The sequence below is a fragment of the Lentzea sp. NPDC092896 genome (assembly GCF_044754905.1).
Classification (GTDB): Bacteria; Actinomycetota; Actinomycetes; order Mycobacteriales; family Pseudonocardiaceae; genus Lentzea.
Genome location: NZ_JBIVPX010000006.1, coordinates 338476 through 396146 on the forward strand (window position 1 = coordinate 338476; position 57671 = coordinate 396146).

At 68.2% G+C, this 57671-nt stretch carries 52 protein-coding genes (2 of these 52 only partly in view); 34 read left to right on the forward strand and 18 right to left on the reverse strand.

Annotated features, from left to right (window positions below; genetic code table 11):
• The 3 genes from ACIQF0_RS29535 to tatB all read left to right on the forward strand — a co-directional run.
• A protein-coding gene (locus ACIQF0_RS29535; protein ID WP_401034588.1) for a zf-HC2 domain-containing protein crosses the window boundary here: on the forward strand, positions 1 to 155 show its 3' end. 376 nt of this gene lie to the left of the window's left edge; only the last 155 of its 531 coding nucleotides appear in the window; its start codon lies beyond the left edge, outside the window; its stop codon occupies positions 153 to 155.
• A 65-nt stretch (positions 156 to 220) separates the two neighbouring features.
• Complete coding sequence (locus ACIQF0_RS29540) at positions 221 to 1741, forward strand: trypsin-like peptidase domain-containing protein (RefSeq protein ID WP_401034591.1); 1521 nt, start codon at positions 221 to 223, stop codon at positions 1739 to 1741.
• Positions 1742 to 1758: 17 nt separating this feature from the next.
• Entirely contained in the window at positions 1759 to 2133 is a 375-nt protein-coding gene (gene tatB, locus ACIQF0_RS29545; protein WP_330270937.1) for a Sec-independent protein translocase protein TatB, read from the forward strand.
• Between the two features lie 7 nt (positions 2134 to 2140).
• On the opposite strand, the gene ACIQF0_RS29550 is transcribed toward tatB, so the two are convergent.
• The gene (locus tag ACIQF0_RS29550) at positions 2141 to 3286 is read right to left on the reverse strand and encodes an Mrp/NBP35 family ATP-binding protein (RefSeq protein WP_401034593.1); all 1146 of its coding nucleotides are present in this window, start codon (positions 3284 to 3286) and stop codon (positions 2141 to 2143) included.
• Positions 3287 to 3390: 104 nt separating this feature from the next.
• Between ACIQF0_RS29550 and ACIQF0_RS29555 the strand changes: the two genes are divergently transcribed.
• Together ACIQF0_RS29555 and ACIQF0_RS29560 are read left to right on the forward strand one after the other, a co-directional pair.
• Complete coding sequence (locus ACIQF0_RS29555; protein WP_035913526.1) at positions 3391 to 3858, forward strand: MarR family winged helix-turn-helix transcriptional regulator; 468 nt, start codon at positions 3391 to 3393, stop codon at positions 3856 to 3858.
• Positions 3855 to 4253 carry an NUDIX domain-containing protein gene (locus tag ACIQF0_RS29560; RefSeq protein ID WP_401034596.1) on the forward strand — a complete coding sequence of 133 codons (399 nt, stop codon included), beginning with the start codon at positions 3855 to 3857 and terminating at the stop codon, positions 4251 to 4253. Before ACIQF0_RS29555 ends, ACIQF0_RS29560 begins: the two co-directional genes overlap by 4 nt.
• On the opposite strand, the gene ACIQF0_RS29565 is transcribed toward ACIQF0_RS29560, so the two are convergent.
• The 5 genes from ACIQF0_RS29565 to ACIQF0_RS29585 are packed head-to-tail and all read right to left on the reverse strand — an operon-like array spanning position 4243 to position 7391.
• Positions 4243 to 4455, reverse strand: coding sequence for a hypothetical protein (locus tag ACIQF0_RS29565; RefSeq protein WP_401034598.1), 213 nt, complete (start codon positions 4453 to 4455; stop codon positions 4243 to 4245). The genes ACIQF0_RS29560 and ACIQF0_RS29565 overlap by 11 nt on opposite strands.
• Before the next feature lie 23 nt (positions 4456 to 4478).
• Entirely contained in the window at positions 4479 to 4964 is a 486-nt protein-coding gene (locus tag ACIQF0_RS29570) for a DUF1003 domain-containing protein (protein WP_319980200.1), read from the reverse strand.
• Positions 4957 to 6210: a magnesium transporter MgtE N-terminal domain-containing protein gene (locus ACIQF0_RS29575; RefSeq protein ID WP_360037667.1), complete on the reverse strand. Its 1254-nt coding sequence runs from the start codon at positions 6208 to 6210 to the stop codon at positions 4957 to 4959. The genes ACIQF0_RS29570 and ACIQF0_RS29575 overlap by 8 nt, the downstream gene beginning before the upstream one ends.
• A 15-nt stretch (positions 6211 to 6225) precedes the next feature.
• Positions 6226 to 7056 (reverse strand): aminoglycoside phosphotransferase family protein, encoded by an 831-nt coding sequence (locus tag ACIQF0_RS29580; protein ID WP_401034601.1) that lies wholly within the window; start codon positions 7054 to 7056, stop codon positions 6226 to 6228.
• Complete coding sequence (locus ACIQF0_RS29585; RefSeq protein ID WP_401034604.1) at positions 7053 to 7391, reverse strand: hypothetical protein; 339 nt, start codon at positions 7389 to 7391, stop codon at positions 7053 to 7055. Before ACIQF0_RS29585 ends, ACIQF0_RS29580 begins: the two co-directional genes overlap by 4 nt.
• A gap of 110 nt (positions 7392 to 7501) precedes the next feature.
• Here ACIQF0_RS29585 and ACIQF0_RS29590 point away from each other — a divergent pair, with 110 nt between their 5' ends.
• The gene (locus ACIQF0_RS29590; protein WP_360037658.1) at positions 7502 to 8461 is read left to right on the forward strand and encodes a CoA ester lyase; all 960 of its coding nucleotides are present in this window, start codon (positions 7502 to 7504) and stop codon (positions 8459 to 8461) included.
• 146 nt (positions 8462 to 8607) lie between these two features.
• Positions 8608 to 8784, forward strand: coding sequence for a hypothetical protein (locus ACIQF0_RS29595; protein ID WP_319980195.1), 177 nt, complete (start codon positions 8608 to 8610; stop codon positions 8782 to 8784).
• Between the two features lie 8 nt (positions 8785 to 8792).
• On the opposite strand, the gene ACIQF0_RS29600 is transcribed toward ACIQF0_RS29595, so the two are convergent.
• Positions 8793 to 9173 (reverse strand): DUF4190 domain-containing protein, encoded by a 381-nt coding sequence (locus ACIQF0_RS29600; RefSeq protein ID WP_360037652.1) that lies wholly within the window; start codon positions 9171 to 9173, stop codon positions 8793 to 8795.
• Between the two features lie 203 nt (positions 9174 to 9376).
• Between ACIQF0_RS29600 and ACIQF0_RS29605 the strand changes: the two genes are divergently transcribed.
• The 12 genes from ACIQF0_RS29605 to ACIQF0_RS29660 all read left to right on the forward strand — a co-directional run bounded on the left by ACIQF0_RS29605 (position 9377) and on the right by ACIQF0_RS29660 (position 32255).
• Positions 9377 to 10573 carry an acyl-CoA dehydrogenase family protein gene (locus ACIQF0_RS29605; RefSeq protein WP_401034608.1) on the forward strand — a complete coding sequence of 399 codons (1197 nt, stop codon included), beginning with the start codon at positions 9377 to 9379 and terminating at the stop codon, positions 10571 to 10573.
• A gap of 120 nt (positions 10574 to 10693) precedes the next feature.
• Positions 10694 to 11485: a hypothetical protein gene (locus ACIQF0_RS29610; RefSeq protein ID WP_401034611.1), complete on the forward strand. Its 792-nt coding sequence runs from the start codon at positions 10694 to 10696 to the stop codon at positions 11483 to 11485.
• Between the two features lie 38 nt (positions 11486 to 11523).
• Complete coding sequence (locus ACIQF0_RS29615; RefSeq protein WP_401034614.1) at positions 11524 to 12123, forward strand: hypothetical protein; 600 nt, start codon at positions 11524 to 11526, stop codon at positions 12121 to 12123.
• Between the two features lie 205 nt (positions 12124 to 12328).
• A complete protein-coding gene (locus ACIQF0_RS29620; RefSeq protein WP_401034616.1) occupies positions 12329 to 19066 on the forward strand; it encodes a LamG domain-containing protein in 6738 nt (2245 codons plus the stop codon).
• A 21-nt stretch (positions 19067 to 19087) separates the two neighbouring features.
• A complete protein-coding gene (locus tag ACIQF0_RS29625) occupies positions 19088 to 25225 on the forward strand; it encodes a polymorphic toxin-type HINT domain-containing protein (RefSeq protein WP_401034618.1) in 6138 nt (2045 codons plus the stop codon).
• A 120-nt stretch (positions 25226 to 25345) separates the two neighbouring features.
• Entirely contained in the window at positions 25346 to 26050 is a 705-nt protein-coding gene (locus ACIQF0_RS29630) for a barstar family protein (RefSeq protein ID WP_401034620.1), read from the forward strand.
• A gap of 75 nt (positions 26051 to 26125) precedes the next feature.
• Complete coding sequence (locus ACIQF0_RS29635) at positions 26126 to 26686, forward strand: general stress protein (RefSeq protein WP_360037634.1); 561 nt, start codon at positions 26126 to 26128, stop codon at positions 26684 to 26686.
• Positions 26687 to 26854: 168 nt separating this feature from the next.
• Positions 26855 to 28108, forward strand: coding sequence for an ABC transporter substrate-binding protein (locus ACIQF0_RS29640; RefSeq protein ID WP_319980186.1), 1254 nt, complete (start codon positions 26855 to 26857; stop codon positions 28106 to 28108).
• Complete coding sequence (locus ACIQF0_RS29645) at positions 28105 to 29061, forward strand: carbohydrate ABC transporter permease (protein WP_401034624.1); 957 nt, start codon at positions 28105 to 28107, stop codon at positions 29059 to 29061. The genes ACIQF0_RS29640 and ACIQF0_RS29645 overlap by 4 nt, the downstream gene beginning before the upstream one ends.
• Positions 29061 to 29906 (forward strand): carbohydrate ABC transporter permease, encoded by an 846-nt coding sequence (locus tag ACIQF0_RS29650; protein ID WP_319980185.1) that lies wholly within the window; start codon positions 29061 to 29063, stop codon positions 29904 to 29906. Before ACIQF0_RS29645 ends, ACIQF0_RS29650 begins: the two co-directional genes overlap by 1 nt.
• 8 nt (positions 29907 to 29914) lie before the next feature.
• On the forward strand, positions 29915 to 31099 hold the full coding sequence (locus ACIQF0_RS29655) for an ABC transporter ATP-binding protein (protein WP_401034627.1): 1185 nt from the start codon (positions 29915 to 29917) through the stop codon (positions 31097 to 31099).
• A 268-nt stretch (positions 31100 to 31367) separates the two neighbouring features.
• Complete coding sequence (locus ACIQF0_RS29660; RefSeq protein ID WP_360037625.1) at positions 31368 to 32255, forward strand: SDR family oxidoreductase; 888 nt, start codon at positions 31368 to 31370, stop codon at positions 32253 to 32255.
• Between the two features lie 270 nt (positions 32256 to 32525).
• Here the strand turns inward: ACIQF0_RS29660 and ACIQF0_RS29665 are convergent, their stop codons facing one another.
• The gene (locus tag ACIQF0_RS29665; protein ID WP_401034629.1) at positions 32526 to 33032 is read right to left on the reverse strand and encodes an SRPBCC domain-containing protein; all 507 of its coding nucleotides are present in this window, start codon (positions 33030 to 33032) and stop codon (positions 32526 to 32528) included.
• On the reverse strand, positions 33029 to 33331 hold the full coding sequence (locus ACIQF0_RS29670; protein ID WP_401034632.1) for an ArsR/SmtB family transcription factor: 303 nt from the start codon (positions 33329 to 33331) through the stop codon (positions 33029 to 33031). Before ACIQF0_RS29670 ends, ACIQF0_RS29665 begins: the two co-directional genes overlap by 4 nt.
• Before the next feature lie 120 nt (positions 33332 to 33451).
• On the opposite strand from ACIQF0_RS29670, the gene ACIQF0_RS29675 reads away from it, so the two are divergent.
• Complete coding sequence (locus ACIQF0_RS29675; protein ID WP_360037613.1) at positions 33452 to 34444, forward strand: hypothetical protein; 993 nt, start codon at positions 33452 to 33454, stop codon at positions 34442 to 34444.
• A gap of 76 nt (positions 34445 to 34520) precedes the next feature.
• Here ACIQF0_RS29675 and ACIQF0_RS29680 read toward each other — a convergent pair whose 3' ends face one another.
• Both ACIQF0_RS29680 and ACIQF0_RS29685 read right to left on the reverse strand, forming a co-directional pair.
• Entirely contained in the window at positions 34521 to 35387 is an 867-nt protein-coding gene (locus ACIQF0_RS29680) for a chromosome partitioning protein ParB (RefSeq protein ID WP_401034636.1), read from the reverse strand.
• Positions 35377 to 36048, reverse strand: coding sequence for a metallophosphoesterase (locus tag ACIQF0_RS29685; RefSeq protein WP_401034638.1), 672 nt, complete (start codon positions 36046 to 36048; stop codon positions 35377 to 35379). Before ACIQF0_RS29685 ends, ACIQF0_RS29680 begins: the two co-directional genes overlap by 11 nt.
• Positions 36049 to 36113: 65 nt before the next feature.
• Between ACIQF0_RS29685 and ACIQF0_RS29690 the strand changes: the two genes are divergently transcribed.
• Positions 36114 to 37193 carry a DUF2332 domain-containing protein gene (locus ACIQF0_RS29690; protein WP_401034640.1) on the forward strand — a complete coding sequence of 360 codons (1080 nt, stop codon included), beginning with the start codon at positions 36114 to 36116 and terminating at the stop codon, positions 37191 to 37193.
• Here ACIQF0_RS29690 and ACIQF0_RS29695 read toward each other — a convergent pair.
• Complete coding sequence (locus ACIQF0_RS29695; RefSeq protein ID WP_401034643.1) at positions 37177 to 37554, reverse strand: hypothetical protein; 378 nt, start codon at positions 37552 to 37554, stop codon at positions 37177 to 37179. The two genes, ACIQF0_RS29690 and ACIQF0_RS29695, sit on opposite strands and share 17 nt — an antisense overlap.
• Positions 37555 to 37693: 139 nt before the next feature.
• The gene (gene corA, locus ACIQF0_RS29700; protein ID WP_360037599.1) at positions 37694 to 38764 is read right to left on the reverse strand and encodes a magnesium/cobalt transporter CorA; all 1071 of its coding nucleotides are present in this window, start codon (positions 38762 to 38764) and stop codon (positions 37694 to 37696) included.
• Between the two features lie 286 nt (positions 38765 to 39050).
• Here corA and ACIQF0_RS29705 point away from each other — a divergent pair, with 286 nt between their 5' ends.
• On the forward strand, positions 39051 to 39554 hold the full coding sequence (locus ACIQF0_RS29705; RefSeq protein WP_093602356.1) for a MaoC family dehydratase: 504 nt from the start codon (positions 39051 to 39053) through the stop codon (positions 39552 to 39554).
• Position 39555: 1 nt separating this feature from the next.
• Positions 39556 to 40551, forward strand: coding sequence for a DUF2332 domain-containing protein (locus ACIQF0_RS29710; RefSeq protein WP_401034647.1), 996 nt, complete (start codon positions 39556 to 39558; stop codon positions 40549 to 40551).
• A gap of 28 nt (positions 40552 to 40579) precedes the next feature.
• Here the strand turns inward: ACIQF0_RS29710 and ACIQF0_RS29715 are convergent, their stop codons facing one another.
• Complete coding sequence (locus ACIQF0_RS29715; RefSeq protein ID WP_401034649.1) at positions 40580 to 40999, reverse strand: NUDIX hydrolase; 420 nt, start codon at positions 40997 to 40999, stop codon at positions 40580 to 40582.
• Between the two features lie 134 nt (positions 41000 to 41133).
• Between ACIQF0_RS29715 and ACIQF0_RS29720 the strand changes: the two genes are divergently transcribed.
• The 4 genes from ACIQF0_RS29720 to ACIQF0_RS29735 all read left to right on the forward strand — a co-directional run bounded on the left by ACIQF0_RS29720 (position 41134) and on the right by ACIQF0_RS29735 (position 43461).
• A complete protein-coding gene (locus ACIQF0_RS29720; RefSeq protein ID WP_169746024.1) occupies positions 41134 to 41292 on the forward strand; it encodes a hypothetical protein in 159 nt (52 codons plus the stop codon).
• Positions 41293 to 41379: 87 nt separating this feature from the next.
• Complete coding sequence (locus ACIQF0_RS29725; RefSeq protein WP_360037589.1) at positions 41380 to 41940, forward strand: PH domain-containing protein; 561 nt, start codon at positions 41380 to 41382, stop codon at positions 41938 to 41940.
• A gap of 36 nt (positions 41941 to 41976) precedes the next feature.
• Positions 41977 to 42834, forward strand: a complete 858-nt coding sequence (locus ACIQF0_RS29730; protein WP_396425138.1) for a PHP domain-containing protein — start codon at positions 41977 to 41979, stop codon at positions 42832 to 42834.
• 12 nt (positions 42835 to 42846) lie between these two features.
• Positions 42847 to 43461 carry a MarC family protein gene (locus tag ACIQF0_RS29735; protein WP_401034653.1) on the forward strand — a complete coding sequence of 205 codons (615 nt, stop codon included), beginning with the start codon at positions 42847 to 42849 and terminating at the stop codon, positions 43459 to 43461.
• On the opposite strand, the gene ACIQF0_RS29740 is transcribed toward ACIQF0_RS29735, so the two are convergent.
• Positions 43458 to 43760, reverse strand: coding sequence for an ArsC/Spx/MgsR family protein (locus ACIQF0_RS29740; protein ID WP_401034654.1), 303 nt, complete (start codon positions 43758 to 43760; stop codon positions 43458 to 43460). The genes ACIQF0_RS29735 and ACIQF0_RS29740 overlap by 4 nt on opposite strands.
• Before the next feature lie 42 nt (positions 43761 to 43802).
• On the opposite strand from ACIQF0_RS29740, the gene ACIQF0_RS29745 reads away from it, so the two are divergent.
• The 4 genes from ACIQF0_RS29745 to ACIQF0_RS29760 all read left to right on the forward strand — a co-directional run bounded on the left by ACIQF0_RS29745 (position 43803) and on the right by ACIQF0_RS29760 (position 47493).
• Positions 43803 to 44642, forward strand: a complete 840-nt coding sequence (locus ACIQF0_RS29745) for a PD-(D/E)XK nuclease family protein (protein ID WP_360037580.1) — start codon at positions 43803 to 43805, stop codon at positions 44640 to 44642.
• Positions 44643 to 45094: 452 nt separating this feature from the next.
• Positions 45095 to 45397, forward strand: coding sequence for a hypothetical protein (locus tag ACIQF0_RS29750; protein ID WP_360037578.1), 303 nt, complete (start codon positions 45095 to 45097; stop codon positions 45395 to 45397).
• A 360-nt stretch (positions 45398 to 45757) separates the two neighbouring features.
• Complete coding sequence (locus tag ACIQF0_RS29755; protein ID WP_401034658.1) at positions 45758 to 47065, forward strand: O-antigen ligase family protein; 1308 nt, start codon at positions 45758 to 45760, stop codon at positions 47063 to 47065.
• Positions 47062 to 47493: a hypothetical protein gene (locus ACIQF0_RS29760; protein ID WP_401034661.1), complete on the forward strand. Its 432-nt coding sequence runs from the start codon at positions 47062 to 47064 to the stop codon at positions 47491 to 47493. The genes ACIQF0_RS29755 and ACIQF0_RS29760 overlap by 4 nt, the downstream gene beginning before the upstream one ends.
• 51 nt (positions 47494 to 47544) lie before the next feature.
• Here ACIQF0_RS29760 and ACIQF0_RS29765 read toward each other — a convergent pair whose 3' ends face one another.
• From ACIQF0_RS29765 to ACIQF0_RS29775, 3 genes are read right to left on the reverse strand one after another with little or no spacing between them, the layout of a single operon-like run.
• The gene (locus ACIQF0_RS29765; RefSeq protein ID WP_401034663.1) at positions 47545 to 48423 is read right to left on the reverse strand and encodes an alpha/beta fold hydrolase; all 879 of its coding nucleotides are present in this window, start codon (positions 48421 to 48423) and stop codon (positions 47545 to 47547) included.
• Between the two features lie 8 nt (positions 48424 to 48431).
• On the reverse strand, positions 48432 to 49775 hold the full coding sequence (locus ACIQF0_RS29770) for a hypothetical protein (RefSeq protein ID WP_401034666.1): 1344 nt from the start codon (positions 49773 to 49775) through the stop codon (positions 48432 to 48434).
• 5 nt (positions 49776 to 49780) lie between these two features.
• Positions 49781 to 51364, reverse strand: coding sequence for a DEAD/DEAH box helicase (locus ACIQF0_RS29775; protein ID WP_360037563.1), 1584 nt, complete (start codon positions 51362 to 51364; stop codon positions 49781 to 49783).
• Positions 51365 to 51590: 226 nt separating this feature from the next.
• On the opposite strand from ACIQF0_RS29775, the gene ACIQF0_RS29780 reads away from it, so the two are divergent.
• The 3 genes from ACIQF0_RS29780 to ACIQF0_RS29790 all read left to right on the forward strand — a co-directional run.
• On the forward strand, positions 51591 to 52232 hold the full coding sequence (locus ACIQF0_RS29780) for a ferritin-like fold-containing protein (RefSeq protein WP_360037561.1): 642 nt from the start codon (positions 51591 to 51593) through the stop codon (positions 52230 to 52232).
• Positions 52233 to 52275: 43 nt separating this feature from the next.
• Complete coding sequence (locus ACIQF0_RS29785) at positions 52276 to 52500, forward strand: DUF3107 domain-containing protein (RefSeq protein ID WP_093602316.1); 225 nt, start codon at positions 52276 to 52278, stop codon at positions 52498 to 52500.
• A gap of 193 nt (positions 52501 to 52693) precedes the next feature.
• Positions 52694 to 57671, forward strand: the 5' portion of a protein-coding gene (locus ACIQF0_RS29790) for a GEVED domain-containing protein (RefSeq protein ID WP_401034670.1). 2522 nt of this gene lie beyond the right edge of the window; only the first 4978 of its 7500 coding nucleotides appear in the window; its start codon is at positions 52694 to 52696; the stop codon falls past the right edge of the window.

Consider the following 57671-nt stretch of genomic DNA (forward strand, 5'->3'; position numbering starts at 1 on the left):
GCTGGTTCAGCGGACGTCGTGCCCGACAGGGTGCCGGGGTCGTCGTGAGCGGCATGTTGCTGAGCGCGCTCGCGTTCACCACGCCGGAGAGCGAAGCACCCGCCACGACGCCAGTGCCGCAGAACGCCGGCGCGATCTTCGCGACCACCCCCTGACAGTCATTTCACTGTTCGTGAGGCACGCTGTAGTTCAGCACTCCTAGCGGAAAACTCGGGGAGAGATGAGCCAGCAGTCGCCCAACGGCCAGACGTCCACACCCGTTTCCGGAGTGGACGACGGAGCCCATCGCCGGCTCCGGCCACGGCCACTGGTGCAGCCGCCGGTCGACCCCGCGTCCGCCACCGCCTTCGGCCGCCCGGACGGTGTCGCCGGGGCGTTCGCCGCGCGCGACGTGCCCGTGTCCCAGCTCCAGTCCGCGCCGCCGCCTCCCGAGTCCCTCGTCACGGCGTTCGGCCGGCAGGGCTCCCAGGAACTGTTGCAGCGGCCGCCGCAGCCCGTGTCCGACCCGGATCCGGACATCGATCCGGTGTTCTGGGGCGACAAGCCCGCCGGTGACCCGTGGCGCGACCCGGCCTCCGGTGCCGTGATCGGCCCGCCCGCCGTCGGGGAGGACCCGCCGGGTGAACCCGAGCGCAAACAGGAGCCCGGCCCGCAGCTGAGCGTTCCCGAACTGCTGTTCGGCCGTCGCGTGAAGCCCACGGCTCTCGCGTTGCTGCTCACGGTCGCGCTCGTGCTCGGCGCCGTCGGAGGTCTCGTCGGCTGGCTGATCGGCCGGGCCGGCAACCCCCTGACCGACTCGACCGTCACGCTGGCCGAGGTCACCGAGGGCAAGGAACGTCCCGCCGGCTCGATCTCGGAGATCGCCAAGCGCGTGACGCCCAGCGTCGTCTCGATCGAGTTCAAGGGCGCGAACGTCGCGGGTGTCGGCTCCGGCGTCATCATCGAGGCCGGCGGCTACATCCTGACCAACGACCACGTCGTCGCCCCGGCCGCCCAGGACTCCTCGGCCAAGCTCAGCGCCGTCTTCACCGACGGCACCCGCGCCGCGGCCCGCGTCGTCGGCCGCGACCCGAAGACCGACCTCGCGGTCATCAAGGTCGAGGTCACCAACCCGACCGTCCTGCAGTTCGGCAACTCCGACGACCTCCAGGTCGGCGACAGCGTGATCGCCATCGGTTCGCCGCTGCAGCTGTCCAACACCGTCACCGAGGGCATCGTCTCCGCGCTGCACCGCCCGGTGACCGCCGCGGGCGAGAACGGCGGCCCCCAGGTCACCTACGACGCGATCCAGACCGACGCCGCCATCAACCCCGGCAACTCGGGCGGCGCGCTGGTCGACTCGCGCGGTGCCCTGATCGGCATCAACTCGTCGATCCGCACCGAGACCGGCGGTTCGGTCGGCCTCGGCTTCGCGATCTCCGGCAAGCAGGCCCGCAAGATCAGTCAGGAACTGATCCGCAACGGCCAGGTCAAGCACGCGGACATGAACCTCAACGTGAAGTCCGTGTCCGCGGAGACCTCTGAAGGCGCCCAGGTGCAGAACGTTCCCGCGGGTGGTGCCGCGGCCGCCGCCGGCATCCAGGAGGGCGACGTCATCACCAAGCTCGGCGACCGCATGGTCCGCAACGCCGCCGAACTGGTCGTCGCGGTCAGGGAGCACGAAATCGGCGAAACCGTGCAGGTAGTGCTGGCACGCCAAGGCCGTGAGCTCAAACTAGACGTCACATTGAAGAGCGACTGAGAAGTAGGCTGAGACCTGTGTTCGACAGCATCGGATGGGTAGAGATCCTCATCATCGTCGTCGCGGGTCTCTTCATCCTGGGGCCCGAACGCCTGCCATCGGCCGCGGCCTGGCTGGGCAAGACGGTGAGGCAGGTCCGCGAGTACGCGACCGGCGCGCGGGAGCAGCTCAAGCAGGAGATGGGGCCGGAGTTCGAGTCGCTCCGCAAGCCCCTCGAAGACCTGCGGGAGCTGCGCAACTTCGACCCGAAGCGCGCGGTGACCAAGCACCTCTTCGACGACCCCGAACCGACCAAGTCCAACGGCTACCCGACGCCGTCGACCCCGCCCGCGGCCGAACAGCGTCCGCTCGCACCGGGCGAGCGTCCGCCGTACGACCCGGACGCGACCTGACGTTCTGCTAGCGGGCGGCGGGGGAGACGTTCAGCAGGCGCCCCGCCAGTCCGCGCGAACGCACCGACAGCTTCGTGGCGATCCCCGTCAGCACCTGAGCCGCGGCCGAGTCCGGCACCGCCTGCACGATCGGCGTGCCGGAGTCGCCGTTCTCCCGCAGGCGCGGGTCGAGCGGCACCTGGCCGAGCAGCGGCACGTCGGACCCGATGGCCTTGGTCAGCGACTCCGCGACGGCCGCGCCGCCACCGGTGCCGAAGATCTCCATGCGCGAACCGTCGGGCATCTCCAGCCACGACATGTTCTCGATGACACCCGCGAGCCGCTGACGGGTCTGCAGCGCGATCGACCCGGCGCGCTCGGCCACCTCGGCTGCGGCCTGCTGCGGGGTGGTGACGACCAGGATCTCGGCGTTCGGCACGAGCTGGGCGACGGAGATCGCGATGTCGCCGGTACCGGGCGGCAGGTCGATCAGCAGCACGTCCAGGTCGCCCCAGAACACGTCCGCGAGGAACTGCTGCAGGGCCCGGTGCAGCATCGGCCCGCGCCACACGACCGGCGTGTTGCCCGGCGTGAACATGCCGATCGAGATGACCTTCACGCCGTGCGCCTGCGGCGGCATGATCATCTTCTCGACCTGCGTGGGCTTGCCGTCCGCACCGAGCATGCGGGGGATCGAGTGGCCGTAGATGTCCGCGTCGACGATGCCGACCGACAGTCCGCGAGCGGCCATCGACACGGCGAGGTTCACGGTCACGGACGACTTGCCGACGCCGCCCTTGCCGGACGCGACGCAGTACACGCGCGTCAGCGAGCCCGGCTGGGCGAACGGGATGACCGGCTCCTCGGTGCCGCCGCGCAGCGTCTTGCGCAGCTCGGTGCGCTGGGCGTCGCTCATCACGTCCAGGTCGACGCGCACGGACGAGACGCCGTCCAGGGCCGTGACGGCCGCGGTGACGTCCTTGGTGATCTTGTCCCGCATCGGGCAGCCCGCGACCGTGAGGAAGATGCCGACCACCACGACGCCGTCCGCGCCGACCTCGACGTCCTTGACCATGCCGATCTCGGTGATCGGGCGGCGGATCTCGGGGTCCTGCACACCGGAGAGCGCCTTGCGGACGTCCTCGACGGTGGGGAGTGGCTGTGTGGTGGTCACCTGCCCCATGCTACGTCCGGTTCGTGCCCCTCCTACCGGCCGGTCACATCTGGGCACAGGCCCAGGTCGTAGCCAGGAGCGCGCTGTCCGTAACATCGACGCCCGTGCCGGAATCGGGTAGTTCCCGATTGCCCACCCGTGTCGAGCTAGGGGTGTGGCGATCGTTCCTCCGCGCGCATGCACGGATCACGAGGGTCCTCGAGGCCGAACTGATTGCTGAGCAGCGCCTATCGCTCGCGGCGTACGACGTGCTGGTTCAACTGGCCGAGACGCCTTCCATGCGCATGCGCATGACCGAACTGGCCGATGCCGTCCTGCTGTCCCGTTCTGGCGTGACCCGCCTGGTGGACCGTTTGGAACGTGCCGGTCTTGTCGGGCGGGAACGCGCCGACGGTGACGGACGCGGCATCGTGGCCGTGCTCACACCGCTGGGCGCTGAACGCCTGCGCAGTGCTTCCACAACCCACCTCGCCGGCGTCGCCGAGCACTTCGGGGAGAGCTTCGGCCCCGGTGAGCTCGAGGCCTTCGGCCGCACGTGCGATCGCCTGGCCGCGGACGACGTCTTTCCGTGATCACGGTGGTGGGACTTGTGCACGTCGAGGCTGGCCGCCTCCTCGTTGTTCGCTCACGCAACAAGAAGGCCTTCTACCTTCCCGGCGGCAAGATCGAGCCAGGTGAGAGCCCTGTCGACGCGGTGCGCAGGGAGGTCCGCGAAGAGCTCGGCATCGAACTCGACCGCCCCGAGGTCCTCAAGCGCTACGTCGCCCCGGCCTACGGCGAGGGTGAGGGCGCGATCGTCGACATGACCTGCTTCACGGCTTCGTTGCTGGGCACGCCGCGGCCGACGAGCGAGATCGCCGAACTGACGTACGTGACGCGCGACGAGTACCGCGAGCACGCCGAGACAGCACCCGCGATCCACGAGGTCCTGGCGGACCTGGTCGCGAGTGGACAGATCAGGACGTGAGCCGGCGCGCTTCCGCCAGCACCAGTTCGTCCAGTTCGGCCAGCGCGTCCCCGAGCAGCAGCGGCATCTCCTCCCACGCGTGCTTCAACGAGGCACCGGCCAGCGCGCTGACCGCGGGGCCGTCGATGCCCGCGGTCACCAGCGAGCACGCGGCGAGAACGACGTCGGTGTCCTTGGCCTCGTCCAAGTGCCACAGCGCCACGACGTCGCGGAACTCCTCGACGGTCAGGGCCTGACCTTCTTCAGGTTGTTCTGCTCCTTCATCAGCTTCTCCAGCTCACCGCGGATGAAGTCGCGCGTCGCCACCTCGCCCAGCGCCAGCCGCACCGCCGCCAGTTCCCGTGCCAGGTACTCGGTGTCCGCCTTGGTCTGCGCCGCCCGCGACCGGTCCTCCTCCAGCGACACCCGGTCCCGGTCGTCCTGCCGGTTCTGCGCGAGCAGGATCAACGGCGCGGCGTAGGCGGCCTGCGTCGAGAACGCCAGGTTCAGCAGGATGAACGGGTACGGGTCCCACCGCAGCGACACCGCGACGAGGTTCACCACGATCCAGGCGAGCACGATCAGCGTCTGCCAGAACAGGAACTTCCCGGTGCCGAGGAACCGCGCGAGCCGTTCGGAGAGCTGACCGAAGGTGTCGGGGTCGATCGAGAAGCGGAATCCTCGCGGCTCCCGGGGGAGATCGAGTCTGCGCCGAGGCAGCAGTTCAGGCATGGCTCAGTCCCGTCTCGCGCCAGTTCGCCGGCAGCAGGTGGTCCAGCACGTCGTCCACGGTGACGGCGCCGAGCAGGTGCTCGGCCTCGTCGAGCACCGGGGCGCACACCAGGTTGTAGGTCGCGAAGTAGCGCGTCACGTCGCTCAGCGAGGCGTTCGGTGGCAGGCGGGCCAGGTCCGTGTCGAGCACGCCGGCGACGAGGTCGAACGGCGGTTCGCGCAGCAGCCGTTGGATGTGCACACAGCCGAGGTAGCGGCCGGTCGGCGTCGCGGAGGGGGAGCGGCAGACGAAGACCATCGACGCCAGCGCGGGCGTGAGGTCGGGATTTCGCACTCGTGCCAACGCTTCCGCGATCGTCGCGTCCGGCGTGAGGATGATCGGCTCCGGCGTCATGAGGCCACCGGCGGTGTCGAACGAGTACTCCAGCAGGCGCCGGACCGGAGCGGACTCCTCCGGTTCCATCAGTTCCAGCAGCCGGTCCTTCATGCCTTCGGCGAGCTCGCTGAGCAGGTCCGCCGCGTCGTCCGGGTTCATCGCCTCCAGGACGTCCGCCGCGCGTTCCTCGTCCAGGTGGGACAGAACGTCCTTCTGGTCCTCTTCGGACAGTTCCTCGATGACGTCCGCGAGCCGTTCGTCGTCCAGCGCGTCGGCCACCTCGTAGCGGCGTTTGGGCGGCAGCTCGTGCAGGGAGTTCGCGACGTCGGCCGCGCGCATGCCCTCGAAGACCGCCACCAGCTGGTGCGCGCTCTGCGGCTGACCCGCGATCTCGTTGACGCTCAGGCCGGAGACGTCCTCCCAGTGCCACACCTGCACCGGGCCCTTGAGGCTGAACCGGCCGGTCCGCTCCCGGCCGGCGACGCGGACCATGCGCCAGTCGCGGGTGCGGGTCACCTCCATCGCGGCGTCCACGACGACCGCCGTGCCGCCGTCCCCGACCTGGATCTTGGCGTCGAGCAGCTCGCCGATCACCAGCACCTCGTTGACGCGCTGGTGGAACGGCCGCAGGTTCACCGACCCGGTCGCGAGCGTCACGGCGTTCGGCTCGATCGAGGTGACCCGCAGCATCGGCACGAAGATCCGCCGGCGCGTCACGAGTTCGACGACCATGCCGAGGACGCGCGGTGGCATCCGGTCGATGCGGAGGCTGATCACGACGTCACGGGCCTTGCCGATGGGTTCGCCGTCGGGGCCGAACACGGGAAGTCCGGCCAGCTGGGCGATGTAGATCCGGTTCACAGCCACCACAACGCCAAGGCTAGATCAGGTGGAGGCCGCCCACCCGGCGATCTCGGCGCAGATCACGGCCTCTTCCTGGTCTTCTTCCAGGCACCAGATCCAGTTGGTCACCGCGCGGTGCAGCGTCCAGTCCCGTGCCGCCTCCTCGTCCAGTTGGCCCGCGTCGCACACCGCGTGGAACCGGTCGGCGAGTCCTCTTCGTCCGTCCATCTCGTCGAACCTGTTGCGCAGCAGCGGAAGCACGCCGAACTCGAGATCGCCGGACAGCGGTTTCGGGTCGATCATCAGCCACGGTTCGCGGTGGCCGCGCAGCACGTTCTCGTAGTGCAGGTCCTCGTTGACCAGCGTCGTGCCCATCGGCCGGGTGCCGGCCTCGCGGGCCGCGTCGAGCAGCCTGCGCGGCACCGCCGGGTGATCTTCGAGTTCGCTTTCGAACCGCCGGATCTCGCTCGGCGCCTGGAGTCCGCTGTGGCGGCGCATCAGGTCGCCGATGACGCCGATGGCCAGGTCGACCGGTTCGTCGTCGAGCGAGTGCTGGTCGAGGCGTTCCAGCAGCAACGCGCCCAGTTCGGCGTCGTGGTCCAGGAGCCGCACGGTGCCGTTGCCGTCGTAGAGCTGGAGAGCCAACGGCTCGTGCACGGTCTCCTCGTCGACCCAGCTCAGCTTGAGCACCGCGGGATGCCCGTCGGCCTGGCGCACCGGCAGCACGACCGCGCAGAACCCGTTCATCAGCGCGCCGTCCGGAGTCAGTTGCCAGCGCGCACATGCCTTGGTGGCGAGCTTCGGCAGCTTGGCCACCCACTCCCCGGCGCCGTCGCCCAGGCCCTCGCCGAAACCCTCGGGCACGGTGATCATGAGCTGAACTCCAGCCGGTACACCGCGTCCCACTCCGGTTTGGTGTTGAGCCGGGCGGTCTTCAACGCCAGCGCCGTCTCGTCGTCCGGCTCCGTGAGGTGCGCGACGGCGGGTGCGTCGATGAGGTGCGAGTGCGTGCTGGGGGAGCGGACGGTGACGGTGACCTCTGCTCCATCGGTCAGCCCGGGCACCCTGGGTTCGGTGCCGCCGGAGAGGACCCACAGCGCGTCGGCACGCCAGTGCGCGTGCACGAGACGGGGTTCGTGACCGGGTGAGGTGATCCAGACGGCCGCCGCCTTGCGCAGCGCCGCGTCGAGCACTCGAGTGATCTCCACCGGTTCAGCCTGCCAGGCTTTGTGAAACGGGACTCAGGGAATATGCGCCCGGAGATGATGCGTGCCACTGTGGCGCTCATAGTTACCGGCCGGTACAAGGAGGTACTCCAGTGGTCGACCAGCAGCGTCCCCGTCGCTCGTGTCTGGCGGTCCCCGGCTCGAGCCAGAAGATGATCGACAAGGCGCGCACGCTGCCGGCGGACCAGGTGTTCCTGGACCTGGAGGACGCCTGCGCCCCGCTGGCCAAGCCCGACGCCCGCAAGACCATCGTCGCGTCGCTGAACGAGGGCGGCTGGGGCGACAAGGCCCGCGTCGTGCGCGTCAACGACTGGACGACGGAGTGGACCTACCGCGACGTCACCGAGGTCGTCGAGGGCGCGGGAGCGAACCTCGACTGCATCATGCTGCCGAAGGTCCAGACGCCCGAGCAGGTCGTCGCGCTCGACTTCCTGATCACCCAGATCGAGAAGACGATGGGCTACGAGGTCGGCAAGATCGGCATCGAGGCGCAGATCGAGAACGCGCTGGGCCTGAACAACGTCAACGCGATCGCCACCGCGTCCCCGCGCGTCGAGACGATCATCTTCGGCCCGGCGGACTTCATGGCGTCGATCAACATGAAGTCGCTGGTCGTCGGCGAGCAGCCGCCCGGCTACGACGTCGGTGACGCCTACCACTACATCCTGATGCGGATCCTGATGGCCGCGCGGGCCCACGACAAGCAGGCCATCGACGGCCCCTACCTGCAGATTCGCGACGTCGACGGCTACAAGCGCGTCGCCGGCCGGTCCGCGGCGCTGGGCTTCGACGGCAAGTGGGTGCTGCACCCCGGCCAGATCGACGCGGCCAACGAGGTCTTCAGCCCGAAGCAGGACGACTACGACCACGCCGAGAACATCCTCGACGCGTACGAGTTCTACACGTCCGAGGCGGGCGGCCGGCGCGGCGCGGTCATGCTCGGCGACGAGATGATCGACGAGGCGTCGCGCAAGATGGCGCTGGTGATCTCCGGCAAGGGCCGTGCCGCGGGCATGGCGCGCGCGAACGTGTGGACGCCGCCGGAGGACTGATTCCGTTACGGATTGTGCTCCACTTCACCCTGAATGTCACTGGACGTGTTCGACCGTCACGGGTTGCATTCGAAACGGGTGAAGTGGAGCACAATCAGTCACCGAAGTTTGCGGTCCGCCCCTGGCATGGGGGCATGCTCTGGGGCATGTCACGTTCGAGTAACGGCAAGACGAGCAGACGGTTGCGGCTCTTCAAGCGTCGCGAGGACGACCTGCTCGAGCGCAGCTTCCGCAGCTGCCCCGGATGCGCTTCCGACGTCCACGTGTTCGCCGACGTCTGCCGCCACTGCGGTGGCGCCCTGGAGATCGCCCTCGCGGGCTGAGTTCTCCGCTAGTAGGTGTTGCCGTTCGCGGCCGCGATGATCGCGATGATGATGAACGCGAAGTAGAGCAACCATCCACCGATGACGAAGTAGCCGACGATCAGGCCGGCCATGGCCATGCCGTGCCCTTCCTCCTCGCCCCGCTTGATCTTCCCCATCGCGATGTGGCCGAAGATGACGCCGACGATCGCCGTGATTCCGCACGTCACGAAACCCACGCACGACAGCACCAGCGACAGGATCGCGTTCTGCTGCGGCTTCGGCATGGGCGGCGGGTAGCCGTAGCCGTAGGGCTGCTGCTGGCCGTAAGGGCCGGGCTGGCCGTAAGGCGGCTGCTGCTGGCCGTACGGATCCCCTGGCTGCTTCGGGTTGTACGGGTCGTAGGTCATCGAGGGTCCCCCTAGAAGTGTTGACGCGGGATCTTAAGGTCCTGCCTCTCAGTTCGTCGCGTGTGGGTGTGGGATTACACCTGTCAGGGATGCTGTTTCGGTACAGCAGGTGCTGCCGTTGTTGCGGAGAGCACACCGCGGTCGCAAACGGGCGTTAACCGGTCCATACTCGCCGGTAACCAAAGCCTTGGAAGGGAAGTGCGATGGCGCGCCTCGCCCAGACCGCGGGTCTCACGGACATCCAGGAAGAAATCCTCGCGACCGTTCGCACGTTCGTGGACAAGGAGATCATCCCGCACGCCCAGACGCTGGAACACGGCGACACGTACCCCGCCGACATCGTCGAGGGCATGAAGGAGATGGGTCTCTTCGGTCTGACGATCCCGGAGGAGTACGGCGGCCTGGGCGAGTCCCTGCTGACGTACGCGCTGGTGGTCGAGCAGATCGCGCGGGGCTGGATGAGCGTCTCCGGCGTCATCAACACCCACTTCATCGTGGCGCACATGCTCAAGCAGCACGGGACGCCCGAGCAGAAGCAGAAGTACCTGCCGCGCATGGCCGCCGGCGAGGTGCGCGGCTCGTTCTCCATGTCCGAGCCCGAACTCGGCTCCGACGTCGCGGCGATCCGCACACGGGCCGTTCGCGGCGATTCCGGCTACACCATCAACGGCCAGAAGATGTGGCTGACCAACGGTGGCACGTCCAACCTCACCGCCGTGCTGGTGAAGACCGACGAGGGCGCCGAGAAGCCGCACCAGAACCTCACGACGTTCCTGGTCGAGAAGCCGGAGGGCTACGGAGAGGTCCTGCCGGGCCTCACGATCCCCGGCAAGATCGACAAGATGGGCTACAAGGGCGTCGACACCACCGAGATGGTGTTCGACGGCTTCGAGATCGCCGCGGACCAGGTGCTCGGCGGCGTCACCGGCCAGGGCTTCCGGCACATGATGGACGGCGTCGAGGTGGGCCGCGTGAACGTGGCCGCCCGCGCGTGCGGCATCTCGATCCGCGCCTTCGAACTCGCGATCGAGTACTCGCAGCAGCGCAAGACGTTCGGCAAGGCGATCGTCGAGCACCAGGCCATCGCCTTCAAGCTCGCCGAGATGGCGACCAAGGTCGAGGCCGCGCACCTGATGATGGTCAACGCCGCGCGTCTGAAGGACTCGGGCCAGCGCAACGACGTCGAGGCCGGCATGGCGAAGCTCATCGCCTCCGAATACTGCGCCGAGGTGACGCAGGAGTCGTTCCGCATCCACGGCGGCTACGGCTATTCCAAGGAATACGAGATCGAGCGCCTGATGCGCGAGGCCCCGTTCCTGCTGATCGGCGAGGGCACGTCGGAAATCCAGAAGACGATCATCTCGCGGGGACTGCTGCGCGACTACCAGTCACGCGGTTAGACGAACCTGCTGATTCCTCCGTTAGGGGCCAATCTTTCACGGGATTGGTCCCTAACGGTTTTTGCCCGCGGGCCATAAGGTTCGCTCACTTTGAGCACAGATCTGACACTTCCGAGACCTGTGTCGCCGCCACACGTGGTCCGTCTGGAGCTGGACACGTTCTCCGGCGTCGACCGTCCCGCGCTGGCCAAGTGGTTCGGCGACCTGTTCACCGGCCTGCTCGCACCGCTCTGCCCGGCCTCGGTCGAGGAGCTCGTGGCCGTGGCGCGCGACTACCGCCCTTCCGACACAACGCCCTGGGGGCCGCCGGGATATGCCCGCCTCCTGCTCTCTTCGGGTGACTTCACCCTTCCGTCGTGGTCGGCGGCCCTCGACGACCTGCCGTCGTTCCTGCGCGTGCAACTCGTCCAGCTCGACTCCCAGGGCCTGCCCCTGGTCGACGGCGGCTGGTCCGCGGAGATCCTGTTGAAGGACGACCCCGCCTTCCCGCACCAGATCACCGTCACGGCCGCGCGTTCGCTGTTCGGCGGCTGGATTTCCCATGTGGTGCAACAGGAATGGCTGTCGGCGTTCCGCTCGGGCGCCACGCTCGCGCAGGCCTGCGGCGGCTGGATCACGCTGGACCGCGTCGGCGTGCGGACCGCGCACGAGGTCGCCGTCGGCGTGGGCCTGGACGAATCCCTTTTCATGGCAGCGGAGTTGTCGCGCGGCCCGCACTGGGCGACGTTGCTGGGACCACGTCAGGTCGCCGCTTTGGGTGGTGTGCAAGAAGTCTGCACCACCGCGCCGGTCGTCTCCGCCGACCACCTGGGCGGCGGCCGCATCCTCCTGCAGCTGACGGACCACCTCGACGAGGTGCCGCCCGACGTCGTGCGCAAGCTGACCGAGTTCCTCAGCCCGGTGCTGCACTGACCCGGCGAGATGCGCTGTCGTTTGGGACCCTCTCCTCCGTGAGGCCATCACCGAAAACCGACGTGCTCATCGCCGTGGACACCGCACTGCGCCCCACGGGCTTCGTCCGCCGCGGCCACGTCTGGCTCCAGGACCGCGGCGACGGCGTCGCCGGCTGGCTGGGCTTCGGCGTCACGGGCTCGCTCGACCTGACCCCGCTGGCCGGCGTCTGCTTCCAGCGCTACGACGAGGTCTGCCGAGCCCTCGGCGTCGGAATCCCGGCCACCCCCTTCATCTCCGCGCCGCTGGGCCACCTGATGCCCGACAAGCCCGTCTGGAAGTGGACCTTCGACCCACGCGGCGACCACGCTCCCGTCGCCGCGTCGCTGGTGGCCGCGTTCCTCAAGCACGGCAAGCCGTACATCGACAAGCACGCGAAGTGGGACGCGCTGGCGAAGGAACTCGTCGCGAAGCCCGAGTCGTTGCTCGACTTCGAACGGGCGCGCAAGCTCGCGATCATCCACGCGCTCAACGGGAACGCCGGTGCGGCCGGTGAGGTGCTGAAGAAGGAGCGGGAACGGGTGGCGGACAGCAGGGACGCCTACGCGCGTTCGTACCGCGCCTTCGCTCACCGGTTCGAAATCGCATACCCCAGTTGATCGAACGCATGTTCGACTACCGGGCGGCCGTATTGAGGCAAACGTTGAAGGTGACGTCCTAAATGTCGGAACTCTCACTTCGGTCACACGTGGTGGTCATCACTCGTTCGGACTATAGGTAACCGGGCTTTCGTCAGTCAGGCTTCACGCCGACATAACTAGTTCGCGTGTCGTCGGGGGACATGCGCGAGCCTGGGGGCCCACTTTGTTGCACCGCCGCCGCGCGGCGAGTCAGTCATGCCTGCGCACGTCCAGAAACGTCTCCGCAGCCCTGCTGTCACTCGCCCTGGCCGCCACCGTCGTGGCCGTAGTCGCCGACACGCCGCGGACAGCGGCGCCGCCGCAGCCCGTCACCGAGGCACCTGACACCGCGACTGCTCTCAACGCCGCCCGCGCGCAGGGCATCGAGGTCGAAGCGGTCAACATGCGCACCGAGACGCGCGAGGTGTTCGCACAGCCCAGCGGGCACCTCAAGGCCGCGGTCTCCGCTCTGCCCCAACGCGTTCAGCGCGACGGCAAGTGGGTGTCGATCGACCCGGAGCTGACCCCGACCGACAAGGGACTCGAGACCAAGGCGACCAGCGTCGGCCTGACGTTCTCCCGTGGCGGCACCGAACCGCTGGTCCGGCTGGGCAAGGGCGGCAAGGAGTTCACCCTGACCTGGCCCGGCGTGCTGCCGGCCCCGGCGGTGGACGGCCCGGTCGCGACCTACCGCGAGGTCTTCGAGGGCGTCGACCTGAGGATGACCGCGAAGAACGGCGGCTACGAGCAGTTGCTCGTCGTCAAGGACAAGACCGCGGCCGAGCACGTCGCCGCTGTGAAGCTCGGGATGCAGACCACGGGGCTGACCGTCCGCCCTGGCGCGCAGGGTGCGTTCGACCTGGTCGACGCCGCCGGCGAGATCGTGTTCGGGGTGCCGCAGTCGCTGATGTGGGACTCGAAGCAGCGTGCGGAGACCGAGGCGCCGCGCACCGACCAGGTGCCGATCGGCGTCGAGTTCGCGGCGGACTCGCTCACGCTGGTGCCGGACCAGAAGCTGCTGACCGACCCCGCGACCGTGTACCCGGTTTACGTCGACCCGGCGCCCGCCGAGAAGTCCAACGTCGGGTGGACCACCGTGTACGACGACGGCTCCAACCCGATGAGGGAGAAGCCGCACTGGAACGGCGCTGACTCCCAGGCGGAGACGTACTCGTGGGTGCGGGTCGACCCCACCGCGAGGTCCGGCCGCGCCTACCTGACGTCACCGAAGCTGGTCACGCGGTCGTACTTCCAGTTCGACACGAGCTTCCTCAACGGCAAGAGCGTCTCCTCCGCCCGCATGGACGCGACCGTCGTGCACTCTCCGACCTGCAACGCCTGGCACCAGCACGATCTGCACGTGGCCAACGGGGACATCGGGCCGGGCACGAACTGGAACAACCAGCCGGGTGACATCGGCGTCCTCACCAGCGCGAGCGTGCCCTCCGTGAACGGCAACTGCTCGGAACACAAGGCCTTCTCCTTCAGCAAGGACACCTTCCACCACTGGCTCGACACGACCGGCAACTCCACGTACTGGATCGGGTCGTCGGACGACGAGAACGCCTGGCGCAAGTTCGATCCCAGCAAGTCGAAGCTGGTCGTCTACTACAACGGCCGCGCGGACACCCCGAGGGACCCCGCGACCGTGGAGAACCTCCAGGCGTGCGGCCACTGCGGCGGCATGCCGTGGTACGGCGGATCGACGATCACGTTGAAGGCCAACGTGTCCGATTCGGACGGTGACCAGGTGAAGGCCACCTGGGACGTCTACGACGAGAACCCGGACGTCGCCAACACCCAGAACAAGAGGGTCTTCTGGAGCAACACCTGGTTGCCCTCCTGGTCCAACACCTCGCAGGACGTGTCGCTGACCGGGGTCGCCGACGGCCGTCTGGTCACGTGGTTCGTGGCGGCCGATGACGGCGCGTGGAGATCGGACTACGTACTGGGGCCCAAGCAGTTCCGGATCGACCGCACGAATCCGGTCAACAAACCGGACGTCAGCAGCGTCACCTACCCGGAGGACAACCGCTGGCACGGCGGCACCACGGTGCCGGGCAAGTTCACCTTCACCGCCAAGGACGCCGACACCGACAGGTTCGCCTACGGCTGGGACGACGACACGACCCCGCTGTCGGCGCAGGCCGACGCGCTCGGCGGCAGTGCGACGGTCACGCTGTCCATGCCCGGTGACGGCCCGCGCGACCTCTTCGTGCGCTCGGTCGACCGCGCGGGCAACGCCGGCCCGGCACGCGTCTATCACATCTACGTCCGTGCGGGCAGCGGCGCGATCGCCCAGTACGCCATGGACGGCAACGTCAACGACACCGCGTACCTCGGCGACCGGCACGGCACGACGCACGGCGAGACGAGCTTCACCACCGGCGCGGTGGGTTCCGCGCTCGCCCTCGACGGCATGGGTGGCCACGCCACCGCCCCGAACGCCGTGCGCACCGACTCGAGCTTCAGCGTCTCGGCATGGGTGCGCCTCGACGGCGGACTCGACCAGTACTGGCGTGCGGTCGTGAGCCAGGACGGCAACTCGGTGTGCGCCTTCTGCCTGCAGTACCAGGCGGACAACAGGCGCTGGGTGTTCGTGATGCCCCAGCAGGACTCCGCGAACCCGACCACCTGGGGCGTCGTGAAGTCGTTGGAGGAACCCACGCCGGGTGCGTGGACTCACCTCACCGGTGTGTTCGACGCCGACACCAAAGACGTCAAGCTGTACGTCAACGGGGTGCTGCAGGGCACCGGCAAGGCCACCTCTCCGTGGCACGCGGCAGGTGAGCTGCGCATCGGTCAGGCCAAGGCGCAGGGCACCTTCCACCACAACATGTTCGGTGCCATCGACGAGGTGCGCGTGTACGACCGCGCACTGACCGACGCCGAGGTGACCGGCGAAGTGCGGCGCGACAACGTCCAGGTCGGACACTGGCGGTTCGAGGACGCTCCGGGCACCACCGCGCGCAACGCCGTCACCAACGGGGCGAACGCCGCGCTTTCCGGCGGGGTGTCGTTCTTCGAACAGCGTCCACAGCCGAAGAACAACGCGGTGCGCTTCGACGGCACCGGGCAGGCTCGCACCACGGGCGCCGTCGTGCGCACGGACAAGAGCTTCACGGTGTCGGCGTCCGTCACGCTCTCGGACACCACCGGCCCGATGACCGTGCTGTCGCAGGACGGTCCGAGCTCCAGCGGGTTCGTGCTGCAGCAGAAGGACGGTCGCTGGCTCTTCGGGATGACCGAGGGCAACGGCAGCACGGCGTGGAACGTGCTCGCGCAGAGCGCGCCGGGCAGCGCGGTGAAGAACGTGCCGACACATCTGGCCGCTGTCTTCGACACCGGCACGAAGAAGGCAACCCTGTACCTGGACGGTGGCGAGGCCGCGGTGAGCGCCGTCGCCACCAAGCCGTTCTGGGACGCGGGCGGCGCGTTCGTGATGGGCACCGACCAGCAGGGCGCCTTCCTGAAGGGCGATCTGGACGACGTCCGCGTGCACAGCAGGGCGCTGGCGGCCGACGAGATCCGCGACATCGTCAAGCTCGACGCCGACCCGGTCCGGCAGTGGCGCCTCGATGGCGACGCCGTCGACGCGTCCGGCAACAACGGCGCCCTGACGCTCGGCGACCCGGTCGACTGGGTGAGCGGGCAGAACGAGAACTCCGACCCGAAGGACCTCGCTGCCCGCCTGACCGGTGTCCCGGGGGCGTCACTGCGCGCCGGGCATGCGGTGAACACGTCGCGCAACTTCTCGGTCAGCGCGTGGGCACGGCTGGACCGTGTCGTCACCGACCGCTACCCGGCCGTGCTGTCCCAGGACGGCAACACGGTCAGCGCCTTCCAGTTGCAGGCGACGCCGGACGGGCACTGGTCGTTCGCGATGTTCGGCAAGGACGAGACGGACGGTGGCGGTCGTCAGACACGGGCGATCGGCATGGTGGCCCAGCAAGGCGTGTGGACCCACCTGGTGGGCACCTACGACGCGGCTCGCGACCGGATGACGTTGTACGTCAACGGCATCGAGGCCGCCTCCGCCACTCATCCGGACGCCTGGGACCGGCCGGACGGCCAGTTCCGCATCGGCCGTGCGCAGTGGAACGGCGCCGACGTCGACCTCTTCCCCGGTGCGATCGACGACGTGGAGGTCCACAACCGCGCGTTGTTCGCGGACGAGATCCGCGCGAAGTCGGGCCGTGACCTCAACCTCCTGCACAAGTGGCAGTTCGACGAGGGCACCGGCGCCACCGCCGGTGACGCGGTCGGCGGCAAGGCGGGCACGCTCACCAACGCCACCTACGCACCCGGTCGTCTCGGCAACGCGGTGAGCTTCAACGGCGCCGGCGAGGTGTCGACGGGCGCGGTACCCCGCACGGACCAGAGCTTCACGGTGTCGGCGTGGGTGTACCTGCCGGAGGAATGTTCCGCCGCCAAGTGCAAGAAGGTGGCGGTCAGCCAGGACGCGAACCAGAACAGCAAGTTCCGCCTCGGGTACCTCCAGGACAGGAACAACCCCGCCAACTGGATCTTCGAGATGCCCGAGGACGACCTCGGCAACACGGTGATCACGAAGGCCGCCGTGTCGGTCGAGCGTTCCGACTTCAAGAAGTGGGTGCACCTGGTCGGCGTGTACGACCGTGCGGCCAAGCAGTTGCTCCTCTACGTCAACGGCAACCGGATGGGTGAGGGCGCGCTCAACAACGCCTGGACCGCGTCTGGTGGGGTGCAGATCGGCCGGTCGAAGCTGGCGGGCGTTCCGGCCGAGGCCGAACGCTGGACCGGATCCGTCGACGACGTCCGGATCTACACCGGTGCGACCAACCTCGACGGCGTGTTCAAGCTGTACAAGTCGTATCCAGCGAAGGACCAGCCGGTCGCCACGCTGCCGGTCGCGGACGCCGGGCACTGGAAACTGGACGAGAAGACCGGCACGACCGCGGCGGACAGCAGCGGCCGTGGCAACGCGCTCACCCTGAGCTCCGGCTCCACCTGGGGCGGGGGTCGCAACGCCGGCAGCGCCTGGTTCAACGGGTCGAGCGGCGCGGGGGAGACCGCGGGTCCGGTCATCGACACCTCGAGCAGCTACACCGTCAGCGCGTGGGCCTACCCGGAGAACGGCATCACCGGCAACCGGTCGATCGTGGCGCAGGACGGCACGCAGGACAGCGCCTTCGTCCTGTCCTACAACGGTGACTCCGGCCGATGGGCGGTCGTGCAGCCGCACGCGGACGTGAACGGCGGCACCGCCACGGTGCTCGTCTCGTCCGAGCCCGCGAAGATCGGCCGGTGGACCCACCTCGCGGTGGCGTACGACGCCGACATGAAGCAGCTTCGCCTGTACGTCAACGGTGTGCAGTCCGCGGTCAAGGTCGGCGCGGTCGGCTGGAACGCCACGGGTCCGTTCACCGTCGGGCGCAGCAAGTGGGACGGCGTCAAGGGCAGCTGGTGGAACAAGGGCGTCGACGACGTCCGCGTCTTCGGCAAGGCGTTGACGCAGGGCGAGATCAACCTGGTGCACAACGACGTCATGCTGAACGACGCCGGTCTCTGGAAGTTCGACGCGAGCAACGGCGATGACACCACCTGGCGTGCCAACACGTTGACGACGACGGGCGGCGTCACGTTCGGCCGCGGGGTGTTCGGGACCTCGATGAGGTTCGACGGCACCGGTTCCGCGACGGCGAAGGCCTACGGCGTCAACCCGCGGGACAGCTTCACCGTCCAGGCGTGGGCGCGGCTGGAGCGGGACGACAGGACCTCCACCGTGCTCGGCCAGGACGGCACGGAGGTCAGCGGCTTCGTTCTGCAGTACCGGCAGGATTCCAAGCGGTGGGCGTTCTCCGCACCCGTGCAGGACTCGACCGAGGCGCCGCTGGCGAAGGCGCTGTCCGCGGAGCCTGCCGTGCTGGGGCGTTGGACGCACCTCGCCGGTGTGTACGACCACGGCGCCGGACTGCTGAAGCTCTACGTCGACGGCAAGCTCGTCGGCACCACGTCCGGCCGCATGTGGCTCGCCGACGGCCCGATGTCCGTCGGCAGGAGCAAGTCGGACGGCAAGGACGCCGAACAGTTCGTCGGACTGGTCGACGAGGTCCGCGTCGAGCTGGGCATGGCGCCCGACGCGACGTTGCTCCAGCGAGCGTCTCGTCCGCCGGCACCCGCCGGCCAGCTCGGCCGGTTCCTCAGCACCGCCGGTCCTGGCGAGCACTACACGGGCCTCACCGGCGATGCACCGCTGCCGAACTATCGCTATGAGGGCGTGATGGGCCAGCCGCCGTCGTTGACGGAGCCGAACACGCGACCGCTGTACTCGTGCAAGTCGGGCAACGACCACTTCAGTTCGACCGCCGCGGACTGCGAAGGCGCGACGCTGATCGGTGAGACCGGCGCGGTCTACTCCGTGAAGCCCGTCAACATCCCGGCCGTCGAGCTCAACCTGTGCGTCGTCAACGCCGACAGGTTCACGGCCACGGCGGACGACTGCGAAGGCCAGACCAAGGTGAAGAGCTTGGGCTGGCTGCGTGCCTACGCACCGCTGTCCCGGTACCTCAGCACGTCAACCCCATGGGACCACTGGAGCACCACTCACGGCGTGGCTCCCGGCTACCGCCATGAAGGCGTCCTCGGTGTCGTCGGGCTGGCAAGCGCACCCGGCACCGCTGTCCTCTGGCTGTGCCGCGAAGGCGCCGACACGTTCAGCTCGCGGGACTCGGCGTGCGGAGGCAAGGAACGCCTCGGAGGCATCGGCTACGTGTGGACCTCACCGCCGGAGGGCGTGGAGTCCAAGCCGCTGATGCGCTGCCGTGCCGGTGCGGCCGGCAACCGGTTCGACTCGGTCAGCAGCACCTGTGAGGGGCAGGTGGTCGAGGAGCAACTCGGCCACGTGCTCGTGACCACGCCCACCACCGTCGCCACGTTCTGACCTCTGGGGGAGACGAACACCATGAAGCTCAAGCGCGCCCTCATGAGAGCGATGGCGGTATGCCTCGCGATCACCACCGTGTCGGTGGCGGTCGACGAGGCCGCCATCGCCGCGGGAAGCCCGTCGGTGAACGCGCCGGACGTGCCGTCCGTTCCCGTGTCGAACGGGTCGCTCGGCACCCGCGGGCAGGACGAGGCGACAACGCGGGCGTTGAAGGGAAACCAGTCCGCGGGCGGTACTCAGCAGGGCGGCGGATCGTTCGCCGCCACCCCGTTCTCGGCCTCGTCGTCGTGGGAGGTGTCGCGGCAGAGCGGCGACTTCTCCTGGTCGTACCCACTGCGCGTGCCGCCGGCACCCGGCGGGTTCAGCCCGTCGCTCGCGCTGTCCTACCGATCGTCCGCCGTGGACGGTCTGACGTCGGTGACGAACAACCAGCCGTCGTGGGTCGGTGAGGGCTGGGACCTCTCCGCCGGGTACGTCGAACGCGCCTACGGAAACTGCATGGACGACACCGAAGGCGGCACCACGCCGCCCAAGGTCGGCGATCTGTGCTGGCGCAGCGACAACGCGACCGCCTCGTTCGGTGGCCGCGGCGGCATGCTGATCAGGGACGGCGACTCCGGCCCGTGGCGGCTCAAGGCCGATGACCGCTCGCTCGTCGAGCGCACCACGACGCAGGGCAACGGCGACAAGTTCAACGAGTCGTGGAAGATCACGACGGTCGACGGCACGCAGTACTTCTTCGGCACGAGGAACGGCGCGAAGTCCACTTGGACCGTCCCCGTGTTCGGCGACGACGTCAACGAGCCTTGCCACGAGAACACTTTCGCGGCTTCGTCGTGCGACCGCGCGTGGCGCTGGATGCTCGACAAGGTCGTGGACCCGCGCGGCAACGTGGTCCTCTACAACTACGAGACCGAGACCAACAAGTACGGCAAGAACCGCGAGAACGCCGCTGTCTCCTACATCCGCGCCGGCACGCTGGCGTCGGTCGAGTACGGCCTGCGCGACGACGTGAACGCCCCCGCCAGCGGGCGAGTGGAGTTCGGCCTGGAGAACCGGTGTGTCAAGGAGAGCAACTGCTCCCTCGACACCAAGGAGAACTGGCCGGACGCCTCCGTCGCGGACCGCTGCGACGGTGCCACCTGCCCCGACAAGCACCAGCCGACCTTCTGGTCGACGAAGCGCCTGTCGACGATCACGACCCAGGTCCGCAAGGGCAACGGCTACCAGAACGTCGACCGCTGGTCGTTGCAGCACGAGTTCCCCAAGACCAACGACGACTACAACGCGGCGTTGTGGCTCAAGGGAATCACGCACACCGGTCTCGTCGGCGGTGAACTTCCGCTGCCGCAGGTGACGTTCGAAGGCACCGCGATGCCGAACCGCGTCGACACCCCGACCGGCATCGGCCCGCTGAACCGCTACCGCGTCACGGCCGTGGTCTCCGAGGCAGGCGGCGTCACCGCCGTGAAGTACGCCGCACCCGACTGCGTTCCCGGCACCGCGATGCCCGCCAACCCGGAGACCAACAACAAGCGCTGCTACCCGGCCAAGTGGGCACCGCTGAACGGCGAGCAGCGAGACGACTACTTCCACAAGTACGTCGTGGAATCGGTCACCACCACCGACCGCTACGCGTCGAGCGCCGAACAGCTGGTGCGCTACCAGTACCTCGACGGCGCGGGCTGGCGGCGCGACCAGTCGGAGTTCACCAAGGACGACAAGCGGACCTACAACGAGTTCCGCGGCTTCGGCCGGGTCCGCGTGCTCACCGGCAAGGACGACGACATCGCCGGCCCGGTCACGATGACCGAGGAACGCTTCTACCGCGGCATGCACGGCGACAAACTGCCCGGCAACGCGACCCGCACGGCCGACGTGACCGACTCGGAGAACGGCAAACGCGAGGACTCCGACTGGCTCAGCGGTTTCCGCTTCGAGTCGCAGGTGCACGACGGCACCGGTGACACCGTCCTGTCCAAGACCATCTCTACCCCGACCTGGAGGGGCCCCACCGCCACCCGCGGTGACTACAAGGCCTACTGGACCGCGCAGGAGTCCTCGACCTCCTACACCGCTCTGCGGTCGGGCGGCTGGCGCAAGACCAAGACCGAGAGCAAGTACGACGACCACGGCCAGGTCACCGAGAGCAAGGACCACGGCGACCTCGACAGGACCGACGACGACCGCTGCACCACCACGTCCTACGTGCAGGACGAACCCCGCTGGCGCTGGTCCTACCCGCTCGAATCGGAGTCGGTGGCCGCGGCCTGCGGCGCCGCGGCGTCGTTCCCGGCCCAGTCGCTCGGCGGCGTCCGCAACACCTACGACAACGCCGGCAACATCACCAAGGTCGAGATCATCGACGAACGCCCGGCGTCCGGCGCCGTGTGGAAGTCCAAGCTCACCAGCACCTACGACGTTTATGGCCGCAGCCTCACGGTCACGGACTCGGCCGGCACCACGACGAAAGCCGAGTACGTTCCGAAGACAGGCGGCCCGGCCACGGGCACGATCCGCACCAACGCGCTCGGCCACACCGTGACGACGACGATCGAACCCGCGTGGGGCAAGGACACGAAGATCGTCGACGCCAACGAGAACGTCACCGAGTCCTCGTCGGACGCTCTCGGTCGCACCACCGCGGTCTGGATGCCCAACCGCACGCGTGAGGACTGGCCCACCCAGCCGTCGCAGTCGTTCGCCTACGACGTCAAGCGGGACGCGCCGAGCTCGGTCACGACGACCGCGATCAGCGCGAAGGGCAACTACCTCACCAGCACGTCGATCTTCGACGGCATCTACCGCGTCCGGCAGACCCAGACGCCGACCGACGGTGGCCGGTTGGTCTCGGACACCAGGTACGACTCGCAGGGCCGCCCGTCCCGCACGACGCAGCCGTTCTTCAACAACAAGGCGGTGGACACGAACCTTCTCGTGTTCTCCGAGAGCGACGTCCCAGGCGTGAGCCGCACGGAGTACGACGGCGCGGGCCGCGTCCAGCACTCGATCTACCAGGCCGGTGCGCAGGAGAAGTGGCGCAGCACCACCGCTTATGGCGGCGACCGGATCGATGTCACGCCTCCGCGCGGTGGCACGCCCACCACTGCCATCTCCGACGCGCGCGGTCAGCGCACCGAGCTGTGGCAGTACAAGGGTGCGACCGCGAGCGGCGACCACGACACCGTTCGCTACTCGTACACGCTCGCGGGTGAGCTCGCGTCCACCACGGACGCCGCGGGCAACAAGTGGAAGTGGGAGTACGACCTGCACGGCCGTCAGGTCCGCGCGGAGGACGTCGACAAGGGCGTCTCCACGATGACCTACGACGCGCTCGGCCAGCTCTCCACCGTCACCGACGCGTTGAACAACACCCTCACCTACGCCTACGACAAGCTGGGCCGCACGACGTCCGTCAAGTCGGGCGCGACGGTGCTGAAGGAGTTCACCTACGACACCGCGGACTACGGCCTCGGCCTGCCCGCGTCGTCGACCAGGTACGCCGACGGCAAGGCCTACACCAACAAGATCGTCGACTACGACCCGCTCGACCAGCCGCTGGGAACCGAGACGGTGATCCCGGACGCGGAGGGGCCGCTCAAGGGCACCTACGCGACGACGTTCAAGTACGCCCCGGACGGCAGCGTCGAGGGCAACACCTACAGCGCGATCACCGCGGCCGGAATGCCCAAGGAAACGGTGTTCCACCAGTACGACGACTTCGGCCGGCCGTCGCAGACCTCGGCCGGTCCTGGCGACGTCTCGAGCGAACTGCTGGTCAACAGCACGGCCTACACCAAGTACGGCGAGCTGTACCGCCTGGAACTCGGCGCCACCGGCAAGCGCACCTGGTTGTCGTACTACTACGACGACAACACCCGCCGGGCGAACCGCTACATCGTCGACGCCGAGGTCCCGTCGCCCAAGCAGGCGGACGTCAACTACAACTACGACGACGCGGGCAACATCCAGTCCGTTGTGGACAACACGCCGCTCAGCCCGGAACGCCAGTGCTTCCGCTACGACCACCTCCAGCGCCTGACCCAGGCATGGACCCCGTCCGGCGACTGCGCGGCGGACCCGGCCACGGCCCCGCTCGGTGGCCCGGCGCCCTACCGGCAGTCGTTCGAGTACGACGCGATCGGCAACCGCACCAAGGAGATCCAGCACGCCTCGGGCGGCAACACCACCCGCACCTACAACTACTCGCGGGCGCACTCCCTGGAGTCCGTGAAGACGGAGGGCACCGGAGGCAGCAACCTCGACCGCTTCACCTACGACGCCGCGGGCAACACCAAGACCCGCAACCTGACCGGCACGGCGCAAACGCTCGACTGGGACGTCGAGGGCCGCGTGGGCAAGATCGCGGCCAACGCGAAGGACACGTCTTTCGTCTACGACACCTCAGGTACCCGCCTGCTGCGCCGGGACCCGGAAGGCACCACGCTCTACCTGGGCAACCAGGAGATCCGCCTGGCCAAGGGCGCCACCAAGCCCACCGTGACGCGCTACTACTCGCACGGCGGCCAGATCGTGGCGATGCGCGAGGGCACCACCAAGCTGACCTGGCTGGCCAACGACCACCAGGGCACCGCCCAGATCGCGCTCAACCGCGACACGATGGCAGTCGAACGGCGTCGCCAGACCCCGTTCGGCGCTCCTCGCGGCGGCGCGGCCACGTTCCCCGGCGAACGAGGCTTCGTCGGGGGAACCATCGACGTCTCCACCGGCCTGGTGGAGCTGGGGGCGAGGCAGTACGACCCGGCGATCGGGCGGTTCATCTCGGTCGACCCGATCCTCGACCCGGACGACCCGCAGCAGTGGTCGGCCTACACGTACGCCAACAACTCGCCGATCACTTCCAGCGACCCGACCGGTCTGTTGCCGATGAGCTGTCTGGACGGTGCCGGTTCCGGTAGCTGCAGCTACAAGGACAACAAGGGTGGCGGTGGCAGTTCGGCGTCGATCCCCGGCACCGACAAGGGGTCGCAGGGCATCGACTACAGCGACGACGGCGGCATCGACGTCTACTACGACAACGACACGGGCAAGAGTTACATCGGTGACTGGGAGGTCATCGGTGCCGGGCCTGACGTGTTCGCGCTGGCCGATGAGATGCGCTCGATCAGGTCGCAGATCCTCGCCACCGACTGGTATCCGGCGCCGGAGGATCCGGACGGCCGGTACAGCACCGCACAGCTCCTCGACTTCGCGATGAAGGCCTGCACCTACTCGCAGTCCGCAGGGTGCAGTCACAGTTTCAAGCTCCAGTTGATCGCGTCTCACGCGACGGCGATCGGGCCGGACTTCAGTCGACCCGGTGGTCCGGCGCCGATGCGCGGTGGCGGCAAGGGCAAGGGCGGCGCTGTCATGGCGGGCGCGGCTTCCTTCTCGCCACGTCGCTTCTGCGACAACAGCTTCACCGGTGACACCTTGGTTCTGATGGCGGACGGCTCCACCAAGCGGATCAGCGAGATCGAAGTCGGCGATCAGGTTCTCGCCACCGACCCGGAAACGGGAGCAGCGGGAGCGCGTGACGTTGTAGCGACGATCTTCAGCGAAGGGGACAAGGAACTGGTGGAGGTCACGGTCGGCGGTGACTCCGTCGTCGTGACTGACAATCACCCGTTCTGGTCGCCGGAGCACAAGAGCTGGGTGGACGCGGAAGACCTCTCCTCCGGCCTTGATCTGCAGACCGCGGCGGGAACCGAGGTGCAGATCTCCGCAATCTCGCGGTGGGCCGCCGTCGAACGTGTCTACAACCTGACCGTCGAGGACTTGCACACCTTCTACGTGGTGGCAGGTGACGCGTCCGCGCTCGTGCACAACTGTCCCGCGGCCAAGAAGAAAGCCAAGCCGACCAAGCCGGAGAAGCTGTCTGACCCCCTGCCGAACGGAATGAGTCACGATGTCGCGCTTGCCTATGACGATGTGCGGGCGGGGCGGATTGTTTCACACGACGTCTATGAAGGTAGGGAGAATCCCTGGTGGAAGGATGCTCAAGAGTTCGCCATTCCTGGCAGGCCGAAATCCGACAGAATCCTGAAAAAGGAGGTCAAGCCCGGTGTCTACGCTTATGGCTGGACCAACACCCACTACAGGACGATCCATCGATTCGAGGCACCTCATTTCCCGGATCACGGCTGGCCCCAATAGGATGGGCTGAGTGGTGCGTTGGGTGATGTGCAAGGCTTGTCGGAAGCGCTGATGTGGGAGTGACGCGTGTCTGGTGGACTGGCCGGTTCGACTGAAGTCGATCTTCCTCTCTATTTCGTCGTGGACGGGGCAACGCGGGACGTGATCGTTTCCGCGGAGCACGTGTCCGGCTTCTTCGTCGACGAAGAAGATGAGACCGAAGTGGTCTTCCGGGGGGTCCACCAGATGGGTGTGACGCGCAAGTCCGAGGAAGGTCTGCTGGAGGTGCGCGACCACCGGCAGGAGAAGATCGGCGAGTACTACGCAGGTCGGGTCGTGCGCAATGACGCGGCAGCGGAACAGTCGGGCAATGTGGTGATCGGGGTTCCATTCCGGGTTTTCAGCAATCGCTGTGAAGTTCCGCAGGCGGATGAGATCTGGCGGAGATGGGCTTCGGGCGTGCCGCTGGAGCCAGGTGAGTGGTCACTGCGGTCGGTGAGTTATGTGGAGGCGTGGCTGCACGTCGTGCAGAACTCGTGGTTCTCGTCCTGGCGAGCCGCTGCTTGTCTTGGAGTAGATGGAACTGCGCGCCTGGACGGCGCGCAGTTCTCGACCCGCGCGGGCTTCTACTGCGCTCTCGGTGAAGCGGTGAACGGGCCAGGCGGGTACTTCGGCTCCAACCTCGACGCCTTGGTCGACTGCCTCAGATCGAGTGACGCGGAGCAGCGCTTGAAGAGACTCGAATGGCGTGACTTCGTTCAGTCGGAGAGAGCACTCGGGGACGGGTTCATGAAGACCGTGGCCGAGATCATGAGGGAGTACTCCGTCGACCTCGTCAAGCGGTGACTTCGTCGCGCGGTCGTGGCGAACCCGGCAAAACACCCGTAGGCGTCTCGGCACCCCGCAGCGGGCACTGGCAGGATGGGACGATCAGCGCGTCCGACAGAGGTGGTCCCCGTGACGAGTCCGTTCGCCAACCCGAACCGGCCCGGCGTCCCTCCCCGCCTGCCCACCCCGCCGACGGGGTGGCCGGTCGGTTCGTACGCCACGTATGAGGAAGCGCAACGTGCGGTCGACCATCTCGCCGTGGAGGACTTCCCGGTCCAGGACGTCATGATCGTCGGCGTGGACCTGATGCTGGTGGAACGCATCACCGGCAAGCTGACGTGGAGCCGGGTGCTCATGACCGGGGCGGCCAGTGGTGCTTGGTTCGGTCTGTTCGTGGGGTTGCTGCTCACCCTCTTCAGCCCTGAGTCCGGTGTGACCGTGGGACCGGTGCTCACGGGCCTGATCACCGGTGTGTTCTTCGGGCTGGTGTTCGCGGCGGTCGGGTACGGGTCGGCGCGCGGCAAGCGGGACTTCCAGTCGGCCAGTCAGCTGGTCGCGAACCGGTACGACGTGTTGTGCAACCCGAAGTCCGCCGAGAAGGGGCGTGACCTGCTCGCGAGGCTGGCGATGCGGCCCGTGAACCCCGGCAATTGAGACGCTGCAGACGCCCATTGGTTCTGAATCGTTGCCTCTCTTGGTTGCGGCTCGTGATCACCAGGCCTAGGTTCAGCTGACCGGTCCGCCCGGTGCGGCCGGTGGCACGACGAGGTGCCGGGCGCTGCGGTCTGGCTCCTCCGTGTAGTCGGGAAGGAGGCAGGGCCGATGGGTGCGACACGGCGCTATCGACTTGCCGCCGGAGTGGGAGCCGCGGTACTCGCGGCAGGAACGCTCACGGCGTGCGGGTCGGGCGACGGCGGCATCACCGTCAACGTCTACAAGTATCCCCAGGAGAACTTCCAGGCCATCGTCGACAGCTGCAACGCGAAGGCCGGCGGGCGATACAACATCGTTTACAACAAGTTGCCGCGTGAGGCGGACGGTCAGCGCGAACAGATGGTGCGCAGACTCGCTGCGGAAGACGACAGCATGGATGTGCTCGGGCTCGACGTCACGTGGACCGCCGAGCTGGCGAAGGCGGGCTGGATCAAGGAGTTCACCGGCTCCGTCAAGTCCCAGGTGGAGAGCGGCACGCTCAAGACGCCGCTCGACACGGCGACCTACGAGGGCAAGCTGTACGGAGCTCCGGACAACACGAACGTCCAGCTCCTGTGGTACCGCTCGGACCTCGTGCCCACGCCGCCGAAGACGTGGGACGAGATGATCTCCATGGCCGAGGCGCTGGTGGCGGAAGGGAAGCCCGGCCAGATCGTGGCGCAGGGGAAGCAGTACGAGGGGCTCGTCGTGCTGTACAACACCCTCGTCAACTCCAACGGCGGCACGATCCTCGACGAGAACGGCACCAAGGCCGTCGTCGACGAGAAGGCCGTGCAGGCGTTGGCGGCGTTGAAGAAGCTCGCCACGTCCAAGGCGATCGACCCGTCGTTCTCCAACGCGGCCGAGGACAACGCTCGCCTCGCGATGGAGAACGGCAGTGCGGCGTTCCAGCTGAACTGGCCGTACGTCTACGCGGCGGCGCAGAAGAAGCCGGACTTCGCGAAGAACTTCAAGTGGGCGCCGTACCCCACCGTGAGCGGTGACGCCGCCAAGGTCACCGTCGGCGGGATCAACTACGCCGTCAGCAACTACACCACGCACGCGGACGAGTCGTTCGACGCGGTGTTGTGCTTGCGCGGTGCGGAAAGTCAGAAGATCGCCGCGCTCAAGGACGGTGTGCCGCCGACCATCGAGGCCGTCTACGACGAGCCCGAGATGGCCGAGGCGTACCCGATGCGCGACGACATCAAGGAGACGCTGAAGAACGCGAGTGTGCGGCCGCGCACGCCCGCGTACCAGAACGTCTCGACGGTCATCTCCACGATCCTCTCGCCGCCCGCGAGCATCGACCCGCAGGCGACGGCGGACAGGCTGCGCAAGGAACTTCAGGACGCACTCGACTCCAAGGGGGTGCTGCCGTGAGCCAGACGACGACAGAGGACACGGCGACGACCGGAGCCTCACCGGCTCCCGTCGCGCCCAGGAAGAAGGCGCTGAGCGAGGGCAAGAAGGCCGAGCGCAGGCTCGGCTGGCTGCTCTGCGCGCCCGCCGCGATCACCATGATCGCGGTGACCGGCTGGCCGATCCTCTACTCGCTGCTGCTGTCGATGCAGAGGTTCGACCTGAAGTTCCCGGACCGCACCGAGTGGATTTGGTTCGACAACTACGTCACGGTGCTCAGCAGCCCGTACTGGTGGAACGCGGTCTGGGTGACGGTGTTGCTCACCGTCGTCACGGTCGCCGTCGAACTGGTGCTGGGCATGTCGCTCGCGCTGATCATGCACCGGGCGCTGGTCGGCCGGGGCATCGTCCGCACGACGACGCTGATCCCGTACGGCATCGTCACGGTCGTGGCCGCGTTCTCCTGGCGCTTCGCCTGGACGCCCGGCACCGGCTACCTCGCCGAGGCGCTCGGTGGCGATCCCGTGCTGACGGAGAAGATCCCGGCGCTGATGGTCGTGGGGCTCGCGGAGATCTGGAAGACCACGCCGTTCATGGCCCTGCTGCTGATGGCGGGCCTGGCGCTGGTGCCGGACGACCTGCTCAAGGCCGCCGCGATGGACGGCGCGAACGGGTGGCAGCGGTTCATCAAGATCACCGTGCCGATCATGAAGCCGGCGATCCTGGTCGCACTGCTGTTCCGCACGCTCGACGCGTTCCGCATCTTCGACAACCTCTTCGTGCTCACCGCGGGTTCGCAGGGCACGTCGTCGGTGTCGATGCTGACCTACAACAACCTGATCAAGGGCTTGAACCTCGGTATCGGATCCACGATGTCCGTGCTGATCTTCATCATGGTCGCGATCATCGCGTTCGTGTTCATCAAGCTCTTCGGCACCGCTGCCCCCGGCAGTGACGACGGAGGGAAGCGCTGATGGCGGGCATCGGAGGAGCGGAGACCCCGGCCAAGAAGTGGGGCTGGGGCGTTCTCAACACGGTTGTCGTGATCTACGCGCTGATCCCGGTGCTGTGGATCGTGTCGCTGTCGTTCAAGTCGTCGAAGACGTTGTCCGACGGCAACTTCATCCCTCGCGAGTGGAGTCTGGAGAACTACCAGAACATCTTCTCGACGTCGGAGTTCACGCGGGCGCTGATCAACTCCATCGGCATCGCGATCATCGCGACCGCGATCGCCGTGGTGTTCGGCACGATGGCCGCCTACGCCATCGCGCGGCTGGAGTTCCCCGGCAAGAACCTGCTGGTGGGCGTCTCGCTGCTGATCGCGATGTTCCCGCAGGTCTCGCTGGTGTCGCCGTTGTTCGAGATCGAGCGCTCGCTCGGCCTGTTCGACACGTGGCCCGGCCTGATCCTGCCGTACATCACGTTCGCGCTGCCTCTCGCGATCTACACCCTGTCGGCGTTCTTCCGCGAGATCCCCTGGGAGCTCGAGAAGGCGGCGAAGATGGACGGTGCGACGCCGGGGCAGGCGTTCCGTCGCGTCATCGCGCCACTGGCCGCGCCGGGCGTGTTCACGACGGCGATCCTGGTGTTCATCTTCTGCTGGAACGACTTCCTGTTCGCGATCTCGCTCACCTCGACCGAGCAGTCGCGGACCGTGCCGGTGGCGCTGTCGTTCTTCACCGGCAGCTCGCAGTTCGAGGACCCGGCCGGGTCGATCGCGGCGGCCGCCGTGGTCATCACCATCCCGATCATCCTCTTCGTGTTGTTCTTCCAGCGCCGGATCGTCGCCGGCCTGACCTCCGGCGCCGTCAAGGGGTGAGTTGACCAATGGCAGAGATCGTTCTGGACAAGGTGACCAAGAGGTACCCCGACGGCGCGCTGGCCGTGCAGGAGGTCAACCTCGAGATCGCCGACGGCGAGTTCATCATCCTGGTCGGACCGTCCGGCTGCGGGAAGTCCACCACGCTCAACATGATCGCGGGCCTGGAGGACATCACCGACGGCGAGCTGCGCATCGGCGGGCAGCGCGTCAACGAGAAGGCGCCCAAGGACCGCGACATCGCGATGGTGTTCCAGTCCTACGCGCTGTACCCGCACATGACGGTGAAGGAGAACATGGCCTTCCCGTTGCGGCTGGCCAAGGTCGACAACGCGACGGTGGAGAAGAAGGTCAAGGAGGCCGCGGAGATCCTCGATCTCACGCAGCACCTCGACCGCAAACCGTCCAACCTGTCCGGTGGTCAGCGGCAGCGCGTGGCGATGGGCCGCGCGATCGTGCGCAACCCCAAGGCGTTCCTGATGGACGAACCGCTGTCCAACCTGGACGCCAAGCTGCGCGTGCAGATGCGCACCTCGGTGTCGCGCCTGCAGAAGCAGCTCGGCACGACGACGGTGTACGTGACGCACGACCAGACCGAGGCGATGACCCTCGGCGACCGGGTCGTGGTCATGCGCGGCGGTGTCGTGCAGCAGATCGGCGCGCCGCAGTTCCTCTACGACCAGCCGGCGAACCTGTTCGTCGCGGGCTTCATCGGCTCCCCGTCGATGAACTTCGTGCCGGCGACGCTGGAGAACGGCTCGTTGCGCTCGATCCTCGGCGACGTCACGCTGACGGACCGGGTGCGGCAGCTGGTGGAGGGTGCCGACGCGCCCCGCGAGGTGATCATGGGCATCCGCCCGGAGCACTTCGAGGACGCGGCACTGGTCGAGGCGGCGGCGTTGTCGTCGGGCGGCAAGTTCACGCACCAGGTGGACGTGCTGGAGTCGATGGGCTCGGACAAGTACGCCTACTTCAACCTCACGGGCGAACAGGCGGCCTCGGCCGAGCTCCAGGAGCTCGCGGCGGACGCGGGATCGGACGACGTGCCGGGTGACGGCATCTCGCTCGTGACGCGGCTGTCCTCGGCGTCCGAGGCAGTGGAAGGCGCTTCGTCGGAGATCTGGTTCGACGCGGACAAGGTGCAGCTCTTCGACCCGTCCAGCGGCAGGAACCTGACTTACACGGAACGGTGAATTCTCGTTTCTCGGGCCGCCTTCCCCACTCGGGAAGGCGGCCCGTTTTTGTCACCCGATCGAGTTAGGGTCAAAGGACCGTGTTCGAGAGGGCCGATTAGTGCGGGTCATCTGCCCGGCCGAACTCGGTTCGCCATTGGGCGCTCGGCAGCGTCATCTCATCGAAACATGTTCTGCTCGGCACGCGATCGTCCGCACGCTTGTCGAAGGCGGGTACCGGACCACAGGGGGGTTCCGGGAACCGCCGCCGAGTGAAAGAGAGCGTGCAATGGGGATCCTGGACGGTAAAGCGGTCGTCATCACGGGGGCGGGCCGAGGGCTGGGCGAGGCCTACGCCATGCACGCTGCCCTCGCGGGCGCGTCCGTGGTGGTCAACGACAACGATGGTGACCTGGCAGAACGGGTCGCGGAGCACATCCGCGAGTTCGGTGGCCGCGCCGTGGCCTCGAGCCACACGGTCGCCGATCCGAGCGAGGCGGCCAAGATCGTGGACCTGTGCGTCGACGAATTCGGGCGCGTCGACGGTTTGGTGAACAACGCCGGCCTGAACTACGAGACCGCGCCGTGGGAAGACGACCCCGAGACGATCAAGCAAGTGGTCGAGGTGAACGTCCTCGGTGTCATCTATGTCGGAATCGCGGCGATGCGAGCGATGCGCACCACCGGTGGCGGCTCCATCATCAACATTTCCTCCGGCGCCTCATTCGGCCAGCGCAAACTCGCCACCTATTCGGCGACCAAGGGCGCGGTGGCCTCACTGAGCTACTCGTGGGCTCTCGACCTGGAGTCCGAAGGCATCCGCGTGAACGCCGTGTGCCCTGTCGCACACACGCGGATGGTGTGGAAGTCGGAACGTTCTCTGCGCGCCATTCCGGCCGACCGGACGCCGGGCAAGGTGGCGCCGCTGGTGCTGTTCCTGCTCTCGGACCGCGCCGAGGGCATCACCGGGCAGGTAATCCGGTGCAACGGCAGGCAGCTGCACATCGTCGGGCAGCCGTACTTCAAACAGCCGATCCTGGAGAGCGACAACTGGGACACCGCTTCGGTGGAGCGGGCGTTCACGGGCGTGTTGCAGGCGCACCTCGAACCGTACGGGTTGGAGAAGAGGATGCCTCCCCGGCTCCGTGCGCTGGTGGAGCCTTCGCAGACCGCCTGAGCCCGCTGGGGAGGTGCCGCTTGGCGCCCTGGGCGGTGCCTCCCCGCTGTGGTCGACCGCTGCTGTTGCTGGGCAGTGCCCAGTCAGTCGCGGGATGGCAGTCGCGTGGTGCGGCGGGTGCGGACCGGACGACGGAGGGCGGGCAGTGGGACGGACTGCGAAAGTTCTCCCACAGAGCCCACGAGACGCTGCGCCGTGCAGCTGCTCTCGATCCCGACGATGTCGCGCCATAGCGCAGTTCGCACGGGCGCACTCGTACGTTGCCCGGTTTCACCGCCAGGACGGGTAGCTCGGCGCGACCTCGGCGTAGCGCTCGGACCAGTTCGGCGGGGTCTCGTCGCGCAGGAACGCTGCCGCGCGGTCGAAGAACGCGTGCGTGCCGGGTGCGAAGCCCTTGGCGTTGCGTTCGGACAGTCCGCGATGGGTGAACTGGAGCAGGGTCTCGTCGCCGTCCGCGGTGAGCTCGTAGCGCACGACGCTGTCCTCCACGATGCGCTGGTGCCACTCGTGTTCGAAGACCGCACGGCCGTTCTCCGGCGGCTGCCACGTCAGGATGCGGCCCGTGACGCGCTTGGCCTCCATCGGCGCGGGCGGGTCCTCTGGCTCGATGACGACCGTTTCGCCTTGCGGGTCAACGGTTCCCGCGCCGAACCACGCCTTGCGCTCGGCGTCGTCGGTGATGGCCGCCCAGACGCGGTCGATCGGGAAGCGGAACCTGCGGTGGAACGTGAGGGTGGCGTGCGCGCCTTCGACGGTGATGGTGCCGAGGTCGGTCATTCGTTCTCCAGGTGCTGTCGAAGTGCGTCGAGGTGGTCGCGCCAGAAGCGGCGGTACGGGGTGATCCAGTCGTCGATGCGTTGCAGGCCGTCTGGTCTGAGCGCGTAGATGCGGCGCTGGCCGTCCGGGCGCACCTCGACCAGGCCGACTTCTCTGAGCACGCGCAGGTGGCGGGACACGGCGGGCTGGGTCAGTGACGGCAGGCTGTCCACGAGTTCACCCGCTGTGCGTTCGCGTTCGGCCAGCAGGCTGATCAGGTGCCGCCTGTTCGGTTCGGCCACGGCCTCGAAGACATCCACAGGCAGTTTTATAATCTAGAACGTATATAAGCGCAAGTGTATATAGGCGTTCTGGTGACGTTTGTGCACGTCACACGGATGGCTGCGGAAATTGTCGGTGCCGCCTGTCACCATCGGGACATGGCCGAACGTAAACCCAGAGTCACCGACTGGCGGCTCGTCGTGCAGTCCCGGCTGGACCGGGTCCGCGCGGATCTGGCCGCGCTCGGCCCGTCCGATCCGGTCGATCCCGAGGGCGACGTGTGGCGTCGCACCGCCGAGGCGCAGGCCGCCGTGGTCGAGGCGATGCTCGGCAGCCGCGAGCCGTGGTGGCGCATGCTGCCGTCGTGGTGGTCGGGCTGGCACATCGAACGCGCCTGGCGCGCCCTGCACGAGGCCGAGGTGGCGACGATCTCGGCCGAGCGCGGGTTCCTGGGACGGCTGCCGGGTCTGCAGGCGCGGGTGGCGCAGTACCTGGACGACGACGATCCGCGCCGCCGAGCCCTGGAAGCGTTGCGGCCGGGGGAGTTCACGCCCGCGGTCGAGCGCGCGATCGTCGTGGACGCGCTGCGCGCCGCCTACGACAACTCGGACTTCGCGCACGCGGGTTCCCGTGCGCTGCGCAACAAGCTGATCGCCGCGTCCCTGGTGCTGTTCGTCATCAACACGGTCCTCGGCGTCGTCGGCATCGTGAAGCCGGGCATCATCCCGCTGTGCGTCGACCCGAAGGAGAACGCACTGCCCACCGTCTGTCCTGGCGGCACGGCGAAGGCGTCCGGTGTGGACGTGTGGCTCGTGCAGGTGCTCGGCTCGTTCGGCGCGGTGCTGGCCTCGGTGGTGCTGCTCTTACGCCGCCGGCCATCGCTCTCGCCGTACGTGATGATCGGCTACCAGGCACTGATCAAGATCATGCTCGGGGCGGCGCTGGCGGTGGTCGGCATCCTGGCACTGGGCGCGGGCGTCACGAGCGGGCTGATCGGCATCCCGTCGGCGGCGGCTTTGCTGCTGTGGGCGGTCATCTTCGGGTACGCGCAACAGATCGGCACCCGGCTGCTCGACAAGTACACCGACGAGGTGCTGGACCAGGCGCGGCCGCTGCCGGACGCGGAGGGGCCGCGGGTGGCACCCCGGTGACCGTGCCGGAGCGGATTGCCGCGCGGGTGCGCCGGGACTTTCGCGGCGACGAGGCCGCGAGGTTCGGGCCGGGCAGCTAGCCACGGCCGGTGCGGCCGTGCGTGCGGGTTTCCTCGCGCACGGCGTTGATGACCTCGGCGTCCCATCGGTGCGTGCGGATGAGTCGGTACCGCTCCGCCGCGACCCACATGTACGCCTCGGTCTCGGTCCGGTCGCCGATCATGTCGGCCTGCCGCAGCATCGCCACGACCGGCTTGTACTCGTCGGCGTACCAGCGGCGTGCGACCTCGCCGCGGTCCAGGAACTGGCACGTGTCCTGCATCAGCCGGAACCCCCACGCCTCGACGTGCTCGCCGAGCTGGGCGTAGTGCCACGGGTCGGACAGCACCACGGCGGCACGGGCCTCGCCGCCCAGCGGCACGCGGTCCAGGAACAGGCGCCGGTAGTCCTTCACGATCAGGTCGCCGCGGTACCGGATGCCGGAGGAGTTGATCCGCGTGATCACCTGCGTCACGTACGCGTCGATCGTGGTCAGGCCGAGGGCGTGCGCGACCGAGACGCGGTGGTGGCCGTCGATGATGAAGTGCAGCTCGCCGATCCGGTACACCTCGATCGGCGGCACGCTCTCGCCGCGGCGCGCGGCCAGGGCCAGTCGTTGCCACCGCTCGCGGACGCGGCCGGAGGTCGGCCGGAAGCGGCGGTCGAAGTCGCGGGTGCGGTCGACGCTGCCGACGATCGAGTCCAGCCGGATCGACTGCAGGCCCAGGCGCTTCTCCGACGCCATGCCCAGCGCCTCCACGACCTCGTGGAACGGCAGCATGATGTTCACGTCGTCTGGTTCGCGGCGCAGCCAGGTCGCGAGGCGCGACATCACCTGGCGCCGGCGGGCGCGCAGGAAGTCGCTCTCCGCGTCGGCCACGGGGAAACCGGTGTCACGTCTCATCGCGACCTCCCGAGATGTCCAGCACCTTCTGCGGAACCACGTTGATCACGCGGGTCGAGCCCAACGAGCGGTCCGGGCGTGGATGGCCGTGCGGATGAATGTGGCCGTGCAGCATGAACGACGGCTGCAACCGCGAGACAAGTCCGCGTAAACACTCGAAACCGCGGTGCGGCGCGTCAGGTTCGTCGCCGCAGTCCAACGGCGGTGAGTGGGTCAGCAGCACGTCCACGCCACGTCCGTCCCGCAGCCTGCGCCACCCGGCCAGCCGGGACACCCGGCGGGCGCGGCGGGCCTGCTGCCGTTCCGTCCACTGGTTCGGGCCCTTGTTGTAGCGGATCGAACCACCGAGACCGGCGATCCGCAGGCCGGCGACGTCGACCACGCGTTCGTCCGCGTTCACCGCACCGGCTGGACCTGGCCAGCGCACCGGAACGCCCGCCTTGGTCCACAGGCCGCGCACGTTCGAGTAGCCCGACAGGTCGACGTCGTGGTTGCCGGGGACGAACACCAGCGGCTTGTCCAGCGCGTTGGCCAGGTGTTCCAGGTAGTCGAACGGCAGGTCACCCGCCGCGACGATCAGGTCCACGTCGGCGTACTGGAACACCTTGCCGGTCCACAGCTGTTCGACCACCTCGTCCGCGACAGCCAGAATCCGTGCCATTCCAGCAGCGTAATCAGGTCTTTCACCACATGACGGCCGGCAGCGCTCCCATTACCGTGGACGTCGTGCTTGCCGAGCTGTTCGCCGCGGCCGCTCACGGATGCCGCGACCGCAGTCCGCTGACCCAGCGACTCCTGAACGACGCCGCCGCCGACCTCAGAGCCGGCGGCGTCACGACGAAGATCATGGCGGGTTCCGAACGCGACCGGGAGGGCACCGTGCCCGGTCTGCGGTTCGCGGGCGCCGTCCACCGGCTCGTGCTCGAAGGGCGTGCGCCGGCCCTCGCGAAGCACTACCCGTCCGTCGGCGGCCAGCCGAACCTGCCGACGCTGTGGGAGGACGCGCTGCCCGCCCTCACCGAGCACGCGGACGCCCTGCGGCACCGCGTCCTGGCCACGGTCGTGCAGACCAACGAACCCGGCCGCAGCGCGCCCCTGTACGGCGGCCTGATGGTCGCCGCACAGGAGGCTGCGAGAGCGGCGGGCAGACAGGTGCCGTTCTGCGTGCGGCTGCTGGAGGTCGGCGCGAGCGGCGGGCTCAACCTGCGCCCGCACCACGTCGGCTACCAGCTTCCGGACACGGTCCTCGGCGACCCGGACAGCCCGCTGGTCCTCGACCCGGAGTGGACCGGCAGGCCACCGGCGGACCCGAGCCACCGACTGCGCGTCGTCGGCAGGGCGGGCTGCGACCTCACCCCGGTCGACGTGTCCACAGAGGACGGACGGCTGCACCTGAGCTCGTTCGTCTGGGCCGATCAGCTCGGCAGGTGGAACCGCCTGCGGGACGCGCTCGAACTGGCCGCCACGGATCCCGTGAAGGTCGACCGGTCGGCAGGCCCGGAATGGCTCGCGCACCAGCTCGCCCGTGCCGAACGCGACGTGCTCACCGTCGTGTGGCATTCGGTGGTGTGGCAGTACGTCTCGCCAGCGGACAGGGCGATGGGCAGGGCCGTGCTGGCCGACGCGGCCGCGAAGGCGACACCCACGTCACCGTTGGCACTGCTGGTCTTCGAGCCGCGCCGCACGGACGACGACTACCGGTTCGAACTGCTGCTCAAGCTCTGGCCGGCCGGGATCTCGCTGAACCTCGGCCACGGCGCGGGCCACGGTACGCCGTTCACCTGGGTCGTCACCCCTTGGGAGTGACGACCGGGTTCACCACGTACCGGCCGTCCTGCATCTCCACGGGCAGCCGGAACTCCGCGCGGGTGCCGTCGTGCGTGTACTCGACGACGACGGCACCGTCGCGGTAGACACCGCGCTCCACCAGTGCGGTCTGGAACTGGTCCGCTGTCGACTTCGCGACGTCCTCGCCGCCGACCGCCAGCAACGGCTCCAGCTTGTGGAAGTCGTGTGCGCGCAACGCGTTCGTCACCTCGGAGGCGAGTTCGTCCGGTGACGCGGTGCCCGGAGACGGCCAGACCGCGATGCAGACGAACACCATCGCGAGCCAGCCGATCGGGAACACCAGCAGCCATAACCTGAGGTTCGTCAGCCGCTCGTACACGTCAGGGCGTTCCGCTGATGAGCACGAACACGGTGGTGATCCAGCAGAGCAGGAACGCGAGGATCCAGAAGCGGATGTTGGTGAGCATTCTGGTCATGACAAAGCCCTTCTACCACGAACAAAACGAGCGAAACCGGGACTAGAGCCAGCGATTTCGGCGCAGTATTCGGTAGAGCGTCAGGCAGGCGATCAGGACCAGACTCATGATCAGCGGATAGCCGAACTTCCACTTCAGCTCGGGCATGTAGTCGAAGTTCATGCCGTACACACCGACGACCATGGTGGGCACGGAGATGATCGCGACCCACGAGGTGATCTTGCGCATGTCGGTGTTCTGCTGCAACGTGATCTTCGCGAGCGTCGCGTCGACCAGCGTCGTCAGCAGTTCGTCGAACGCGGTGACGCGCTCGGAGACCTCGGTGAGGTGGTCGTCGACGTCGCGGAAGAACGCCCGCACCTGCTCGGGGATGAGCGGCGTGTAGCCCTCCGCCAAGCGGCGCAACGGGTTCGCGAGCGGCATGACCGCGCGGCGCAGTTCCACGACCTCGCGCTTGAACATGTAGATCTGCTCCGCGCTCACCTCGGTGCGCGGCGCGAAGACCCGTTCCTCCATGCGGTCGATGTCGTCCTCGATGTGGTCGGTGACCTCGAGGTAGTTGTCGACCACCTGGTCGGCGATCGCGTGCATCACCGCGGACGGGCCGATCTCCAGCCGCTCCGGGTCGGCCTCCAGCACGTGCCGCAACTTCGACAGGCCGGAGTGGTTGCCGTGCCGCACGGTGATGACGAAGTCCTTGCCCAGGAACACCATGATCTCGCCGGACTCGACGATCTCGTTGGCGGCGTCCGGGTGCTCGTTGGTCACGTAGCGGACGGTCTTGAAGACCATGAAGAGCGTGTTGTCGTAGCGCTCCAGCTTCGGGCGCTGGTGCGCGTGCACCGCGTCCTCGACCGCGAGCTCGTGCAGCCCGAACGTCTCCGCGATGCCCTCGATCTGCTCGGCGTCCGGTTCGTGCAGGCCGATCCAGACGAACCCGTCCTTGCGCTTGCGCACCTCTTTGACGGCGTCGGTGTGCGTCCAGCGGCCGGGCAAGCGCTTGCCGTCCACGTACACCGCGCAGTCGACCACGTAGTGCGACAACGGCACGGCGATGTGCGGCGCAGGGCGCTGCTGGGCGCCGCGTCCGCGGATCGAGGGCAGGCTGGGCATGGTGGGTTCCTCCAGGTACACACGCCGGCGTGAACGTGCTGATGCACGACGGGCGTCCTGACCGGTGGAACGGAACTTCTAGATGGATCTAGAAAGCCACCTCGGTGAGGACGCGCTTGGTACTGGCAGGGTGGGGGTCCTTGCTCATTTCGGGGTCCTCACCTCCTAAGGGCGAAAGGCACGGGTGGTGGAAATCCTCACACACCGGTTGCCGAGGGTACTCCCTCCGCGTAAAGACTGTCTCCCCACCTGAGTCAGATCTCGATCACACGTAGTTGGAGGCGCGGTGCAGTTCGGTCGGTACTACGAGGAGTTCGAGGTCGGAGCGGTCTACAAGCACTGGCCTGGCAAGACGGTGACGGAGTACGACGACCACCTGTTCTGCCTGCTCACCATGAATCACCACCCGCTCCACATGGACGTGAACTACGCGGAGAACACGACGGACTTCGGCAAGAACGTCGTCGTCGGCAACTACATCTACTCGTTGCTGCTGGGCATGTCCGTGCCCGACGTCTCCGGCAAGGCGATCGCCAACCTGGAGATCGAGTCGCTGCGGCACGTGAAGCCCACGTTCCACGGTGACACGATCTACGGTGAGACCGAGGTGCTCGACAAGACGCCGTCCAAGTCGAAGGACGACAGGGGCGTGGTCTACGTGGAGACTCGTGGCTACAAACAGGACGGCACGGTCGTGTGCGTCTTCAGGCGCAAGGTCATGGTGCCGAAGCAGTCCTACGGTGACGCTCGCGGTGGAGAGCAGCCGGGACGCCCTGAACCCAAGGAGTGAAGTGACTTCTCTGGATCTGGCACAGCAACGTCTGCGCGCGTTCGCCGAGGAGGCAGCGGCGACCTCGCCGCTCTACGAGCACCTCGCGTCGCGTGCGGCCGCCGATCCGGAGGTCGCCGACCTGCTGACCGCCGCCAGCGAGGACAACGCCACGGGCGAGCTCCTGCTGGCGGCGGCGCACCGGCTGGTGCAGGCCGAGCCGTTCCACCAGCTCTCGAACTACTACCCGTCGCTCGGCGGGACCTACGGCGCGGACGAGAGCACCTGGCCGCTGTTCCGGGACTTCGTGCTGGAGCGTGGCGACCGCGTGCGGGCACTGGTGAGCACCCAGGTGATCCAGACCAACGAGGTGAAGCGCGCCGCCCTGCTCTACCCGGCCGTCGTGGCCGCGGCGAAGCAGGCAGGCGGGCCGATCGGGCTCGTGGAGGTCGCGACGACCGCCGGTCTGCTGCTCGGCCTCGACCAGTACTCGTACCGCTACCAGACCGCCGAGGCCGGTCAGCTCGTCGCCGGGCCGGCCAAGGCCGCGCTGGGCCTGCACTGCGCGCTGGAGCTCGCGCCGGGCGCGGCGCTGCCGAAGCTGCCCAAGACGGTCAAGGTGGCCGCGAAGGCGGGCATCGGCGTGGCGCCCGCCGACCTGGCCGACGAGGACGCCTACGCGTGGCTGGAGGCCTGTGTGTGGGCGGACCAGCCGGAACGGCTGCGTCTGTTCGGGGTGGCCTGCGGGGTGCTGCGCAAGAACCCGCCGCGCCTGGTGACCGGCGACCCGCTCACGGACCTCGCCAAGGCGGTCGAGCCGATCGACGCGCCGCTCGTGGTGATCTCCAGCGGGTCCGGACTGGACCTCGTGCCCGCGTTGTCCGCTTTGGGCCGGCCTGTCTGGTGGGCCGCGCACGAGGCCGGTGAGCTGCGGCTCATCCATGTGCGTGACTCAGGCGTGGAGACGACCACTCTGGCGACCACCGAGGCCCACGGGCAACGTCTCGTTTGGCGCTGAGCGCGGGCCACTAACGCGTGAACCCTGATCAGGCCCTGGGCAGGCAGTTCCACTGGGAGAGCGCTTCCACAAGCCCATATGTGGTCGGAAGTGTGTCCAAGGTCGCACTGTCGACCCAAGCGACATCCGATGCGTCGTCGCCCGCTCGGAGCAAACCCGATGTGACCTGGCATTCGTAGTCGAAGATCGAATAAACCCCATTCGGGGCCGGTCGCTCCACGTGGCCGACGAGGCGGCCGACGGTGACGGAGAGTCCTGTCTCCTCGAGCAGCTCCCTGGTCACGGCAGTCTCATCCGTCTCATCTGGCTCCACGCGCCCACCCGGTATCGACCACATGCCCTCACCAGGCGGATTGGCGCGTCGCACGAGCAGTAGTCGCCCATTCGAGTCATGAACGATGGCTCCGACGCAACGGATGGTGCGCTTGCTGCTGGCCGTCACGATCACGAAGCGTAGTCACACCGGAACGGCGGTGCTCTTCGCTACCCCGGCTGCGGTACAAATCTCCCAAGGTGCTGAATCGTGCTGTACAACGGTCACGAACGGCGCCAAACGGGTGCGACGCGGACGGGGTGGACACCGTGAACTTGAAGAAGATTCTCACTTTCGCTGGAATCGCCTTGCTGCTCTTCTTCCTCATCGCGGAGCCCCAGCAGGCGGCCCAACTGGTGCAGAACATCCTCAACTCGCTGCGGACCGCGGCTGAGGCTCTGATCACCTTCGTGCGCTCCGTCTTCTAGGCTTCCTGGTAACCGGCTACCCATCTGGGCGGCCGGGGGAGCAGGATGGACAGGGCAGTGCCTGGTACCAGGAAGGGCTGGTAGCGCATGTTCGCACCACGTGATCCGGACGACTACCTGCTCCAGAGCGAGCGTCGGGTCATCCGTGTGCGCAGGCACTGGTCCTATCTGATCTGGGACGTCCTGGAGGCGGCGGCGCTGCTCGCCGGCTTCATGATGATCTCGTACCTGCTCCCGGCGGATGCGGGCGTGATCCAGAACGTGCTGTGGTACGGGGCTTTGCTCGTGTTGCTGCGCGTCGCGTACTTCATCATCGAGTGGTGGGTGGAGCGCATCGTCGTCACCGACAAGCGCTTCATGCTCACGTCGGGCGTCTTCGAGACCAAGGTCGCGATGATGCCCATCACCAAGGTCACCGACCTCACCTACGAACGCACCGTGGGCGGACGCATGTTCGGCTACGGCACGCTCATCGTGGAGTCGGCGGGTCAGATCCAGGCGCTGAACCGCCTGGAGTTCCTGCCGAACCCCGAAGAGGTCTACGACGCCATCTCGGAGCTGACCTTCGGCGACAAGAAGGCCCAGGCCGAGCGGTTCTCGATGATCAAGGCTCAGCGCGCGGCGCGCGGCAAGAAGATGGTCCCGTAACACCGGTCGTTCATCACGTCGTCCACACTGGACGACGTGGTCATCGATCTGCACACCCATTCGTCCGAGTCCGACGGCACCGACAGCCCCGCCGACCTGGTGAGGGCCGCGTCCCTCGCGGGACTCGACGCGGTGGCGATCACGGACCACGACACGGCGGCCGGGTGGGCAGAGGCCGTCGCGGCGTTGCCTCCCGGGCTCAGGCTCGTGCGCGGAGCAGAGCTGTCGTGCTCCTCGCCGGACGGCTACGGCCGCACCATCACCGTTCATCTGCTGGCGTACCTGTACGACCCGACGCACGCCATGTTGATGAAGGAGCAGTCCCGCCTGCGCGAGGAGCGCCGGCAGCGGCTGCAGAAGATGGCCGAGATGATGCAGGCCGACGGCTTCCCCATCGACCCGGTCGACCTGATGTCCCGCCTGCCGTTCGACGCGCCGGCCGGACGCCCGCACCTCGCCCAGGCGCTGATCCGCGCCGGGGTGGTGTCGTCGGTCGACGAGGCGTTCGCGACGTTCCTGACCGGCGGCCAGTACTACGTGGGCCGCACCGACACGCCCGTCGAGCGCGCGATCGAGATGATCACCGAGGCCGGCGGCGTCACCGTGCTCGCGCACCCCTTCGCCCGTTCCCGCGGCCCCGTCGTGGCGCCTGACGTGGTGCGATCGCTGACTTCGTGCGGGTTGGCCGGCGTCGAGGTGGACCACCCGGACCACGATCCCGAGACGCGCCGGTCGTTGCGGTCGCTGGCAGACTCGCTGGGGCTCATCGTCACCGGGTCGAGTGACTACCACGGCACGAACAAGACGGTCCGGCTCGGCGCGGAGACGACGGCGCCGGAGATGCTGGATGCTCTGGCCGAGAGGGCGACAGGCGGCAAGATCCTCGTCGGATAGGGCGGTGTTGCGGTGTTCAACCTGCGGCTCTTCATCGAGGCCTCGATCACCCTGCTGGTGATCATGGACCCGCCCGGGACCGTGCCGGTGTTCCTGGGCCTGGTGGGGCGCAAGTCCCGCGAGGCCCGCAAGCAGGCGGCGCGGCAGGGCGTGCTGGTGTCGTTCCTGGTGATCACGCTGTTCGCCGTGGCCGGCAACTCGATCCTGGCCTACATGCACATCGGCATCCCCGCGCTGCAGGGCGCGGGCGGGCTGCTGCTGTTGCTGATCGCGCTGGACCTGCTGACGGGCAAGGGCGCGACCAACCACCCCGAGGTCGAGGACGTGAACATCGCCCTCGTGCCGCTGGGAACGCCGCTGCTGGCCGGACCCGGCGCCATCGCCGCGACGATCGTGTTCGTGCGCCAGGCCGACGGGGCGTGGAGCTCTTACCTCGCTCTGGCCGCGGCGATCGTGGCCGTGCACCTCGTGCTGCTGGGGACGCTGCGGTCCGCCGGTCTGCTGATCAAGGTGTTCAAGGAGAGCGGGATCCTGCTGATGGCCAAGATCGCCGGTCTGCTGCTGGCCGCGATCGCCGTGCAGCTCGTCGCGTCGTCGGTCGCGGGCTTCATCGCTTCGGGTGTCTAGCGCTCGATGTGGGCTTTCGGGCCGTCGATGATGATCGGGCGTTCGATCAGGCTCGGGTTGGCGACCATGTGCGCGATCCACTTCGCGCGGTCGTGCTCCAGGTCCTTGGGGTAGGCCGCTTCCTTGGTGCGGGCGATCTCCCAGGGTTGTTTGTTCAGCAGTGTGAGGACGTGGTCCAGCTCTTCGGCGGTCGGGACGTCTTCGAGGTAGCGGCGTTCGGTGTAGTCGACGCCGCTGTCGTCGAGGCGTTGCTTGGCGGCGCGGCTCTTCGAGCAGCGCGGGTTGTGCCAGATCTCCATGCGGTTCATTTTCTGTCAGGGGTGCTGAGTAACTTGGTTGGGGTGGAACAACTCGGCTTCGACTTCGGCACCGCGGCACCACGCCGGCTCGTGCGCGTCACGCCCGCGAAGCTCTCGACGTGGACGAGCTGCCCGCGCCGCTTCCGCATGACGTACCTCGACCGTCCCTCGCCACCTCGGGGCGGCGCCTGGGCGCACAACACCCTCGGCGCCGTCGTGCACAACGCGCTGAAGGCACTCTTCGACCTGACGCCCGACCGCCGCACCCCCGACCAGGCCGTGGCACTGCTGAACAGGCAGTGGAAGTCCGAGGGCTTCCGCGACGTCGACCAGGCCGCCGAGTACCGCACCCGCGCCCAGGGCTGGGTCCACGACTACGTGAGCGCCCTCGACGTCGACTTCGAACCGCTCGGCGTCGAGCGCTGGGTGTCGTCGCCGACCGACCGCATCGTGGCCGAGGGCCGGGTCGACCGCATCGACTACCGCGACGGCGAACTCGTCATCGTCGACTACAAGACCGGCCGCCACGTCCTGACCTCCGACGACGCGCGCGGCTCGCAGGCACTGGCGCTCTACGCGCTGGCGGCCCGCCGAACGCTGCGCAAGCCGTGCCGCCGCGTCGAGCTGCACCACCTGCCGTCGGGGTCGGTGGCGGAGTGGGAGCACACGGAGGAGTCGCTGGCCCGGCACGTCCGGCGCGCCGAGGAGGCCGCGGACGAGATCGACCTGGCCACGGAGACGCTGAAGGCCGGCGGCGACAAGGAGGTCCTGTTCCCGCCGGTGACGGGGCGGCAGTGCCAGTGGTGCGACTTCCGGCGGAGCTGTGCGGAGGGGCAGGAGGCGGCGCCCCCGCTGGACCCGTGGGCGCTCTTGGCGCCGTAGCTCTCTGGGCATGATCGCGAGTTGTCCACAGGGCGCGGCTTTGTGACCTGGGGTTATTTGTGGTCGGCTAGCCTGTGGATAGCCGGGAACCGAAGACGCGTTTCACTCGTTGCGTGACAAGGAAGCGCGCGGGGGCAGCGGGTTCGGAGCCGGACGACTTGTGGCTCGTGTGGATCGCCGGGCTCGTTCGGATTGCGGGCTTGCGTTGTTCGGACTGCGGCTTGTGTTCGGACTGCGGGGCTTGCGTGTTCGGGCTGCGGCTTGTGTTCGGGCTGCGGGGCTTGCGTGTTCGGACGGCGGGCTTGCGTGGGACGGCGGTGCTGCCCGCAAAGGATGCGTGACGGCGATGCTGCCCCGTAAGGATGCGTGGAGTGCGGCTTTTGCCGTAGGCCGTCGCCACGGCGGCTGGGCCATGCCTGCCCGCGCGCGCCTTGACCCGTAGGGTGGCTGGAGTGGAAGTGGAAGCAGCCAAGCGGCCCTCGCGGACCTACGGAATCCTGCGCGCTGTGAGCGGTGTGCTCGCGGTGGGCATGGTGCTGCTCGCACTGGGGAACATCGGCGTCCAGTTCTACGCGAACTCCCGCGACCTGCCAGGGCCTGGCACGTTGTCCGTCGTCGCGCACGTGGTGGCGGCCTTGCTCGTGGTCGCCGGGCAGATAGTGGCCGACCGGTACGCGGACTGGAAGGCGCCGGTCGCCTCGCTCGCGGTGCTCGTCGTCAGCGGTGCGACGTTGTGGACCTTCTGGTGGGCCTAGCCCGCTAGGGCCGTGCCGGTCCGCTGGGATCGTGCCGGTCCGCTGGGATCGTGCCGGTCCGCTGGGATCGTGCCGGTCCGCTGGGATCGTGCCGGTCCGCTGGGATCGTGCCGGTCCGCTGGGGCCGTGTCAGTCCGCTGCGACCGTGCCAGCCCGCTAGGACCGTGCCAGCCGCTAGGGCCGTGCCAGCCCGCTGGGACCGTGCCAGGCGGCGAGGGCCGCGCCAGCCCGCCATGGCCGTGCCGGTTTTGTTGTATCGACCGGAAATTCGCACTTCCGCCCGAGTCGTCCGGACCCCTACAGTGTGCTTTCGATCCGCTTGGGGAGGCGGTTCGGAATCCTTGGGGGAAGTCGATGGCCGTGGGGGACGTCGTTGGCGCGCGCCGTGAATCGGTCGCGTTGCCGGTTCCGGTGTTGCTGGTGGTGGCGGGGTTCGCCGCTGCCGTCGTCGCGCAGGGCGGGTACTACCTGCCTGGTCGTGTGCTGTCGGGACTTCTGGTCGGGGTGGCCGTTGTTCTCGCCAGCCCTCGGCCTGATCTCCTTGCGGCGCTTGGGGGAGCGTTTGCGGCGTGGGCGCTGGTGCGCGGGCTGCTCGAGGGCGACGTGGTGTCGGGACTGCCGTCGGCGGGCGCGGCCGTTGTGTTCGTCGGCGCCACACTTGTTGCGGCGCAGGCTGATCGTGAGCAGCGCGAGTTGCTCGCTGCGGTCGTTGTCGGGGTCGGTGCGCTGGTCGGGTTCACCGGGTGGGTGGCCGTGGTGTTCCGGGTGCCGTCGTGGACGACTGTCGCGGAAGGGTTGCTGCGGGCCGCGTCGACGCTGACCTACCCGAACGCCGCCGCTGCGGTGATGGCGGCGGCGGCCGTGTTGTCGCTGGTTCTGCGGCCGACGGTGTTCACGGCGGTGATGAGTTTCCTGCTGTGCGCGGGGATCGGCGCGACTATGAGCCGGGCCGGCGTGATCGCGTTGCTCGCCGGGCTGGTGGTGCTGTGTGCGTTCTGGGGCCTCAAGAAGACGGTGACGGCTGCCGTGCCGCCGCTGCTCGGGGCCGTCCTGGCCGTTGCCGCCCTGCTGCCGTCGATGCGAGTGGCCGACGAGCCGCGGCCGTTGCTCGCGATCGCGGGGCTGGCAGGCGGTGCCCTGGTGGCGTTGGGTCTGCCCAGGCTGGGGCGGTTCGTGGTGCCGATCGCGCTGTTGTTGGCGGCCGGAGGCGGGGTGGCCGCGTTCGCGTTCGCCGACCGGCTGGCCACGCGGGTCTCGTTCAGCTCACCGGACCGTGCCGGGGCGACCGGGGCCGCGCTGGAACTCGTCTCGCGGTCACCGCTGCTCGGTGCCGGGCCGGGGAATGGATCTTTTTTCTTCAACGGGGGCAACCAAAGCACTCGCGTCATGCGTTATGTGCACAACGAGTACCTCCAGGTGCTCGTTGAGTTGGGGGCTGTCGGGCTGGTGCTCGCGCTGGGGGTTGTGGTCGCCGTGCTGTTCGCGATGTGGCGAGGGCGCGGGACGCCGTTGCAGGCGGGGGCGGTGGCGGCGGTTGCCGTCGTGCTGGTGCACAGCGGCTTCGACTTCCTGTGGCACCTGCCCGTCGTCCTCGTCGTCGCCGGCCTCTGCGCCGGTCTGGGGTTTCCGTCCACAAAGGACGGAATGAGTGAGGGGGCAACTGCATGAAGAAGTTTTCCGGGGGCAAGGCGCTGGCGGTCGTCGCCGTCGTGGGTGGCGCGGTTCTCGCGTCCATCGCGCCGGTCATGGCCGAGGTGAGCGCGCAGTCGCCTTCCCTGGGGGCCGTCAGAGTCGAGCCGACCGCGAAGGTGAAGGCGTTGGGCGCCGCGGTCGAGGTCGACGTGACCTACTCCTGCCCGGTCGGTCAGCCGCAGTCGTACGTGTACGTGAACGTCACCCAGTCCAAGTTCATCGGGGTGGCTTCCGGTAGCGGTTCCAAGGTCGTCACCTGCACCGGCGGGTTCGAGACGGTCAAGGTCACCGCGACCGCGCAGCCGGGTTGGCCGTTCGGCGTGGGCATCGCCTACGCCAAGGCCGACCTGAACTCGTACCCGAACTCGGCGAGCGACGAGAAGCAGATCTGGATCAACCCGTGATGATGTGACCGTGCCGAGCCTGGCTGTGACATTCCTGGAAGCTGGTTGAGTTCAGGAAGTCAGCCAGGCTCGCCACGTCGGCAGCAGCGTGGAGATGAGGTCCAGCGGAGCCTCGGTGTTCGGCGAGTGCATCACGCCCGGCAGCACGGCGAAGTCCGCGTCCAGCCGTTCCGCCATGTCGCGCTGGGCGGCGGGGGTCCACGCGTCGTCCGCGTCGCCGCACACCACCAGGCAGGGCGTGCCGGACGAACGCAGCGCGCGGGCCAGCTTCGCCACCTGGTCCGGTTCGTAGCGCAGGCCGTTGCTCATGCCGAGCAACGCCGCGGCCTGCGACTTGAGGAACCTGGTGCGGTAGAAGTCCTTCAGCTCCTGCGGCAGCGCGACCCAGGCCGGGTTCTGCGCCGACCGCAGCTCGTTCAGCCTGTGGGTGCCCTCGACGCCCTGCTCGGCCAGCACGTGCTCGCCGACCTCCAGCACCGTGCGGCGATCGCCCGCGGGCAGTTCGGACGGGCCCGTCGACATCAGCGTCAGACCGGTGATCGGGGCGCCCGCGAACACCGCGGCCCGTGTCACCAGACCGCCGTAGGAATGGCCGAGCAGCAGCACTTTCCGGCCGTCCGCCGCGATCTTGCCGATCAGCTCGGCCAGCACCGAACCCAGTGGGCCCGGCCGGTAGAGCGCCTCGTCGTCCGGGCCGGCGGAGTCCTGCTGGCCCGGCAGGTCGATCGCGACGACCTCGAAACCCGCGTCCGCGATCGGGTCGATCATCGGCGCGAAGTCCTCTTTGGAACCCGTGTAGCCCGGCACGAGCAGCACGGTCGTGCGCATCGCGTCGTCGCCCATCGCGGGCGCGCGCAGAGCCGCGATCGTGCCGTAGCGGCCCGGAAAGTCGACGCGTTGCGCCCGGTTCGGGCTGATCTGCGAGTACACGAGCTGAACTATCGCAGCGCGACCAGGGTTTCGCCACGCTGCTCGAGCACGACTGGACCGGCTGTGGCGAGTTGCACAGGGCCCGTGTGGCCTTCGCGGTTCAGCTTGATCGTGCCCACGACGGCGCCGGTGGCCTGCTCGTACACCCGCAGGCCCTCCTTCACCGGGATGAGCGCGCGGCCCGCGAGCGTCGTGCCGGCGCCCAGCGTGCCCTCGGCGGTCCACAGTGGAGTGAGCGTCTCCAGCGACAGCGCGACCGTGCGGGAACCGCTGAACCAGAAGGCGTTCGTCTTCGTCGTGAAGACGCGCGCCACGTGGTTCGGCGGGTCGGTGAAGTCGGCGTCGGGGATGTCGAGCGGCGCCTCGCCGACCTGGTTGCCGGTCTCCGTGTCGAAGATCTGCAACCGGCTGGGACCCGGCACCGCCACCGCGACGAGCTTCTCCGTGATGGCGACGATCTGCACGTTCCTGCCGCCGGTCATCGCGGTGGAGAACACCTTGGGCTCGTCGGACTTGTCCGGGTTCGGCTTGAGCACCGTGACCCGCTCCGACGCGTCGTCCGGGCAGCGCTCGATGATCGCGAACTTGCCGGACGTGACGGCCGTCGAGCCGTAGGTGCAGCCGACGCGCGGCTGCTTGCCGGGGTTCACGATCGCGCGCAGGCCGCCGTACTCGAGCGAGCGCACCAGGTCGTCACGCCGGTAGACCTCGAGGAACTTCGAGCCCGTCGTGATCAGGTGCGAACCCTCGTTGAGCAGTGCCGTGCCCGATTCCGCGTCGCCGTTGCGCTGCGCCCGGCGCTCGCCGGTGACACCGTCGAGCGAGGTGAGCTCCGAGCAGTTCGTGCCCTTGGAGTACAGGGCCATCGCCCTGCCCCACGCCGAGCTCACCACGCACAGCGGCAGATCGCGCTCGTACGTCCATCGCACGTCCCCGGTCAGCGGGTCGCGCCCGTTGACCTCGCCGCCGTCGCCGGTCACGACCGTTGACGGCTTCTCCTCGCCCGTGTCCTTCGACGCGGTCTGCACGACCACGGGCGACTGCGTGGCGCCGCTCTTCGCGCGCCACACCTCGCCGAGTGACGGAGGCAGCGCGGCGACCTCGGGCAGCTGCTCCCACGACGAGGGCCCGGTGACCGACGTCGTGGCACGAGCATCGCTGAACGCCCAGGTCAGCACGGACGCGGTCACCGACACCACGGCGATCAGCGCGACCGCGATGAAGTCGGCACGGGTGCGCCAGGAGCGGGCGGGCGGACGTTCCTCGACAGGCTTGGACTCGGGCACGCTCTCGTGCGCGGGCTCATCGAGGACGTCCTCGACGTCGGTGACGTCGGAACCGGGGGACGACATGGTGATCAGTCTGCCGAAGGTGCGGCCTGTTCGGCAGAGCTTCGGCGACGCCGACGCCTGCGCGGCTTGTCCGAGGCGGACTTCGCGGAGCTCTCGCCGCCCTCTGCCGACGGCGCCTGCTCGCCCTCCTGCGTCACGCCCGCACGGCTGCGCGTGCGGGAGCGGGAACGCTTCGGCCTGGTCTCCTCGGTGTTCGCCTCCGGAGCCTGCTCGGCGCCCGCGGGAGTGGAGCCGGGACGACGACTGCTGCGGCGCTTGCGCTTGCCGGTGTCGAGCTTCTCCTCCTCCTCGGCGTCGAGGCCCGCGCGGGTGCGGTGGCTCAGCGGCAACCGGCCCGTGGAACCGGACGGGATGCCCAGGTCGGCGAACAGGTGGTCGGACGTGGAGTACGTCTCCACCGGCAGCGGCTGGCCGAGGCCGAGCAGGTCGTTGACCGAGGCCCAGCGGTGCGTCTCGTCCCAGTCGACGAACGTGACCGCGACACCCGTGCGCCCGGCACGGCCCGTGCGGCCGATGCGGTGGACGTAGGTCTTCTCGTCCTCGGGGCACTGGTAGTTGATGACGTGCGTCACGTCGTCGATGTCGATGCCGCGCGCGGCGACGTCGGTGGCGACCAGCACGTCGACCTTGCCGGCGCGGAACGCCCGCAGCGCCTTCTCACGTGCGCCCTGGCCCAGGTCACCGTGCACGGCGGCCGCGGCGAACCCGCGCTCGGTCAGGTCGTCGGCGACCTTCTGCGCGGTCCGCTTGGTGCGCGCGAAGACCATCGTCAGGCCCCGGTCGCGGGCCTGCAGTGCGCGGGCCAGCATCTCCGGCTTGTCCATCGAGTGCGCGCGGTAGACGAACTGCGAGGTGTTCTCGTGCGTCTGACCGGCGTCGTTCTCCTCGGCACGGATGTGCGTCGGCTGGTTCAGGAACGTGCGGGCCAGCGTGATGATCGGGCCCGGCATGGTCGCCGAGAACAGCATGGTCTGCCGCTCGTCGGGGACCATGTTCAGGATGCGCTCGATGTCGGGCAGGAAGCCCAGGTCGAGCATCTCGTCGGCCTCGTCCAGCACCAGCATGCGGACCTTGCCGAGCACCAGGTGGCGCTGTTCGGCCAGGTCGAGCAGGCGGCCGGGCGTGCCGATGATGACATCGGCGCCCTTGCGGAGCTGCGCGATCTGACGCTCGTAGGGGATGCCGCCGTAGATGGCTGCGACCCTCACACCGAGGTGGCGCGACGCGTCGGTGAGGTCGTGCGAGACCTGGAGACACAGCTCACGGGTGGGAACGACCACAAGGGCCTGCGGGGTGCCGTCGCCGGGCAGGTCGACGCGGTGCAGCAGCGGCACGCCGAACCCGAGGGTCTTGCCCATGCCGGTGCGGGCCTGGCCGATGAGGTCGTCACCGGCGAGAGCGATCGGGAGCGTCAGCTCCTGGATGGCGAAGGTGCGCTCGATGCCGGCTTCGCCGAGCGCCTTGACGATCTCGTGACGCACGCCGAGCTCGGCGAACGTGGGGGATTCGGACTGCACCGGGGCGTCTGCCAGCAACGGGTGCGACGTGTCTTCTTCGGGAACTCCGGCCTCGCTGTGTTCGAGTGCCACCGGGTCCAGATGTGCTTCTACTTCAGCGGTCAGGGTGATCAGCCTCTCTCGTACCAAGCGCGTACGAGCCCTGGCCGGGCCTCTCGACCGCGCTCGATGAGCAGCTGCGGGAAAGGTGTACGCGCACCATTTCTGCGCCGCGCAGCGTGGTCGTCACACTCGTCACGCCGGGCGTCCAAGGCCATTCTACCTGCCCAGACCTATTTGACCACTAGGCTTGACCACCATGGGTGTTGCGGAGGGTGTTGTCGATCTTCTGGGAGCGCTTGCATATGGCGAGCTCTCGGCTTTCGACCGGATGACGGAGGACTCGCGCACGGCGCCGACATTGGCGGGCCGCGCGGCGCTCGCGCAGATGGCCGCAGCCGAGATCGGGCATTTCACGCTGCTTCAGAAGCACCTGGCCACCGAGGGCATCACCGTCGAGGACGCGATGACGCCGTTCGTGAAGGGTTTCGACGCGTTCCACGAGTCGACGAGCCCCAAGTCGTGGCTGGAGTCGCTGGTGAAGGCGTATGTCGGGGACGGGCTGGCGGCGGACTTCTACCGCGAGATCGCGGAGTGGCTGGACGCGCCGACCAAGGAGCTCGTGCTCCACGTGCTCGCCGACACGGGTCATTCGGCGTTCGCTGAACGCGAAGTCCTGGCCGCCGTCGAGGCCGATCCGCGGGTGCGCGACCGGCTCGCGCTGTGGGGCCGGCGGCTGCTCGGCGAGGCGTTGACGCAGGCCCAGTACGTGGTGGCGGAGCGGGACGGCCTCTCCGAGCTGATCATCCGGGGCTCTGGGGACCTCGCCGGGATCGGTCAGCTGTTCCGCCGCCTTCAGCAGTCGCACGCGCGGCGCATGACGCAGCTGGGTCTCGGCTAGGTAGGCTCGGCCGTAGATTTTTCTCTTGAGCACGGAGGTCAGCGTGGAGGTCAGGATCGGCGTCGCGGACAGCGGGCGCGAACTCGTCGTGACCAGTGAACTCAACCCGTCCGAGGTCGAGGCTCTGGTGGCGGACGCGGTGTCCGGCAAGTCCAGCGTGCTGTCGCTGGTGGACGTCAAGGGTGCGCGGTTCGTCGTGCCCGCTGGCCGCGTCGCGTACGTGGAGATCGGCCCGCAGGACTCGCGCAAGGTCGGGTTCGGCGCCTGAGACGGCAGAACGTGAGAAAGGCCCCGGTCCCGGTGACCGGGGCCTTTCTCGTTCAGGAACGGCGCAGTATCGATCACCGCCGCCGAACTCGCAGTCCGGCGCCTCAGCGAGGTCGCCTGAAGCGGTGACTTCGCTGGTAGAGGCATGTGCGCGCACCTAGCGTGACGGAGTCGTCACGCTGCTGAGGAGTGCTATGCGCGCCGCCCTGCTGGCCCTGTTGCTCGTGGTCTCGGCAACGACCTTCTCCCTGCCCGCGCAGGCGTACCAAACGCACGCGGCCGGGTCTTGGTCCACGAGTTCCGCGTTGCCGGCGGTGAACGCGTCGGCGCGTTCGACGCTGACGTCCGGTGCGGTCGTCACGGCATCGGTGTCCGGGGTGAACCTGCGGCTGACCACGCTGAACTCGCCTCCCGGTGACCGAGGGGCGGTGCCCGGCAACTTCCGGCCGCAGATCCCCGCGAACACGGCGCTGATCGGCCTCACCGCGGCCGCCGCGGGGTGTGCCGCGTTCGTGGACTGCTTCAACCGGGGCACGCTGACGTTCTCGTTCAACCGGCCGGTGCGCAATCCCGTGCTGCACATCGCGGGCAGCGGCGCGACCATCGGCAACACCGGCAGCACGCACGTCGCACACACCCTGACCACGCCGGGAGTGACGCTCGAAGGTCCGCTCGCGGGCGCGACGAACATGACGATCGGGCAGAACGGCACCCGCATCGAGGCGCCGAACCGCAACCTCAACGTGCTGTGCGACTCCAACGGCGCGAGGCTGGCTCCCGCCTCGTGCGGCAGTGTCCGCATGAACGGCACGGTCAGCTCCGTGAGCTTCCAGGTCGACATGCTCACCAACAGCAGCAACGCGACCGACGACTTCTACGTCGCGGGCGTCTCGGTGGACGAGGACTTCGGCGACGCGCCCGCGAGCTACGACACCGGTGCCGCGGCGAGCCACGTCGTCGGTGATCTGGCGTTGGGCTCGGGCGTGTCGGTCGACAACCCCACGACGATCAACCTCGGTACGACCACGCCGAGCCCCAAGGCCGTGGCGGCGGGCGCGGACAACAACCTTCCCAACGGTGACGACCTCGACGACGGCGTGGCGGCGTTCCCGCGGCTGGCCAGGTCGAACGCCGGTGAGGACTACTCGGTGCCCGTGACGTTGTCCGGTGCCTCGCAGGCCGGCCGGGTGTGCGCGTGGATCGACTTCAACGGCAACGGCTCGTTCGACAACAACGAACGCGCGTGCGCGAACTTCGCGGCCGGCGCGGGATCCGCGACGATCACCTGGAAGATTCCGCAGAACGTCAAGTGCGGCAACACCTACGCGCGGTTCCGGGCGAGCTACAACACCGACCAGGCGGCCAACCCGACGGGCCTCGCGGACAGCGGTGAGGTCGAGGACTACCGGCTGCCCGTCGAGTGCCTGGACATCAAGAAGTCCACGCCCAAGACCACCGCCAACCCCGGCGACCAGGTGCCGTACACGGTCACCATCACCAACTCCGGCGCCACGGACGTCACCGGCCTGACCGTGTCCGACGACCTGACGCAGGTGCTGGACGACGCGACGTTCAACAACGACCAGGCCGCGAGCTCGGGCTCGATCTCTTACACCGCACCGAAACTGACGTGGACCGGTGACGTCGCCAAGGGCAAGACGGTGACGCTGACCTACTCCGTCACCGTCAAGAACCCGATCACCGGCGACCACCAGTTGCGCAACGCCGTGGTGAGCAGCGCGGGCAACTGTCCGCCCGGCTCGACCGATCCGGACTGCTCGACCACGGTGAACACGCCGGGCCTGAAGATCGAGAAGTCGGTCGACCGGCAGTCCGCCAACCCCGGCGACACGGTGAAGTACACGGTCAAGGTCACCAACACCGGCAAGACGTCGTTGAACGCGATGTTCGCCGACGACCTGACGAAGGTGCTCGACGACGCGACCTGGGGCTCCGCGACGGCGTCCTCCGGCACGGCCACGTTCGCGTCGCCGAAGCTGACCTGGACGGGTGCGCTGGCCGTCGGCGCGTCGGCGACCGTCACCTACACGGTCGTCGTCACCGGCAAGGGCGACAAGCAGCTGACGAACGTGGTCACCTCGACCACGCCCGGCAACAACTGCGTGCCGAGCTGCACGACCGACACCCCGGTGTCCGGCGTCCGGTTCGAGAAGCAGGCCGACAAGCAGTCGGTGAACCCCGGCGAGACCGTGACGTACACCGTCACCGTCACGAACACGGGCAAGACCCCGTTGCAGGGCGCCACTTTCACCGACGACCTGGCGAAGGTGCTCGACGACGCGGCCTGGGTCTCCGCGACGGCGTCCTCGGGCGTGGCGGAGTTCGTCTCGCCCAAGCTGACCTGGACCGGCAACCTGCCCATCGGCGGGTCCGCGACCGTCACGTACTCGCTGAAGGTCGCCAACCCGGTCAAGGGCGACTTCCAGCTGGACAACGCGATCACGTCCAGCACGCCGGGTGGCAACTGCCCGCCGGGGTCGACCGATCCGAAGTGCGGCACGACCACACCGGTCGCCGGGCTGAAGATCGAGAAGGCCGTCGGTCAGCAGTCCGCGAACCCCGGTGACACCGTCACCTACACGGTCAAGGTCACCAACACCGGCAAGACCTCGCTGAACGCCTCGTTCTCCGACGACCTGGCGAAGGTGCTGGACGACGCCGAGTGGGGCTCTGCCACCGCTTCCGCCGGCACGGCCACGTTCGCGGCTCCGAAGCTGAACTGGAGCGGCACTCTCGCGGTCGGTGGTTCGGCGACGATCACGTACACGGTGAAGGTGACCGGCAAGGGCGATCACCTGCTGGACAACGTGATCACCTCGACCACGCCCGGCAACAACTGCCCGCCGGACTCCACCGACCCGGACTGCCGCACGTCGACGCCGGTCTCCGGGGTGGAGATCAAGAAGGAGGTCGACCGGCAGTCGGCGAACCCCGGTGACACCGTGAAGTACACGGTCACCGTGCGGAACACCGGCAAGACCCCGCTGAACGCCTCGTTCGCCGACGACCTGACGCAGGTCCTCGACGACGCCGCGTGGGGCTCGGTCAGCGCTTCCTCGGGCACGGCGTCCTTCGCGGCCCCGAAGCTGACCTGGAACGGTCCGCTGGCGCCCGGAGAGTCGGCGACGGTCACCTACACCGTGGTCGCGAACGGCAAGGGCGACAAGCAGCTCACGAACGTCGTCACCTCGGAGACGCCGGGCAACAACTGCGTGCCGAACTGCACGACCACCACGCCGGTGTCCGGCGTCGAGCTTGAGAAGTCGGTGGACCGGCAGTCGGCCAAGCCCGGCGACACGGTGAAGTACACGGTGACCGTGCGGAACACCGGCAAGACTCCGTTGCAGGGCGCCACTTTCGTCGACGACCTGACCAAGGTGCTGGACGACGCCGAGTGGGTCTCCGCCGAGGCTTCCACGGGTTCGGCGTCCTTCGCGGCGCCGAAGCTGACCTGGACGGGAGACCTCGCGGTCGGCGGCACGGCCACCGTCACGTACACCGTGAAGGTCGGTGATCCGGCGGACTTCAAGCTGGACAACGTGATCACGTCGACCACACCGGGCGCCAACTGCCCCGGCGGGGACAAGTGCTCGACCAGCACGCCGATCGCCGGTCTGCGGATCGAGAAGTCCGACGACCGCGACCAGGTCGTGCCCGGTGACACCGTGACCTACACGATCAAGGTCACCAACACCGGTCAGACCGTCCAAACAGGAGCGGCGTTCACCGACGACCTGACGAAGGTGCTGGACGACGCGGTCTACAACGACGACGCGAAGGCCACGGTCGGCGCGGTCACGCTGGTGTGGCCGAAGCTGGAGTGGAAGGGCGATTTGCCGATCGGCGGCACCGCCACGATCACCTACACGGTGACGGTGAAGAACCCGAACCCCGGCGACAAGAAACTCAACAACAAGGTCACCTCGGACACGCCCGGCAACAACTGCCCGCCCGGCTCCACGGATCCGTCGTGCAGCACCGAGACGCCCGGCCGTGAGCTGACGATCGAGAAGAAGGCGGACAAGCAGTCCGCGAACCCCGGCGACTCGGTGACCTACACCTTGACGATCACCAACACCGGCCAGGTGCCCCTGGCCGGTGAGAAGGTGACGGACGACCTGTCCGGCGTGCTCGACGACGCGTCGTGGGTGTCCGTGCAGGCCTCCACGGGCAAGGCGGAGTTCGCCGCGCCGACGCTGACGTGGACCGGTGACCTCGCGATCGGCGCTACGGCGACGCTGACGTACGTCGTTCGCGTCAACGACCCGATCAAGGGCGACCACAAGCTGGCGAACGTGGTCAGCAGCGAGGTTCCTGGCAACTGCCCGCCGGGGTCGACGGACCCGAAGTGCTCGACCACGACCCCGTTGCCCGGCATGGAGATCGTGAAGGAGGTCGACCGGAAGTCCGCGAACCCCGGCGACACCGTCACCTACACCGTGACCGTGCGGAACACCGGCCAGACCGAGCTGAACGCGTCGTTCCGCGACGACCTCACCAAGGTCCTCGACGACGCGACCTGGGGCGGCACGAGTGCGGGGACGTTCACGTCACCCGTGCTGACGTGGACGGGTGTGCTGCCTGTGGGCGGATCCGCGACCATCAAGTACACGGTCGTCGTGACCGGCAAGGGTGATCACCAGCTGACGAACGTCGTCACGTCCGACACCCCCGGCAACAACTGCGTGCCGAACTGCACGACCGACACCCCGGTGTCCGGCGTGGAGATCAAGAAGACCGCCGAGCCCGCGTCGACCAAGCCGGGCGACACCGTGAAGTACACGGTGACCGTGCGGAACACCGGCAAGACCGTGCTCGACGCGTCGTTCCGCGACGACCTGACCGGTGTGCTGGACGACGCCACGTGGGTCGGCACGAGCGCCGGTGTGTTCGCCTCGCCCGTGCTGACCTGGTCCGGGCAGTTGGCCGTGGGGGAGACGGCGACCGTCACGTACACGGTCAAGGTGACCGGGGCGGGCGACAAGCGGCTCAAGAACGTCGTCACGTCCGACACCCCGGGCAACAACTGCGTGGACGGCTGCACGACGGACACGCCGGTCGCCGCGCTGAAGCTGGTGAAGAAGTCGGAGCCGGCCACGACGAAGCCCGGCGACGCCGTCAAGTACACGGTGACGATCACCAACACCGGCC

Bases quoted from the DNA above. Each gene is read 5' to 3' on its own strand.
- ACIQF0_RS29540 (WP_401034591.1), top strand. From the start codon at position 221: ATGAGCCAGCAGTCGCCCAACGGCCAGACGTCCACACCCGTTTCCGGA.
- ACIQF0_RS29570 (WP_319980200.1), bottom strand. From the start codon at position 4,964: ATGCCTGAACTGCTGCCTCGGCGCAGACTCGATCTCCCCCGGGAGCCG.
- ACIQF0_RS29580 (WP_401034601.1), bottom strand. From the start codon at position 7,056: ATGATCACCGTGCCCGAGGGTTTCGGCGAGGGCCTGGGCGACGGCGCC.
- ACIQF0_RS29595 (WP_319980195.1), top strand. From the start codon at position 8,608: ATGTCACGTTCGAGTAACGGCAAGACGAGCAGACGGTTGCGGCTCTTC.
- ACIQF0_RS29600 (WP_360037652.1), bottom strand. From the start codon at position 9,173: ATGACCTACGACCCGTACAACCCGAAGCAGCCAGGGGATCCGTACGGC.
- ACIQF0_RS29605 (WP_401034608.1), top strand. From the start codon at position 9,377: ATGGCGCGCCTCGCCCAGACCGCGGGTCTCACGGACATCCAGGAAGAA.
- ACIQF0_RS29625 (WP_401034618.1), top strand. From the start codon at position 19,088: ATGAAGCTCAAGCGCGCCCTCATGAGAGCGATGGCGGTATGCCTCGCG.
- ACIQF0_RS29635 (WP_360037634.1), top strand. From the start codon at position 26,126: ATGGGACGATCAGCGCGTCCGACAGAGGTGGTCCCCGTGACGAGTCCG.
- ACIQF0_RS29640 (WP_319980186.1), top strand. From the start codon at position 26,855: ATGGGTGCGACACGGCGCTATCGACTTGCCGCCGGAGTGGGAGCCGCG.
- ACIQF0_RS29650 (WP_319980185.1), top strand. From the start codon at position 29,061: ATGGCGGGCATCGGAGGAGCGGAGACCCCGGCCAAGAAGTGGGGCTGG.
- ACIQF0_RS29655 (WP_401034627.1), top strand. From the start codon at position 29,915: ATGGCAGAGATCGTTCTGGACAAGGTGACCAAGAGGTACCCCGACGGC.
- ACIQF0_RS29660 (WP_360037625.1), top strand. From the start codon at position 31,368: ATGGGGATCCTGGACGGTAAAGCGGTCGTCATCACGGGGGCGGGCCGA.
- ACIQF0_RS29665 (WP_401034629.1), bottom strand. From the start codon at position 33,032: ATGACCGACCTCGGCACCATCACCGTCGAAGGCGCGCACGCCACCCTC.
- ACIQF0_RS29675 (WP_360037613.1), top strand. From the start codon at position 33,452: ATGGCCGAACGTAAACCCAGAGTCACCGACTGGCGGCTCGTCGTGCAG.
- ACIQF0_RS29680 (WP_401034636.1), bottom strand. From the start codon at position 35,387: ATGAGACGTGACACCGGTTTCCCCGTGGCCGACGCGGAGAGCGACTTC.
- ACIQF0_RS29685 (WP_401034638.1), bottom strand. From the start codon at position 36,048: ATGGCACGGATTCTGGCTGTCGCGGACGAGGTGGTCGAACAGCTGTGG.
- corA (WP_360037599.1), bottom strand. From the start codon at position 38,764: ATGCCCAGCCTGCCCTCGATCCGCGGACGCGGCGCCCAGCAGCGCCCT.
- ACIQF0_RS29725 (WP_360037589.1), top strand. From the start codon at position 41,380: ATGTTCGCACCACGTGATCCGGACGACTACCTGCTCCAGAGCGAGCGT.
- ACIQF0_RS29740 (WP_401034654.1), bottom strand. From the start codon at position 43,760: ATGGAGATCTGGCACAACCCGCGCTGCTCGAAGAGCCGCGCCGCCAAG.
- ACIQF0_RS29760 (WP_401034661.1), top strand. From the start codon at position 47,062: ATGAAGAAGTTTTCCGGGGGCAAGGCGCTGGCGGTCGTCGCCGTCGTG.
- ACIQF0_RS29770 (WP_401034666.1), bottom strand. From the start codon at position 49,775: ATGTCGTCCCCCGGTTCCGACGTCACCGACGTCGAGGACGTCCTCGAT.
- ACIQF0_RS29780 (WP_360037561.1), top strand. From the start codon at position 51,591: ATGGGTGTTGCGGAGGGTGTTGTCGATCTTCTGGGAGCGCTTGCATAT.